This window comes from Terrabacter terrae, assembly GCF_039529575.1.
Classification (GTDB): domain Bacteria; phylum Actinomycetota; class Actinomycetes; order Actinomycetales; family Dermatophilaceae; genus Terrabacter; species Terrabacter terrae.
The window spans coordinates 228,462-285,728 of the sequence record NZ_BAAANB010000003.1 but is presented as its reverse complement, the minus strand read 5'-3'; the positions used below and the strand labels follow the sequence as shown (position 1 = coordinate 285,728).

At 71.2% G+C, this 57,267-nt stretch carries 52 protein-coding genes and 4 tRNA genes (2 of these 56 running past the window's edge); 35 read left to right on the top strand and 21 right to left on the bottom strand.

All coding sequences use genetic code 11. The annotated features are described in order from the left end of the window. Positions 1-29: the start of a nicotinate phosphoribosyltransferase gene (locus tag ABD194_RS06695; protein ID WP_425579961.1), read on the bottom strand. Its footprint begins 1,222 nt before the window's first position; 29 of the gene's 1,251 nt are visible here — the first part of the coding sequence; its start codon is at positions 27-29; the stop codon falls past the left edge of the window. Between the two features lie 156 nt (positions 30-185). Between ABD194_RS06695 and clpS the strand changes: the two genes are divergently transcribed. The 10 genes from clpS to ABD194_RS06645 all read left to right on the top strand — a co-directional run bounded on the left by clpS (position 186) and on the right by ABD194_RS06645 (position 7,251). Further along, positions 186-491 carry an ATP-dependent Clp protease adapter ClpS gene (clpS, locus tag ABD194_RS06690; RefSeq protein ID WP_343989288.1) on the top strand — a complete coding sequence of 102 codons (306 nt, stop codon included), beginning with the start codon at positions 186-188 and terminating at the stop codon, positions 489-491. Further along, positions 491-1,207: a DUF2017 domain-containing protein gene (locus ABD194_RS06685; protein WP_343989286.1), complete on the top strand. Its 717-nt coding sequence runs from the start codon at positions 491-493 to the stop codon at positions 1,205-1,207. Before clpS ends, ABD194_RS06685 begins: the two co-directional genes overlap by 1 nt. A 56-nt stretch (positions 1,208-1,263) precedes the next feature. Continuing rightward, the gene (locus ABD194_RS06680; protein ID WP_343989284.1) at positions 1,264-2,031 is read left to right on the top strand and encodes an MBL fold metallo-hydrolase; all 768 of its coding nucleotides are present in this window, start codon (positions 1,264-1,266) and stop codon (positions 2,029-2,031) included. A gap of 160 nt (positions 2,032-2,191) precedes the next feature. Continuing rightward, on the top strand, positions 2,192-3,061 hold the full coding sequence (locus ABD194_RS06675) for an aldo/keto reductase (protein ID WP_343989282.1): 870 nt from the start codon (positions 2,192-2,194) through the stop codon (positions 3,059-3,061). Between the two features lie 112 nt (positions 3,062-3,173). Further along, entirely contained in the window at positions 3,174-3,968 is a 795-nt protein-coding gene (rph, locus tag ABD194_RS06670; RefSeq protein WP_343989280.1) for a ribonuclease PH, read from the top strand. Beyond that, positions 3,965-4,585, top strand: coding sequence for an RdgB/HAM1 family non-canonical purine NTP pyrophosphatase (rdgB, locus tag ABD194_RS06665; RefSeq protein ID WP_343989278.1), 621 nt, complete (start codon positions 3,965-3,967; stop codon positions 4,583-4,585). The genes rph and rdgB overlap by 4 nt, the downstream gene beginning before the upstream one ends. Beyond that, positions 4,582-6,144, top strand: coding sequence for a molybdopterin-dependent oxidoreductase (locus ABD194_RS06660; RefSeq protein WP_343989276.1), 1,563 nt, complete (start codon positions 4,582-4,584; stop codon positions 6,142-6,144). Before rdgB ends, ABD194_RS06660 begins: the two co-directional genes overlap by 4 nt. Before the next feature lie 78 nt (positions 6,145-6,222). Then, positions 6,223-6,303, top strand: a tRNA-Leu gene (locus ABD194_RS06655). Between the two features lie 191 nt (positions 6,304-6,494). Further along, the gene (bcp, locus tag ABD194_RS06650) at positions 6,495-6,968 is read left to right on the top strand and encodes a thioredoxin-dependent thiol peroxidase (protein ID WP_343989274.1); all 474 of its coding nucleotides are present in this window, start codon (positions 6,495-6,497) and stop codon (positions 6,966-6,968) included. Positions 6,969-6,996: 28 nt separating this feature from the next. Further along, positions 6,997-7,251 (top strand): DUF3618 domain-containing protein, encoded by a 255-nt coding sequence (locus tag ABD194_RS06645; RefSeq protein ID WP_343989272.1) that lies wholly within the window; start codon positions 6,997-6,999, stop codon positions 7,249-7,251. 169 nt (positions 7,252-7,420) lie between these two features. Here the strand turns inward: ABD194_RS06645 and ABD194_RS06640 are convergent. Then, positions 7,421-7,493: transfer RNA gene (locus ABD194_RS06640), tRNA-Lys, on the bottom strand. Positions 7,494-8,074: 581 nt separating this feature from the next. Here ABD194_RS06640 and ABD194_RS06635 point away from each other — a divergent pair. After that, on the top strand, positions 8,075-8,677 hold the full coding sequence (locus ABD194_RS06635) for a DUF1269 domain-containing protein (protein ID WP_343989270.1): 603 nt from the start codon (positions 8,075-8,077) through the stop codon (positions 8,675-8,677). Between the two features lie 33 nt (positions 8,678-8,710). Then, positions 8,711-9,772 carry a YihY/virulence factor BrkB family protein gene (locus tag ABD194_RS06630; protein WP_343989268.1) on the top strand — a complete coding sequence of 354 codons (1,062 nt, stop codon included), beginning with the start codon at positions 8,711-8,713 and terminating at the stop codon, positions 9,770-9,772. Between the two features lie 340 nt (positions 9,773-10,112). Here ABD194_RS06630 and ABD194_RS06625 read toward each other — a convergent pair whose 3' ends face one another. Further along, positions 10,113-10,574, bottom strand: coding sequence for a hypothetical protein (locus tag ABD194_RS06625; protein WP_343989266.1), 462 nt, complete (start codon positions 10,572-10,574; stop codon positions 10,113-10,115). On the opposite strand from ABD194_RS06625, the gene ABD194_RS06620 reads away from it, so the two are divergent. The 8 genes from ABD194_RS06620 to ABD194_RS06585 all read left to right on the top strand — a co-directional run bounded on the left by ABD194_RS06620 (position 10,561) and on the right by ABD194_RS06585 (position 20,789). Beyond that, the gene (locus ABD194_RS06620; RefSeq protein ID WP_343989264.1) at positions 10,561-11,109 is read left to right on the top strand and encodes a hypothetical protein; all 549 of its coding nucleotides are present in this window, start codon (positions 10,561-10,563) and stop codon (positions 11,107-11,109) included. The genes ABD194_RS06625 and ABD194_RS06620 overlap by 14 nt on opposite strands. Before the next feature lie 348 nt (positions 11,110-11,457). Further along, positions 11,458-12,870 carry an alpha-amylase family protein gene (locus tag ABD194_RS06615; protein WP_343989262.1) on the top strand — a complete coding sequence of 471 codons (1,413 nt, stop codon included), beginning with the start codon at positions 11,458-11,460 and terminating at the stop codon, positions 12,868-12,870. After that, positions 12,867-15,542 carry an MGH1-like glycoside hydrolase domain-containing protein gene (locus ABD194_RS06610; protein WP_343989260.1) on the top strand — a complete coding sequence of 892 codons (2,676 nt, stop codon included), beginning with the start codon at positions 12,867-12,869 and terminating at the stop codon, positions 15,540-15,542. Before ABD194_RS06615 ends, ABD194_RS06610 begins: the two co-directional genes overlap by 4 nt. 160 nt (positions 15,543-15,702) lie before the next feature. Beyond that, positions 15,703-16,257: a hypothetical protein gene (locus ABD194_RS06605; protein WP_343989258.1), complete on the top strand. Its 555-nt coding sequence runs from the start codon at positions 15,703-15,705 to the stop codon at positions 16,255-16,257. Between the two features lie 28 nt (positions 16,258-16,285). Next, positions 16,286-17,404: a DUF4331 family protein gene (locus ABD194_RS06600; protein WP_343989257.1), complete on the top strand. Its 1,119-nt coding sequence runs from the start codon at positions 16,286-16,288 to the stop codon at positions 17,402-17,404. 34 nt (positions 17,405-17,438) lie between these two features. Beyond that, on the top strand, positions 17,439-18,782 hold the full coding sequence (locus ABD194_RS06595) for a Dyp-type peroxidase (RefSeq protein ID WP_343989256.1): 1,344 nt from the start codon (positions 17,439-17,441) through the stop codon (positions 18,780-18,782). A 9-nt stretch (positions 18,783-18,791) separates the two neighbouring features. Continuing rightward, a complete protein-coding gene (locus tag ABD194_RS06590; RefSeq protein ID WP_343989254.1) occupies positions 18,792-19,670 on the top strand; it encodes an enoyl-CoA hydratase/isomerase family protein in 879 nt (292 codons plus the stop codon). Between the two features lie 45 nt (positions 19,671-19,715). Beyond that, a complete protein-coding gene (locus tag ABD194_RS06585) occupies positions 19,716-20,789 on the top strand; it encodes a sulfite oxidase (protein ID WP_343989252.1) in 1,074 nt (357 codons plus the stop codon). Positions 20,790-20,905: 116 nt separating this feature from the next. On the opposite strand, the gene ABD194_RS06580 is transcribed toward ABD194_RS06585, so the two are convergent. From ABD194_RS06580 to orn, 3 genes are all read right to left on the bottom strand, one after another. Then, positions 20,906-21,037, bottom strand: coding sequence for a hypothetical protein (locus ABD194_RS06580; RefSeq protein WP_343989250.1), 132 nt, complete (start codon positions 21,035-21,037; stop codon positions 20,906-20,908). Between the two features lie 249 nt (positions 21,038-21,286). Next, a tRNA-His gene (locus tag ABD194_RS06575) sits at positions 21,287-21,362 on the bottom strand. 157 nt (positions 21,363-21,519) lie between these two features. Then, entirely contained in the window at positions 21,520-22,143 is a 624-nt protein-coding gene (gene orn / locus ABD194_RS06570) for an oligoribonuclease (RefSeq protein ID WP_343989248.1), read from the bottom strand. 125 nt (positions 22,144-22,268) lie between these two features. On the opposite strand from orn, the gene ABD194_RS06565 reads away from it, so the two are divergent. From ABD194_RS06565 to ettA, 6 genes are all read left to right on the top strand, one after another. Next, positions 22,269-23,471: a PrsW family intramembrane metalloprotease gene (locus tag ABD194_RS06565; RefSeq protein WP_343989246.1), complete on the top strand. Its 1,203-nt coding sequence runs from the start codon at positions 22,269-22,271 to the stop codon at positions 23,469-23,471. A gap of 56 nt (positions 23,472-23,527) precedes the next feature. Next, positions 23,528-23,600, top strand: a tRNA-Arg gene (locus ABD194_RS06560). Between the two features lie 217 nt (positions 23,601-23,817). Next, positions 23,818-25,527 carry a GTPase family protein gene (locus ABD194_RS06555; protein ID WP_343989244.1) on the top strand — a complete coding sequence of 570 codons (1,710 nt, stop codon included), beginning with the start codon at positions 23,818-23,820 and terminating at the stop codon, positions 25,525-25,527. After that, positions 25,524-27,245 (top strand): GTPase, encoded by a 1,722-nt coding sequence (locus tag ABD194_RS06550; RefSeq protein WP_343989242.1) that lies wholly within the window; start codon positions 25,524-25,526, stop codon positions 27,243-27,245. The genes ABD194_RS06555 and ABD194_RS06550 overlap by 4 nt, the downstream gene beginning before the upstream one ends. Positions 27,246-27,469: 224 nt before the next feature. After that, positions 27,470-28,072, top strand: coding sequence for a single-stranded DNA-binding protein (locus ABD194_RS06545; RefSeq protein WP_343989240.1), 603 nt, complete (start codon positions 27,470-27,472; stop codon positions 28,070-28,072). 79 nt (positions 28,073-28,151) lie between these two features. After that, on the top strand, positions 28,152-29,834 hold the full coding sequence (gene ettA, locus ABD194_RS06540; protein WP_343989238.1) for an energy-dependent translational throttle protein EttA: 1,683 nt from the start codon (positions 28,152-28,154) through the stop codon (positions 29,832-29,834). 68 nt (positions 29,835-29,902) lie between these two features. Here the strand turns inward: ettA and ABD194_RS06535 are convergent, their stop codons facing one another. Continuing rightward, a complete protein-coding gene (locus tag ABD194_RS06535; protein ID WP_343989236.1) occupies positions 29,903-30,922 on the bottom strand; it encodes a magnesium transporter CorA family protein in 1,020 nt (339 codons plus the stop codon). Positions 30,923-30,952: 30 nt separating this feature from the next. Continuing rightward, the gene (gene yczR, locus ABD194_RS06530; RefSeq protein WP_343989234.1) at positions 30,953-32,398 is read right to left on the bottom strand and encodes a MocR-like transcription factor YczR; all 1,446 of its coding nucleotides are present in this window, start codon (positions 32,396-32,398) and stop codon (positions 30,953-30,955) included. Positions 32,399-32,459: 61 nt separating this feature from the next. Here yczR and yczE point away from each other — a divergent pair, with 61 nt between their 5' ends. After that, positions 32,460-33,176, top strand: coding sequence for a membrane protein YczE (yczE, locus tag ABD194_RS06525; RefSeq protein WP_343989232.1), 717 nt, complete (start codon positions 32,460-32,462; stop codon positions 33,174-33,176). A gap of 4 nt (positions 33,177-33,180) precedes the next feature. On the opposite strand, the gene ABD194_RS06520 is transcribed toward yczE, so the two are convergent. After that, a complete protein-coding gene (locus ABD194_RS06520; protein WP_343989230.1) occupies positions 33,181-33,678 on the bottom strand; it encodes a 2'-5' RNA ligase family protein in 498 nt (165 codons plus the stop codon). A 45-nt stretch (positions 33,679-33,723) separates the two neighbouring features. Further along, positions 33,724-34,365 (bottom strand): TetR/AcrR family transcriptional regulator, encoded by a 642-nt coding sequence (locus ABD194_RS06515; protein WP_343989228.1) that lies wholly within the window; start codon positions 34,363-34,365, stop codon positions 33,724-33,726. Between the two features lie 99 nt (positions 34,366-34,464). Here ABD194_RS06515 and ABD194_RS06510 point away from each other — a divergent pair, with 99 nt between their 5' ends. The 5 genes from ABD194_RS06510 (at position 34,465) to treZ (ending at position 43,072) form a co-directional block, all read left to right on the top strand. Next, complete coding sequence (locus tag ABD194_RS06510; protein WP_343989226.1) at positions 34,465-35,610, top strand: acyl-CoA dehydrogenase family protein; 1,146 nt, start codon at positions 34,465-34,467, stop codon at positions 35,608-35,610. Next, positions 35,610-36,386 carry an SDR family oxidoreductase gene (locus ABD194_RS06505; protein ID WP_343989223.1) on the top strand — a complete coding sequence of 259 codons (777 nt, stop codon included), beginning with the start codon at positions 35,610-35,612 and terminating at the stop codon, positions 36,384-36,386. Before ABD194_RS06510 ends, ABD194_RS06505 begins: the two co-directional genes overlap by 1 nt. A gap of 275 nt (positions 36,387-36,661) precedes the next feature. Beyond that, positions 36,662-38,833 carry a glycogen debranching protein GlgX gene (gene glgX / locus ABD194_RS06500; RefSeq protein WP_343989221.1) on the top strand — a complete coding sequence of 724 codons (2,172 nt, stop codon included), beginning with the start codon at positions 36,662-36,664 and terminating at the stop codon, positions 38,831-38,833. Beyond that, the gene (gene treY / locus ABD194_RS06495) at positions 38,830-41,262 is read left to right on the top strand and encodes a malto-oligosyltrehalose synthase (protein WP_343989219.1); all 2,433 of its coding nucleotides are present in this window, start codon (positions 38,830-38,832) and stop codon (positions 41,260-41,262) included. Before glgX ends, treY begins: the two co-directional genes overlap by 4 nt. After that, complete coding sequence (gene treZ / locus ABD194_RS06490) at positions 41,252-43,072, top strand: malto-oligosyltrehalose trehalohydrolase (RefSeq protein ID WP_343989217.1); 1,821 nt, start codon at positions 41,252-41,254, stop codon at positions 43,070-43,072. Before treY ends, treZ begins: the two co-directional genes overlap by 11 nt. A gap of 54 nt (positions 43,073-43,126) precedes the next feature. Here the strand turns inward: treZ and ABD194_RS06485 are convergent, their stop codons facing one another. Then, positions 43,127-44,095 (bottom strand): acyl-CoA thioesterase, encoded by a 969-nt coding sequence (locus ABD194_RS06485; protein ID WP_343989215.1) that lies wholly within the window; start codon positions 44,093-44,095, stop codon positions 43,127-43,129. Between the two features lie 188 nt (positions 44,096-44,283). Then, a complete protein-coding gene (locus ABD194_RS06480) occupies positions 44,284-46,425 on the bottom strand; it encodes a RecQ family ATP-dependent DNA helicase (protein ID WP_343989213.1) in 2,142 nt (713 codons plus the stop codon). Between the two features lie 218 nt (positions 46,426-46,643). Here ABD194_RS06480 and ABD194_RS06475 point away from each other — a divergent pair, with 218 nt between their 5' ends. Beyond that, positions 46,644-47,078: an acyl-CoA thioesterase gene (locus ABD194_RS06475; protein WP_343989651.1), complete on the top strand. Its 435-nt coding sequence runs from the start codon at positions 46,644-46,646 to the stop codon at positions 47,076-47,078. Positions 47,079-47,085: 7 nt separating this feature from the next. Beyond that, entirely contained in the window at positions 47,086-47,724 is a 639-nt protein-coding gene (locus tag ABD194_RS06470; RefSeq protein WP_343989211.1) for a DUF8185 domain-containing protein, read from the top strand. 17 nt (positions 47,725-47,741) lie between these two features. Here the strand turns inward: ABD194_RS06470 and ABD194_RS06465 are convergent, their stop codons facing one another. The 5 genes from ABD194_RS06465 to ABD194_RS06445 all read right to left on the bottom strand — a co-directional run bounded on the left by ABD194_RS06465 (position 47,742) and on the right by ABD194_RS06445 (position 53,978). Then, a complete protein-coding gene (locus ABD194_RS06465; protein ID WP_343989209.1) occupies positions 47,742-48,533 on the bottom strand; it encodes a glycerophosphodiester phosphodiesterase family protein in 792 nt (263 codons plus the stop codon). Positions 48,534-48,552: 19 nt separating this feature from the next. After that, entirely contained in the window at positions 48,553-48,942 is a 390-nt protein-coding gene (locus tag ABD194_RS06460) for a hypothetical protein (RefSeq protein ID WP_343989207.1), read from the bottom strand. After that, positions 48,923-51,694, bottom strand: a complete 2,772-nt coding sequence (locus ABD194_RS06455) for a hypothetical protein (RefSeq protein WP_343989205.1) — start codon at positions 51,692-51,694, stop codon at positions 48,923-48,925. The genes ABD194_RS06460 and ABD194_RS06455 overlap by 20 nt, the downstream gene beginning before the upstream one ends. After that, positions 51,691-52,044, bottom strand: coding sequence for a hypothetical protein (locus ABD194_RS06450; protein ID WP_343989203.1), 354 nt, complete (start codon positions 52,042-52,044; stop codon positions 51,691-51,693). The genes ABD194_RS06455 and ABD194_RS06450 overlap by 4 nt, the downstream gene beginning before the upstream one ends. 131 nt (positions 52,045-52,175) lie before the next feature. Then, on the bottom strand, positions 52,176-53,978 hold the full coding sequence (locus tag ABD194_RS06445; protein ID WP_425579956.1) for a glycoside hydrolase family 13 protein: 1,803 nt from the start codon (positions 53,976-53,978) through the stop codon (positions 52,176-52,178). 121 nt (positions 53,979-54,099) lie between these two features. On the opposite strand from ABD194_RS06445, the gene ABD194_RS06440 reads away from it, so the two are divergent. After that, entirely contained in the window at positions 54,100-54,507 is a 408-nt protein-coding gene (locus tag ABD194_RS06440) for an NUDIX hydrolase (RefSeq protein ID WP_343989201.1), read from the top strand. 80 nt (positions 54,508-54,587) lie between these two features. Here ABD194_RS06440 and ABD194_RS06435 read toward each other — a convergent pair whose 3' ends face one another. The 4 genes from ABD194_RS06435 to pepN form a co-directional block, all read right to left on the bottom strand. After that, entirely contained in the window at positions 54,588-55,166 is a 579-nt protein-coding gene (locus ABD194_RS06435; protein ID WP_343989199.1) for a hypothetical protein, read from the bottom strand. Between the two features lie 136 nt (positions 55,167-55,302). Continuing rightward, positions 55,303-55,689, bottom strand: a complete 387-nt coding sequence (locus tag ABD194_RS06430) for a globin (RefSeq protein WP_343989197.1) — start codon at positions 55,687-55,689, stop codon at positions 55,303-55,305. A 97-nt stretch (positions 55,690-55,786) separates the two neighbouring features. Then, the gene (locus ABD194_RS06425; protein WP_343989195.1) at positions 55,787-56,710 is read right to left on the bottom strand and encodes a mechanosensitive ion channel family protein; all 924 of its coding nucleotides are present in this window, start codon (positions 56,708-56,710) and stop codon (positions 55,787-55,789) included. Between the two features lie 197 nt (positions 56,711-56,907). Further along, positions 56,908-57,267: the 3' portion of an aminopeptidase N gene (pepN, locus tag ABD194_RS06420; RefSeq protein ID WP_343989193.1), read on the bottom strand. Its footprint extends 2,220 nt past the window's final position; only the last 360 of its 2,580 coding nucleotides appear in the window; its start codon lies beyond the right edge, outside the window; the stop codon is at positions 56,908-56,910.

Below are 57,267 nucleotides of genomic sequence, written 5' to 3'. Positions count from 1 at the left end.
TCGCCCGAGGCGAGGGCAGCCTGCAGCATCGTCAGCTCGTAGTGGTCGGTCAGCAGGGCCGTGCTCGCGGCATGAGGGCTCGTCGGGCTCACACGCCCCACCCTAGGCGGACCACGGGCACGTGGGGGGTGCAGCCGGAGCCGGGAGCGTCTCGCGGCTGCTGCGGGTGCGCCTAGGGTGGGCCTGTGACGACAGCCGCCCTCTCCCTCGCTCCGGTCGAGCAGGAGGAGACCTCCACCGACGAGCTCGTCGCGCCTGACGTGCCCTGGGTGACGATCGTCTGGAACGACCCCGTCAACCTCATGACGTACGTGACGTGGGTGTTCGAGACGTACTTCGGCTACCCGCGGTCCAGGGCCGAGAAGCTGATGATGGACGTGCACGTGAAGGGCCGGGCGGTCGTGTCCAACGGTCCCCGGGAGTCGATGGAGCGCGACGCCGAGGCGCTGCAGGGCTACGGCCTCTGGGCGACGTTCGAGAAGGACGAGTGATGGCCCGAGCCTTCCTGCGCGAGAAGGGCCGTTACGTCGGCCTCCTCGACCCGACGGAGCGGACCGTCCTGCACGGCCTGATGGAGCAGACCCGCGTCCTGCTCTCGCCCGAGGTGGAGTCCACCGGAGACACCTTCGACGACCTCGTGGCCTCGCTGGGGATCTCTCTCGGGGGCGCGGCCGAGGCCACGGACAAGCTTGGCGCACAACGCGGTTCGGCCGAGCGTGCAGACCGTGCCGATCGTGACCCCGCGCTGGACCGCCTGCTGCCGACCGCCCACCGTGGCGACGACGAGGTCGCCGCCGAGTTCCGACGGCTGACGGAGGAGGGGCTGCGCCAGCGCAAGAGCCGCAACCTCGACGTCGCGCTCGAGCGGCTGTCCGCGGCGACGGGCGACCGCGTGGAGCTCGACGAGGTGCAGGCCCCGGCCTTCCTGATGGCCCTGACCGACGTGCGGCTGCTCCTCGGGGAGCGGATGGGTCTGCGCACCGAGGAGGACGCGGACGCGCTGTATGCCGCCATGGAGGACCTCGAGGACGACAACCCCCTCGGCTACGCGGTCGCCTGGTACGACTTCCTCACCTGGCTGCAGGAGACGTTGACCCACGCGGTCATGGGCACCGACCTCGGTGATGCCGCTCTCGACGAGCCGGGAGCCGAGTACGACGACGACGAGGACGACGACGAGGGTCCCTCCCGGCCGGGCACACTGTGACGTAGCCGACGCGCCGGCGCACGGTCCGCGTCGGTGCCGGCACCTAGGCTCGTCCCGTGAACGTCACGATCGTCGGGTGCTCGGGGTCCTTCGCCGGGCCGCACTCACCCGCCTCGTGCTACCTCGTGCGCGCCGAGCACGAGGGACGCACCTGGAGCATCGTGCTCGACCTGGGCAGCGGCGCCCTGGGCGCCCTGCAGCGACACATCGAGCCGTATGCCGTCGACGCCGTCCTGCTCAGCCACCTGCACGTGGACCACTGCATCGACATGTGCGGCCTCTACGTCATGATGCGCTACGTCCCCGGGGGCCCCGGAAGGTCGGTCATGCCGGTGTGGGGACCGTCCGGTGCCGGCGTCCACCTCGCCCGCGCCTACGGCGGACGCGAGAGCGAGGACGTCCTCGGCGTCTTCGACTTCCACGACCTGCGCCACCTCGAGCCGGTGACGGTCGGGCCCTTCACGATCACGCCGATGCGAGTCAACCACCCCCTGGAGGCCTACGGGTTCCGCGTCGAGGCGGGCGGCCGCGTGCTCGCCTACACGGGTGACACCGACACGTGCGACCAGCTCACCGAGCTCATGGCGGACGCCGACCTCGTGCTGGCCGACTCGGCCTTCGTCGACGGGCGTGACACCGTCACCGGCATCCACCTCTCCGGCAGCCGCGCCGCCGAGGCAGCCGTTCAGGCCGGGGGAGTGCGGCGCCTCATGCTGACCCACATCCCGGCCTGGAACGACCCGGAGCTGTGCCGCAAGCAGGCGGCCACGGTGTGGCCGGGCGAGGTCGAGCTCGCCGAGCCGGGCGCGACCTACTGCCTCTGAGACGGGGTCGGCGGCTCTCCCTGTCACGTGGGAGTCCACGGTCGCGTCCCCGTGGCAGTCGCCTCCTGACGCGCGCCGGGTATGGGGCCTCTCGGTGCGGTCGGCGCCCGGCACCCGCCGGCACGTTCGCCGGCCACCGCAACCGATCCAAGGAGGCAGCGTGCAGCAGCGAACCATCGGCACGAGGAAGGTCGGCGCCATCGGCCTCGGGGGCATGCCCATGTCGATCGAGGGCCGTCCCGAGGAGGACCGCTCCGTCCGGACCATCCACGCCGCGCTCGACGCCGGCGTCACCCTCATCGACACGGCGGACGCCTACCACCGTGACGCCGGCGAGGTGGGCCACAACGAGAGCCTGATCGCCAAGGCGCTCTCGTCCTGGCGAGGCGACCGGTCGGAGGTGCTCGTCGCAACCAAGGGCGGACACCTGCGGCCCGGCGACGGGTCGTGGACCGTCAACGGCCGCCCGGACCACCTCAAGGAGGCGGCCAAGGCCTCGCTGAAGCGCCTGGGCGGCGACGCGATCGGCCTCTACCAGTTCCATCGCCCCGACCCCGATGTGCCCTACGCCGAGTCGGTCGGTGCGCTCGCCGACCTGCTCGACGAGGGCGTCATCGAGATGGCCGGGATCTCCAACGCGAACCCGGACCAGATCCGCGAGGCGCAGGAGACCCTCGGTGGCCGGCTCGTCTCGGTCCAGAACCAGTTCTCGCCGGCCTTCCGCAGCAGCCGCCCCGAGCTCGACCTGTGCGCCGAGCTCGGCATCGCGTTCCTGCCGTGGAGCCCGCTCGGCGGCATCAGCAGGGCCGGCGACCTCGGCAGCCGGCACGACGCGTTCGCGGAGGTCGCGAAGGCGCACGACGTGAGCCCCCAGCGCGTCGCCCTCGCCTGGGAGCTGGCGCTCGCGCCGGTCGTGGTGCCGATCCCCGGGGCGTCGCGCCCGGAGAGCATTCAGGACTCCGTCCAGGCGGAGGAGCTGGAGCTGGGTGCCGACGAGATCGAGCAGCTGTCCGCCGAGACGCTCCACTGAGGACCTCAGGGGGCAGGCCCGCGAGGCGCCCGCAACTCGACGGCGGTCGCCTCGCGGGCCCTCCCGGGCCCGCGGTTGGGGGAGACGGCGCAGTCATGGCTAGCCTCGAGCCATGACTGACCGACATGACGGCCGCGCCCCCGACCAGACGCGCGAGGTGCGGATCACGCGCAACTGGCTCGACCACGCCGAGGGGAGCGTGCTCGTGGAGTTCGGGCGCACCCGGGTGCTCTGCGCGGCGTCCTTCACCGAGGGCGTCCCGCGGTGGCTCAAGGGCAAGGGCACCGGCTGGGTGACCGCCGAGTACGCCATGCTGCCCCGCGCGACCAACACGCGCTCCGACCGGGAGAGCGTCAAGGGCCGCATCGGCGGACGCACCCACGAGATCAGCAGGCTCATCGGCCGCAGCCTGCGCGCCGTCATCGACACGAAGGCCCTCGGAGAGAACACCATCGTCCTCGACTGCGACGTGCTCCAGGCCGACGGCGGCACCCGCACCGCCGCCATCACCGGGGCCTACGTCGCTCTGGCCGACGCCATCGAGAACGCCCGCGGCAGGGGACTCGTCGCCAAGAAGGCGCAGCCGCTGACCGGCTCGGTGGCTGCCGTCTCGGTGGGCATCGTCGGGGGCCGTGCCGTGCTCGACCTCGACTACCCCGAGGACTCGACCGCCGAGACCGACATGAACGTCGTCATGACGGGCGACGGACGGTTCATCGAGGTCCAGGGCACCGCCGAGGGTGCGCCGTTCGACCGGGACCTGTTGGGGGAGCTGCTGGACCTCGCGACCCGGGGCTGCGCGGACCTGACGGAGCGCCAACGCGCTGCCCTCGCTGCCCCGCTGCCCCGAGCCGGCGGGTTCGCGGGCGATCCCGCCACCGCCACGGACGACGGGGTGGTCGCGTGACGAAGGTGGTCCTGGCCACCCGCAACGCGCACAAGGTCGAGGAGCTGCGCGACATCCTGGCCGACGTCAGTGCCGAGCTGGGCCTCGAGATCGTCGGGCTCGACGGCTTCCCCGACGCGCCCGAGGTCGTCGAGGACGGCGTGACGTTCGAGCAGAACGCCATCCTCAAGGCGGCCTCCGCGGCGCACGTCACGGGGCTGCCAGCCCTCGCCGACGACTCCGGACTCGCCGTCGACGTCCTCGGTGGGGCTCCCGGCATCTTCAGCGCGCGATGGTCCGGGGGCGGAGGCGACAGTGCCAACCTCGACCTGCTGCTCGCGCAGCTGGCCGAGGTGCGCGACGAGCACCGCGCCGCCGCGTTCGTCTGCGCAGCCGCACTCGTCCTGCCCGACGGGCGCTCTGCCGCCGAGCTCGGCCGGTTCCCCGGCACCATCGCCCGTCGGCCGCGGGGCGGCAACGGTTTCGGTTACGACCCGATCTTCGTCCCATCCGACCAGGCGGCCGGCGACGAACGCACACTGGCGGAGTACGAGGCGGACGAGAAGAACCAGGTGTCGCATCGAGCACTCGCCTTCCGTGCACTCGTGCCGCACCTGAAGGAGCACCTGAGGCCATGACCACGACCAGCCCGGCCACCCGTCCCGAGATCTTCCCCGAGCAGCCGGCGCGTCCGCTCTGGTGGGGAGCCCTCGACGGGGTGGTGGCCGGGCTGCTCACGGTCGGGCTGGCGACGCTCGCGGCGTCCGTGCTGACCGGCGTGGCGCCCTCCTCGGGCCAGCCGGCGCCCATCGCCGCGGTGGGTGGGGCGTTCATCGACCGGACGCCGCCGTGGCTCAAGGACGTCGCGATCGCGACGTTCGGCACCAACGACAAGCGGGCCCTCCTCGTCGGCACCGTCGTCGTCCTGACGCTCGCGTGCGCGGCCATCGGGATCCTCACCCTGCGCCACCTCGTCGCCGGGCTGGTGACCTTCGCCGTCATCGGTGCGGTCGGGGTCGCTGCGGTGCTGACCCGGCCCGGCGCCGGTCCGCTCGATGCGCTCCCGACCGTGCTGGGGACGGTCGCCGGCCTCTGGTTCCTCAACCGCTGCGCTCGACCCGTGGGCACGCCGGGCGCCGCGAACCCGGGTCGACGCTGGCTGCTCGGGGGCGCGGTGGGCGCCGCGGCGGCATACGCGGGAAGCCTGCTCGGCGGCGGCTCGACGGCGGCCGCGGTGTCGCGCGACACGCTGGCGCGCACGCCGCTGAAGGGGACGAAGCTGGCCATCCCCGCGGGCGCAGATCTCGGCGTCCCCGGCCTGACCCCCTACATCGTGCCGAACGAGGACTTCTACCGCATCGACACGGCCATCGTCGTCCCCCGCGTCGACGCGAACGACTGGAGGCTCAAGGTCACCGGCATGGTCGACCGAGAGGTCGAGATCGACTGGAAGAGCTTGCAGTCCAAGCAGATGCAGGAAGCCCTCGTCACGCTGACGTGCGTGTCCAACGAGGTCGGGGGAGACCTCGTCGGCAACGCCGTCTGGACCGGGTGGCCGGTGCGCGAGCTGCTCGCCATGGCCGGCCCGCAGGCCGGCGCCGACATGGTGCTCCAGACGAGCGTCGACGGCTTCACCGCCTCGACACCCCTGGCCGCCCTGACGGACGACCGCAACGCCCTGCTCGCCGTCCGGATGAACGGCGAGCCGCTGCCCTTCGAGCACGGCTTCCCCGTACGCGTCGTGGTGCCCGGGCTCTACGGCTACGTGTCGGCGACGAAGTGGGTGACCGAGCTCAAGGTGACGACGTATGCCGCCGACGTGGCCTACTGGACGCCGCGTGGCTGGTCGCCCACGGGCCCCATCAAGACGGCCTCGCGCATCGACGTGCCCAAGGCGGGTGCGGTGGTCCAGGCCGGCACCGTGGCCGTCGCCGGCGTCGCGTGGGACCAGCACACCGGCATCTCGAAGGTGGAGGTGCAGGTCGACCAGGAGCCCTGGGCGCCGGCCCGGCTGGCCGTCGACGCGAGCATCGACACCTGGCGCCAGTGGGTCTACGAGTGGGACGCGACGCCCGGCAGCCACGACATCCGCGTCCGTGCCTACGACGCGAAGGGCAAGGTGCAGTCACCGCTCGAGGCGCCCCCGGCGCCTGACGGAGCGACCGGTATCCACGTGGTCACCGCCCGGGTCCAGTGAGAGGGCCCGGGCTGGCGGCGTCCCCGTGCGCCCATGTGGGCGCGGCCGCCGTCTAGAGTGGGGCCGCGCACCTCGCGAGCGGACGTGGTGGAACTGGTAGACACGCAGGATTTAGGTTCCTGTGCCCTAGGTGTGCGGGTTCGAGTCCCGCCGTCCGCACCCAAACCGGGACCCCGGCCGGCGTCCGTCGACGTGTCCGACTCGCCGTGCTGCGTGCCGACGGCGCGCGCCGGATGGGTACGGGACGTGCACCGATACGATGCCCGAGAGGCACACGTCCAGCGCGGGATCCGGTCGAGCCGCACCGGCGTGACGGCCCACCGGAACGCGCCCACCCGAAGGAGCACACTGTGACGTCGAGACTCGAGCCCGGCGAGGAGGCCCCGGCGTTCAGCCTTCCCGACGACACCGGTCGGTCCGTCAGCCTCTCCGACTTCGCGGGCCGCCGCGTCATCGTCTACTTCTACCCGGCGGCGATGACGCCCGGCTGCACGAAGCAGGCCTGCGACTTCAGCGAGTCGCTCGAGTCGCTGAAGAGGGACGGCTACGACGTCGTCGGCATCTCCAAGGACAAGCCCGCGAAGCTCGCGAAGTTCCGGGAGCGCGACCAGCTCACCATCCCGCTGCTGAGCGACGAGGACCTCACGGTGCACACGGCATACGGCGCCTGGGGCGAGAAGAAGCTCTACGGCAAGACCGTCGAGGGCGTCATCCGGTCGACCTTCGTGGTGGACGAGGAGGGCAAGGTCGCCCACGCGTTCTACAACGTCAAGGCGACGGGCCACGTGGCCAAGCTCCGTCGCGACCTCGGCATCGCCGACTAGAGTCCCACCCTCCCCGAAAGGAAGCCACATGAGCGACACCGCACGCATCGAGCAGGACATCGAGGCCGCCCGCGCGCGGCTCGAGGGCACGGTCAACGAGCTCGCCTACCGGGCGCAGCCGCAGGTCATCGCGCAGCGGCAGATGCAGGGGCTCCGGCTGCGCCTCGACGCCGCGACGCACACGCCGGACGGCGAGCTGCGCATCGAGCGCATCGGGGCCGTCGTCGCTGCGGCGGTCGTGGTCGTCGTCGCCGTCGGGCTGCTGCGTCGCCGGCGGCGCTGACCGCCGCTCCAGGGCTACAGCGGTACGAACAGCAGGCAGGGACGCGGACGGCGTCCCTGCCTGCTGGCGCTCCCGGACTGGCGTTCCCGGACGGTGGCCGGGGATGCCCGTCAGCGGGGGAGATGCAGAAGGCCCCCGCCCGGATCTCTCCGGACGGGGGCCTCAGAAGTGCGCCGTCAGGGACTCGAACCCCGAACCCAGTGATTAAGAGTCACTTGCTCTGCCAATTGAGCTAACGGCGCAACGAGGAGAAACGTTATCAGCCGCCCTGCGCCGGAACAAAATCGGTGTGCCCCAACGCTTCGCGGCCTCTAGGCGCCCGCCATGGCCGTCGAGAGCAGCGTCAGGGCGAGGCCCAGGACGATGGCTCCGACGATGACTCCGACAGTGATCCGTTGCGCTCGCTTGCTTCCCATCAGCATGCAGCCATTGTGGCGGACGACGCGGTGCGGACCGGTCGGCGGTTGCCCGCCGGCCGGCCCGCACGTCGTCCGTTCGCCACGTCGACGACGCCGGAGTCGGCGTCACTCGCCGTCGGCGCTCGGGATGTGACCGACCGGCACCTGCGACGCGCGTAGATGCGTGCGTCGCCGCGGCAGATGTCGGGGATGACGTCGAACTGCGGGAAAGTCGTGCTCGGAGCAGGAGCGGAGCTCTCAAACCAAAGAGTCTCCCGACTCACCGGGGCGGTTCAAGCACCGTTTCATCTTCGGAGAGTGATCTGGCCCAGATCTGTCTTTCCTAGCCTGAAGGGGCGGTCGCGCTCAAGTGTCCTGACGGGCGGGGGCGCAGCCGCTGGACCTTTCCTGATGAGGAGACGCTCGTGTCAGAAGATGTAGACAGCTCCGCGGAGCCGCAGGTGACCGTCGTTGGTGCCGTGTCCGACGGCGCGTACACCCTGCTGATCGCGGACTTCGCGAACACGACGAGCGCGCAGGAGGCATACGGCGCTCTCAAAGAGGTCGAGGACGGCCGACATGTCGAGATCGAGGGCGTCATCGTGGTGAAACGGGAGGCTGACGGAAAGGTCGAGGTCCAGAGGGCGACCGACCACACGACCCGGCGCGGCCTCACGTGGGGAGTCGTTGGTGGCGCGGCTCTGGGGCTGATCTTCCCCCCGTCGATCCTCGGGAGCGCCGCGGTTCTAGGGGCTGCAGGGGCGGCGGCTGGCAAGGTGGGTCAGCTCCACCACCGGCATGAGTTGGCGGACGAGCTGGAGTCCGCGATCGAGCCGGGACATTCCGGCATCGTGGCCCTTGTCTCCGACCCCGCAGCTGTCGAGCTCCGGCGAGCCCTCGAGATGGCCAACACGATCGTCATGACTGCCATCGACGATGTCGTCGCCAAGGACGTCAAAGCTGCCGCCAAGGAAGCTGAAGAGGCCGAAGGTCAGGCCGCCCAACGCACGGACAACAACGGGCAGTAGGCAGCGAGCGACCCGCACGGCAGCAGTCTGTCGATGGGATCGGGGCCATGCCGCTGGCGGATGCCGAAGTCGCTCGTCGAAGTTCCTCCCCAGCTGACCCGGTCGGATCCGAGGCACGACGACGGGAGCTGGGACTCGGAGTCGCTCGGCGCCATCCCCGGGGAGACCCTCGACCCGCCGGCGCAGCAGCTGCCTCGGCGCATCCGCCGTCTCGAGTCCCGAGGGGATGGGCTGGGAAAGGGCCTGCGGCTGGTTCTACGCACGAGCCGTCGCTTCGTCGGGTCACGGGCCACCCTGTTGGCGGCAGGCACGACGTACTACCTCTTCCTCGCGCTCTTCTCGACGCTCACGCTGGGGTACGGCCTGAGCGCCGCGTTCGGTGCCGAGCGGCTGTCCGCGTACATCACCGAGGCGGTGTCAGCGGCCTTCCCGGGTTTGGTGGGCCAGTCGGGCCTGGACGCCAGCGCGCTGCGCGGCCTGGGGCAGGTCACCTCGTTGGTCAGCGCAGTCGGCCTGCTCTACGGGGCGACGGGGGCGGTGCTAGCCGCCAGTCGGTCGGTCCACGCCATCTACGGCGCCCCTGTCAACACTCGCGACCTGGTCCGCGTGCGGGTCTGGGCCTTCGGCTGGTTCCTCGTGCTGGCGCCTGTCGTGCTGCTGTCGTTCGTGAGTGCCACCATCACGACGGATCTCTCCCGCCGGCTCCTCGATGCCCTCGGCGTGGACTGGACCGGCCCGGAGCTTCTCCTCGGCGTCGCGGCGCTGGCTTTCGCGGTGCTGCTGAACTTCGTCTGGATCTACTGGGTGCTCGGGTGGCTCGGGGGTATCCGGCCACGCCGTTGGGCTCTCATCAGAGGAGCGGGGCTCGGCGCTCTGGTGATCGAGGTGCTCAAGCAGGCGATGGCGCTGCTGGTGGGGTTCGTCCTCCGCCGGCCGCAGTACGGCGCGCTCGCGGCCCCGATCGGGATCCTCTTCGTGCTGTACCTGCAGTCCGTTGCCCTCTACGCGGTGGCGTCGTTGACCGCGGCTCTGGCGCAGACGCGGGGGAGTGACCCACCCGGCAGAGCCCGTCCGGACGACCTGTCCCATGGGTGAACCGCTGGCGCATCGTCGGGCTCGGGTACCAGTGCGCGAACGTCTCGGCCGTCCAGTAGACGAGCATCGTTGCCACTACCGCCGCAGCCGCGTGTACCTGGTTCCGTGGTGGCCCCCGGCCGGCTCCTTCCTCGGTCGAGGGCCGTCAGCCGGTGGCCCAACACCACCGGGCCCCGGCGCCGTCCGTGTGTGGGGCGTCGTCTGTGCGTGGGCCTCGCTAGGGGGAACAGGCGCGCGGGAGCAGGGGAGTGACCCGCCGAGTAGGGGGTTGCCCACATGCCGCCTTCGGCTCATCGGCCGGCGCCGCACCGGTCCCCCTGGTCAGGGCAGTGAGGTCTACTCAGCTCCCGGCCTCGGCAGGCGTGCCGTCCATCGGACCGGCAGCCGGGTCCACCGGCCCCAGCGCCGCCCGCAACCGCTGGCGGGCGTAGTCGATGACGGCACGGCGGGCCCTGAACTGCTCTGGGGTGCCGGGTTCCGTTGTGATGTCCGAGCTCACTGCCCGCGCGAGCTCGAGCACGAGGGTCCGGAGACTCGTAGCCCGCGTAGCGCGCGCCTCGTCCGGCGCATCGCCGGTCAGCGCGTGCAGGTCCTCGTCGATCTGCAGCAGTCGCGGTTGCGCGGCCATCCAGATGGTCTGTGCCTCAGCGGTGCTCGTCCGTGCCAGCACCTGCGAAGTCAACGAGTCCTCGACCCACGACGCCTCGTCCTCGGACCCCCTGAGTCGCTCGTCCCATGCCTCCAACACGGCCTGGTCGCGGCGTCGGCGAAGCAGCCACCACCCGAGCATGCCGAGCACCACCAGTGCGAGGAAGACCCATGGCCACCACGTGGTCTCCGAGTCCGACGTGGCGGTCGCCGCTGCGGCCTCCGGAGGCGCGGCCGGAGCGGTCGCGGTAGGGCTCGGGGTCCCGGTCGCGGCGGCGCTGGAGCTCTTGGAGGGTGTCGGCGCGGGGACCCCGCCGGCGGGTGCGCTCTGGGTCACCGTCTCGGTCACGGTGCTCGTCAGCGTGCGTGTCTGCGTGTCGATGCGGGTCACTGTGGGCGTCCCTACCGGCGTTTCCGGGGGAGTGGACTCGCTCTGGCTCGTCGGCAACGTGAGCGTGGGCAGCCGCACACTGCTGGGCTTGGTGGTGGGCAGCGTTGCACCCGGCGGCGACGCCGCGGACGGTGCGGCACTCGTTGAGGCGGTCGCACTGGACCCTCGGCCGCTGGGCAGCGACGTGGGCAGCGAGATGGAACCGGTGCCTGAGCAACTCGTCAGGAGGCCCAGAACCGCGAGCAGGCTCAGCGTGAGGGAGATGCTGGTGCGGAGCCCGGGTGCGTGCCATGACTGATCGTTCACGTTCGCAACAGGTCAGGGCGTCACTCACCCGGGGTGATATGCCGTCATCTCCCCCTGAGCGGGTGACGTGACCAACCCCGTGCTGGGACATCCTGCGACTGGGACCCGGGAGCGTCCGCCACGAGGGCGACGACGTTGCGAGCGTGGTGGACGTGGCAGGTGGGCCCCTCGGCACCGGGTCCGGCCGCTCGTCGTGATCCGTCGTGTGCCCGGATCGAAGGGGGAAGCGATGGAGGACCACGACCGATCGCGTGAGGGGAGCGTGCCGCCGCACCCGCTCTTGCTCGAGATCGACACGTGGCCGTGGCTGAACGGCTTGGCCCGATCCGAGGGTCGTCCAGTGCTCCTGGGAAGTGTGCCGGCGGCCGTGTGGGACGCGGTCGCTGAAGGCGGATACGACGTGGTGTGGCTGATGGGCGTCTGGCAGCGGAGCCCGGTCGGGGTCGCCCTGGCCCTGGGCGACCTCGACCTGGTGAGGTCTTTCGAGGCCGCGCTGCCCGACTACACGGACGAGGATGTGGTCGGCTCGCCGTACTGCATCCGGGACTACGTCGTCGACGAGCGCCTGGGAGGACCTGCCGGCCTTGCCACGGCGCGAGCCGAGCTGCGGGCCCGGGGCCTGGGGCTGCTGCTGGACTTCGTGCCCAACCACGTGGCGCCGGACCACCCCTGGGTCTCCGGCCACCCTGACCGCTTCGTCCTCGGTGAGCCGGCGGACCTCGAGCAGGACCCCGCGACCTTCGTCGAGCTGGGCGGCCGCGTGTTCGCCCACGGCCGCGACCCCTACTTCCCGGCGTGGCCCGACGTCGTGCAGCTGAACGCCTTCTCGGCGGCGCTGCGCGTGGCCGCAGCGGAGACCCTGCTGGACATCGCCGGCCAGTGCGACGGGGTCCGGTGCGACATGGCGATGCTGATGATGGATGACGTGTTCGCCAGCACGTGGGGAGATCGTGTCGGACCTCCATCGACGACGCCGTACTGGCCTGAGGTCATCGGCGCCGTGCGCGGCAGCCATCCCGGCTTTCTGTTCGTCGCGGAGGCGTATTGGGATCGAGAGTTCGCGCTGCAGCGGCAGGGCTTCGACCACTGCTACGACAAGCGGCTCTACGACCGCCTCACCAGCAGCGACACATCGGGTGTCGAGGCTCACTTGTCTGCGGACCCGGACTACCAGGCGAGGTTGCTCCGGTTCATCGAGAACCATGACGAGCCGCGCGCGGCCTCCGTGCTCGGACCCGAGCAGCACCGGGCCGCCGCGATCGCCACCTTCACGCAGTGCGGTGCCCGGCTCGTGCACGACGGGCAGACGACCGGCCGGCGTACGCATCTGCCGGTCTTCCTGGGCCGGTTCCCCGAAGAACCGGACGACGAGGAGCTGAACGCCTTCTACCACCGCCTCCTCGACGCCCTCGCCGACCCGACCTTCCGCACCGGGGAGTGGCGGTGGTGCCGCACCCTGCCGTGGGCTGACGATCCAGGGACGTCGCCGATCCTGAGCTGGTGCTGGACGGGCGACACGCGTTGGCTGGTCGCCGTCAATGTCTCGGAGCGTCGCTGCAGCGCCCGCGTGGCTGGTCCTTGGCCCGACCTGAGGGGCGGGACCGTGCGCCTGCACGACCCGACACAGGACGTCACCTACCACCGCACTGGCAATGACCTGAACGACGGGATGTACGTCGAGCTGCCGCCCTGGGGCTGGCACCTGTTCCGCATCGACGACGGCTCCGCGGCATTTGAAGGAGAAGCCTCATGACCGGCGACGACACAGCTGAACACCGCCGCCTTGCCGAGACGACGGGTAGGGCTGACGACGACCTCTTCTCAGCGAACCCCTGGTACGAGTGGGGTCCCTACCTCTCGGAGCGCGCCTGGGGCACGGTGCGCGAGGACTACAGCGCGGACGGTGACGCGTGGTCGTCGTTCCCGCACGACCACGCCAGGTCGCGGGCCTACCGCTGGAACGAGGACGGGATGGCGGGGATCTCCGACATCCGCCACGAGCTGTGCCTCGGCCTGGCGTTGTGGAACGGCCGCGACCCGATCCTCAAGGAGCGCATGTTCGGCCTCACGGGGCCCCAGGGCAACCACGGGGAGGACGCCAAGGAGTACTGGTGGTACCTCGAGGGCCTGCCCAGCCACGCCCTGCTCCAGTGGCGCTACCACTACCCGCAGGCGGAGTTCCCGTACGAGCGTCTCGTCGAGGAGAACGCGCGCCGCGGCCTCACGGACTTCGAGTTCGAGCTCATGGACACCGGCGTCTTCGACGAGGGGCGCTACTGGTCCGTCGACGTGACCTACGCCAAGGCCTCGGCCACCGAGCTCTACATGTCCATCGAAGCCACGAACCACGGGCCCCTGGAGGCGACCCTGCACGTCCTGCCCACGCTCTGGTTCCGGAACACGTGGCGCTGGTCCCAGCGCACCGACCTGCCCAGCCTGTCGCTCGACGCGGACTCGATCGCGGTCGAGCACCCTCGGCTCGGCGGCTACCGGCTACAGGCCGCCCCAGGCGCAGACGGCTCCCAGCCGCGAGCCCTCTTCTGCGACAACGAGACCAACCTGGCGCGACTGTACGGCGCTTCCCGGATTACTGCGTTCCCGAAGGACGGGATCAACGACCACGTCGTCGGCGGTGCCGACACCGTGAACCCGGACCAGCGGGGCACCAAGGCCGCCTTCTGGTACCAGCTGACGGTTCCAGCCGGGGGGACCAGACAGGTCCGCCTGCGCCTCCACCGGCCGCAGGCCGCGTCGCCGTGGGACGAGCAGGCGTGCGACCGGGTGATCGCGGCCCGACGCAGGGACGCCGACGAGTTCTACACGGCACTCGGGCCCGACCTCGACGAGGAGCGGATGCGCGTGCTCCGGCAGGCCGCCGCAGGTCTGGTGTGGAGCAAGCAGATGTACCCCTACCGGGTGAGCCGATGGCTGGACGGCGACCCGGCCGGGCCGCCCCCACCGGAGTCCCACCGGCACATCCGCAACGCCGGCTGGCGCCACCTCGACGCCTTCGACGTGCTGGCGATGCCGGACCCGTGGGAGTACCCGTGGTTCGCCGCGTGGGACCTCGCCTTCCACGCGATCGCCTGGGCCCATCTCGACCCGGCGTTCGCCAAGTACCAGCTCACGGTGCTCTTGCGCGAGTGGTTCCAGCACCCGAACGGCGCCCTCCCGGCATACGAGTGGAACTTCGACGACGTCAACCCTCCCGTCCACGCGCTCGCGGCGCTGCGCGTGTTCGTCCTCGACGGGTCCACCGACACGGCATTCCTGGAGCGGGTCTTCCAGAAGCTCCTGCTGAACTTCACGTGGTGGCTGAACCGCCAGGACGCGGACGGCAACAACCTCTTCGGCGGCGGCTTCCTGGGCTTGGACAACATCAGCCCGGTGGACCGGTCCCACCTGCCCGACGGGGTCCGGATCGAGCAGGCGGACGGCACCGCCTGGATGGCGGCCTACTCCCTGGCCATGTCGATCCTGGCGCTGCTGCTCGCGAACGAGAACCCCGTCTACGACGACATGGTCGTGAAGTTCCTCGAGCAGTTCGTCATGATCTCCGAGGCGCTCGAGGCCTCTGGTCTCTACGACGCGGACGACGGGTTCTTCTACGACCGGCTCATCGACGCCGCCGGCAACCGCACGCCGGTCAAGGTCCAGACCCTGGTCGGTGTCATCCCCATCCTGGCCACCGTCGGCGTGCCCCTCGAGCAGGTGCAGCGGCTCGCCAGCCTTCGCAAGGCCGCGGCTCGCCGCCTCGATGACTCCGAAAGCGACGAGGGCCAGGTCTTCCCGATCCGGGAGTCCGGTGGCGTGCCCCGTGCCGTCGTCTCGCTGGTGACCCCGGAGCAGGCTCGCCGCACGCTGACCCACCTCCTCGACGAGGGCGCCTTCCTGTCGCCGCACGGGCTGCGTTCCCTGTCCCGCAGGCACGCCGAGCCGTATGCCGTCCCGGGGCTGCCCGGCGCCACCATCGACTACGAGCCGGCCGAGTCCACCACCTCCATGTACGGCGGGAACTCGAACTGGCGGGGCCCGGTCTGGATGCCGACGAACTACCTCGTGGTGCGATCGCTGTTGCTCTACGACGAGCTGCTCGGCCCGGACTTCACCGTCGAGCACCCCACCGGCTCAGGTCGGCAGCACACGCTCCGCGAGGTGGCCACCGACCTCGCCGACCGCCTCATCGGCATCTGGCTGCCCGACGGGTCCGGCCGGCGTCCCGTCTCCGGCGGGCAGCGACTCCTGGCCGAGGACCCGGCATGGAAGGACAACCTGCTGTTCTACGAGTACTTCCACGGCGACAACGGCGCGGGACTCGGGGCCAGCCACCAGACCGGATGGACGGCGCTCGTGGTCGACCTGCTCCTCGACCCGCCCAGCCGAGCCCGGAAGGTGTTCGGCCGCCGGTTCCCTCCCGCCGGGTGAACCAGACAGTCTGAGCACGCGACATCAGCGGCATGTGCGGTACATGCCGTACGCGGATCTTCCTATCACTCCTACGGAGTGATGCCGTTCGGTGAACGCTCGGCGGAGATTGGGGGTTGTCGGCGTCTCAGGTGCGCCACCGAGACCAGGAGGCACCGAGATGACCGCGACAGGCGGGGTAGACACTGGCCGCCGCCCTGGCGTCCGGGTTGGGTCGACCAGCGAGTTCAGCCTGTTCTTCCGCGTCACGCCAGGTCACGCCGAGGAGCTGCGCAAGGCATTGACCGCGCTGATGGACTCCCCGGGCTATCGGCCGGGTGATTACGAGATGGCGGTCGCCAACATCCACGAGGCCAGATTCGTGATGTTCGACGATGACACGCGGCTGCTGTTCGCCACGAGCTTCGACGGCTCATGGGACGCCTACATGGAGGACTTCGCGTCCGCTGGGCCGCTGAAGCTGTTCGACGCGATCTTCCGTCACACCGAGGCCTATGACGGGCTGCCGGACGTGGCGGCGGTCAAGTCCTTCATCCTCGGCGCCCAAGTGAGCGCCGGGGCTTACGCCCGCAACTACCCGGGCACCGTCAAGGAACTTCGGAGGGCGCTCCGCCTCGAGGCCGCGTTCGACGAGGTCCTGGACGACCCCGAGGCCGAGACCGCGCTGAGCCACCCCGCGCTGAAGCCGTTGCTCGACGAGGCAGCGGACGCGTGACCCGCCAGAAAGTCGAATAGGGAACACGGTGTCAGATCACATCTCGGGGCCACGCGCGCTCGCGGACCCCATCGCAGACATCACCGATGTCTACGCGTTTCCGAGTCCGGAGCGACCGGGCCGGCTCGTGCTGGCCATGAACACGCTGCCGTTCGCCCCCGTGGACGGGCGTTTCTCCGACGGGCTGATCTACCGCTTCCGGCTCCGCCCGGTCGACGTCAACCCCGACGAGCGCCGCGTCGGGACGGCGGTCTCGCCGGAGTGGGTCCTGGACTGCGTGTTCGACGACGGCGCAGCGGCCGGCACTCAGACGGGTCGCCTCACCCTGCCCGATGGTGAGGTGACCTCCTTCGAGACGCTCGGACACTGCGTGGACGACGGGTCCGCGGTGCGGGTCTTCGCCGGGCCTCGCTGGGACCCCTTCATCATGGATGCGCCAGCCGGCCTGCGAACGATCGCCGAGCAGCGGCTCTCGTTCACCGACCCTGGGTCGATCTTCCTCGACGGGAAGAACATCCTGGCCATTGTCGTGGAGCTGGACTGCGAGAGAGTGCTGGGACACGTGGGCCCCGTCGCAGTGGTCGCGGAGACGCGAACCCGCGGCACGCTTTCGGTGCGGATCGAACGCGTCGGGCGCCCGGAGGTCAAGAACCTGCTCCTGGGGCCGAAGCAGTTCGACCAGGTCAACCGTGACCTGGAGATCCGGGACCTCTACAACATGGAGGACGCGTTCCACCTCGGCAGCTCGTACACCGGTGCCTACCGGGCAAGGCTGCATGCGAACCTCGCTTTCTGGGACGGGCTGGACGGTGTGGTCCAGTGGCCGCTGGACGCGTCCGGCGTGCACCCGCTGACCGAGCTCGTCCTGGCCGACTACCTCGTGGTCGACCCGTCGCGTCCGTACGCGGAGCAGGGTTCCTTCCTTGAGATCGAGCGTGCTGTGTTGGCGGGCCAAGCGCCGCGCACCTGCGGCGGTCGGGCGCTCAACGACGACGTCATCGACATCCTCTACACCTTCTGGATCAACGGTGGCAGCGGCCCCGTGATCACTGACGGCGTGGACGCTGCGAGCCGTCCGGCGTCGACTGCCTTCCCCTACCTGTCGCCACCCAACCCAGAGCCACCGACACCACCCGAGCATTTTTGAGCATCCGGAACGACCGAGCAGTGGAGGAGACGACATGAGTGTCGGGCCGAAGACCGTCCTCGAGCTCGACGACATCCAAGCCGGAGCGCTCCACGAGCGCCCATCGCCGTACGTGGGCCGTTACCTCCTGCTCCAGCTCCACGATGCGGGAGAGGGGCGCGAGCTCGTTCGGCGCCTTCACACCCTGCTCGCCGCCCAGAATGACGGGCCGGAAGCCGAGACGCCGGCCTGGATGACAGTCGCCTTCACGTGTGCCGGACTGGCCGCGCTCGGCGTGCCGCAGTCGATCCTGGACACCTTCCCGGACCAGTTCCGTGAGGGAATGGCGCGGCGTGCACAGGACCTGGGTGATGTGGGGCCGAGCGGACCGGAACACTGGGAGTGGCCCCTCGGGACGGATGCTGTGCACGTGGCGGTCTCGGTGCTTGCCCCGGACGAGAGGCACCTGGAGCTCGTGGCGGAGCGTGCGCGTCAACGCCACGCAGATCTCTCCTCGGTCGAGGTGGTCTGGCGGCAGGACTGCTACCAGCTGCCCTCGGGCCGCACGTCGTTCGGGTTCAAGGACGGCATAGGCAACCCCGATGTGGAAGGAAGCGGACTGCCCGTGCGCAACCGGCGGGAGCGGCCGATCAAGGCCGGCGAGTTCATCCTCGGCTACCCCGACGAGACCGGGTCGCTTGCGCCCATGCCGGCCCCTGAAGTCCTCGGCCGCAACGGTACGTTCCTGGTGTTCAGGAAGCTGAGGACCGATGTGGCGGCCTACCGCCGCTACCTGAAGGAGGTCGCCCGAAGCCGCGAGGAAGAGCGCCTCCTCGCCGCGAAGATGGTCGGTCGTTGGCCGAGCGGTGCACCGCTGACGCTGGCACCCGACTCGGACGACCCGGATCTCGGTGCGGACCCGGCACGCAACAACTCGTTCGGCTACCGCGAGGACCTGCGCGGCTTCAAATGCCCCGCGGGAGCTCACGCTCGCCGCGCGAACCCCCGCGACGCCCTCGAGGACGAGAACAGCGTCGACGTGCGGCTGCATCGGCTGATCCGTCGAGGGACGAGCTACGGCCCGATGCTCGCGGAGGGAGTCCTCGAGGACGACGGCGTCGACCGCGGGATCATCTTCGTCTTCGCGGGTGCCCACCTGAAGAGACAGTTCGAGTTCGTCAAGACCCAGTGGATCAACGACGGTGTGTTCATCGGCGCCTCCGACGAGAGCGACCCTCTGCTCGGCGGCACGCACACACCGACCGACTTCACCATCCCGCACGTGCCGGTCCGGCGACGGCTGCGCCACCTACCGTCGTTCGTCACGACCCGCGGCGGTGAGTACTGCTTCGCGCCGGGACTGCGGGCCCTGAAGTGGCTGGGCGAGCTGGACACCTGAGGAGGAGCCATGACCGACCAGAAGACCTCGGAGCCGGGAAGGGCCACGAACCGATGGGCTGCCCTCGACTTCGCACCACCGTCCGCTGTGGAGGACCCAGAGCCCGCCGTCCTGGTCAGCCACGTCGACGACGGTCGCGTCGCGGTGGTCACCCTCAACCGACCACATGCCGACAACGCCATCTCCACGGAGATGGGAGTGCTGCTCACCGATGCGCTCGAGACGATCGCGGTGACGAGCGCTGTCCGCGTCGTCGTCGTCACCGGTGCCGGCGACCGCGCCTTCTCGGTCGGCAGTGACCTGCGCCAGCGCAAGACCATGACCAAGGAGCAGTGGCTGCGGCAGCGCCAAGACTTCGACCGCACGCTGTACACGCTGCGCCAGCTACGCAAGCCGGTCTTTGCCGCCGTCAACGGGATCGCCTTCGGCGGCGGCTGCGAGATCGCGCAGAGCACCGACTTCATCATCGCCAGCACGAACGCCGTGTTCGGACAGCCAGAGGCGATGCTCGGGCTCGCCGCCGGTGGCGGCTCGCCGGTCTTCCTGCCGCGCGCGCTTCCGCCCGGGAAGGCACTGCAGATGCTCATGACCGGCGAACCCATCGGCGCCGCCGAGGCCCACCGTCTCGGCATGGTCAACGAGCTGCACGAACCAATCGGCCTCATGGACGCCGCGCTCCGCGTCGCTGTGAAGATCGCAAGCAACTCGCCCACAGCGGTACAGGCCGTCAAGCACGCCGTCCGAGCAGGACAGGGGGAGCCGATCGAGCAGGCGATCGGGATCATGATGGAGGCCCACTGGCGCTCCGCGGTCCACCCCGACCGCGTCGAGGGAATCGGGGCCTTCAACGACAACCGTGACCCGGTATTCCGCGACGCGGACTACTGACCTCTCGCCTCACACCGAGCACGTCGACGACCCGCAGGAGGACCCGTGACCACCAACATCGACATCCAGCAGGCCCGTGAACAGCTCGTCATGATCAACCCTCAGCCCTACAACGCCGAGGCCCCGCCCCACGCGCTGGACTCCGAGATCACTCCAACGCGGCAACACTACGTGCGCAGCAACTTCTCGCTGCCCTCACACGACGGCACACTCAGCGTCGGCGGGGCCGTCGAGAACCCGTTCTCACTGACCTTGGCAGAGCTTCGTGCGCTGCCCGCCCTCGAGCGCGCCGTCACCCTCGAGTGCGCCGGTAACGGCCGCCTCGACACCCGGCCGCTGCCCACCGGTGAGCCATGGGGCGGCTACGCCGTCTCCACGGCGGTCTGGCGGGGGGCCCGACTCAGCGACGTGCTGGCCCGGGCCTGTCCTCGAGCCGAGGGGGTCGAGGTCCGCTTCACCGGCGCCGACAGCGGCACCTATCACCTCACCCCGGTGCTGCCGGAGACAGGAGACCACCTCGCCTTCGTCCGATCGCTCACCCTGTCTCATGCGGCCGACCCCGCCAACGAGATCCTCATCGCCTACGACATGAACGGCGAGCCGCTCGCGCCGGACCACGGCAGACCGTTCCGACTCGTCGTGCCGCACTGGTTCGCGGTGGCCTCGGTCAAGTGGCTGCAGAGCATCGACGTCCTCACCGAGCCCTTCAACGGTGAGTTCCAGACAGGTCACTACATCTACCAGTGGCCAGACCGGGCACCCGAGCCGGTCAGCCACATGCGCGTCCGGGCCCGCATCACCGACCCCCCGCCCGCAGCCGCCATCCGCGCCGGCACCTACACCATCCGCGGCCGGGCCTGGTCCGGAACCGGCTCCATCACCGCCGTCGAGGTCAGCCTGACCGGCGCCGGCGAGTGGCAGCCCGCCCGCCTGGACCAGCCGACCGGGCCCTACCAGTGGCAGAGCTGGAGCTTCACCTGGCAGGCCACCCCTGGGCGGCACTCACTGCGCGCGCGAGCCACCGACGCGGCCGACAACGTCCAGCCCGACGTCCCTCCGTGGAACCGCCTCGGCTACGGCAACAATGCCGTCGAGGTTCATTACGTCGACGTCGTGTAGCCCGTCACAGTCCGGCAAGGCGAACGACTGGGTGACAGACGTGCCCTGTGCGCGCTGCCGCCACGTTCTGCACTCTGGCGGAGTAGGTCACTCTCATCCCCGATGAGGCGCAACGCTCAGCGGCTACTTGCCAGGCCCGGTCGCCCGAACGGGTTGCGGTCGAGCAGCGGCCGCGGGTCGTAGCCGAGCGCGACGTTGAAGACCTGCGACAGGAGCGACTCTGTGTTCCGGCGGGTCTTGTCGGACAAGGCCGTTCCCGGTCGGGGTTGCCGGCGCGGTCGTGCAGCGGTTGCTGCTGCAGCCACGTCTTCCACCCCCTCATGGTCGGGACCGGCCACGGCGTGCCGTCGAGCGTCGGAAGGGGGGCGGGTCTGGATGAGCGCGATGTCGACGTCGCCGTCCTCGTGCTGGCGGGGCGGCTCCGGAAAGCACTGTGGCCCGTGCCCCCTCCGGAGGGGGCACGGGCCACAGGTCCGCCCCGCGCGTGCGGGGAACCATGGGGTGAGTGACGGGACTTGAACCCGCGGCCACCTGGACCACAACCAGGTGCTCTACCAGCTGAGCTACACCCACCATGCACAACACGAGCCGGGCCCGAAGGCTCGGCGCCGCGTCACGGCGTCGACAATGCTACAGGCTCCGGTGAGGTGCTCGTGACCACCCCGGCCGGACGGCATACGTCCTCTTTTCCGTATGCCGTCCCCACGTCCTTCACGGGTCAGTGCTCGGGTCAGTGCTCGATGACGTGGGGCGTCGCGAGAGCCTTGGCGGTCGCACTGTCGGGGCCGGGCTGGGGCACGAAGACCGCCTGGCGGTAGTACCGCAGCTCGGCGATCGACTCGCGGATGTCGGCGAGGGCACGGTGGCCGCCGGACTTCTTGGGGGCGTTGAAGTAGACGCGGGGGTACCAGCGGCGGGAGAGCTCCTTGATCGAGCTGACGTCGATGATCCGATAGTGCATGTAGGACTCGAGCACCGGCATGTCGCGCGCGAGGAAGCCGCGGTCGGTGGCGACCGTGTTGCCACCGAGGGGCGCCTTGCGCGGCTCCGGCACGAAGGTGCGGACGTAGTCGAGGACGATGTGCTCTGCCTCCTGCAACGTCACGCCCGAGGCCAGCTCGTCGATGAGCCCGGAGGTGGTGTGCATGTCACGGACGAAGTCGTCCATCTGCTCGAGCGCCTCGTCCGGCGGCTTGACGACGACGTCCATGCCGTCGCCGAGCTGGTTGAGCTCGAAGTCGGTCACGAGCGCGGCGACCTCGACCAGCGCGTCGGACTTCAGGGACAGGCCGGTCATCTCGCAGTCGATCCAGATGATGCGGTCGGCGATGGCGCGGTGGTTGGTGTCGCTCACCGGTCCACCATAGAGGCTGGGGAAGCCCCGGCCCCTCGACCGCATACCCTCGTGATCCTCTTGTGCAGGACGTGCAGGACGTGCGGGACCGGGGACTCGGACGCTCCCTGCACTAGCCTGCCTGCATGACCTCAGGGGACCTGACGACGCAGGGTCCGGGTGGCGCCTCAGGCGGCGGCCCGGGCGGCCAGCTGCAGCAGTGGAGCACACTGCCCAACCCCACGCGCAGGCCGATGCTGCGCCGGGCCCTGACCATCGGCGTCGCCGCCTCGGTGTTCCTGATGTGCCTGCTCGTGCTGCTCGGCATCCTCGGTGAGCGGCTCACGACGCAGACGCTGGTCACTGCTGCGCTCACCGCGGTCATCCCGCTCCTCGTCATCGTCCCGACCTTCCTCTGGCTCGACCGCTACGAGGCGGAGCCGGCCCGCTACATCGTCTTCGCCGTGCTGTGGGGCGCGCTCGTGGCCGTCGTCGGCGCCTTCTTCCTCAACACCTACGGGCTCAAGCTGCTGGTGGAGGCCCGCTGGACGGACCCGCTGGAGACCGGGGCGGTCTACCTCGCGCCGGTCACCGAGGAGACGCTCAAGGGCCTGGGCATCCTGCTCATCTACCTGCTGCGCCGCCGAGAGTTCGACGGCATCATCGACGGCATCGTCTATGCCGGCCTCATCGGCGCCGGGTTCGCGTTCAGCGAGAACATCCTCTACCTCGGGCAGGCGCTCAACGAGTACGGCAGCGAGGGCCTCACCTCCACGTTCCTGGTGCGCGGGCTGATGGGCCCGTTCGCGCACCCGCTGTTCACGTCGATGACCGGCATCGGTATCGGCATCGCCGCGAGCGCGCGCCGGCCCGCCACCCGTGTCGTGGCGATCGCGGTCGGCTGGGGCTGCGCCATGCTCCTGCACCACCTGTGGAACCTCTCGGCCATCGCCGGTCTCGAGGGCTTCTTCCAGGCGTACGTGACCTACCAGGTCCCGATCTTCCTGGTCTTCATCGGCTTCCTGCTCTGGCTGCGTCGCCGGGAGGGCCGCCTCATCGGGCAGTACCTCTCGCCGTATGCCGACGCCGGATGGCTGACGCACGCGGAGGTCGTGATGCTCTCGCACCTGCGGATGCGTCGTGCGGCGCGGGAGTGGGCCCGCCAGAACGGTGGTCGCCCCGCGAAGCACTCCATGCACGCCTTCCAGGACAGCGCGAGCGACCTTGCGCTGCTGCGCTCGCGGCTCGTGCGCGGGACCGCGGAGGAGGGCGCGACGCAGCGCGAGATGGTGCTGCTGCAGGCCATCACGGCCCACCGGCGCGGCTTCATCGGCTCGCCCGTCACCTGAGCGGCCGGCAACTCGCCGGGTGCCTATCATTGGCACGGTGCCCGAGCGGGCGCCCGGCCCCTGTAGCTCAGCGGATAGAGCAAGAGCCTTCTAATCTCTTGGTCGCAGGTTCGAGTCCTGCCGGGGGCGCCTGCCGACCACGACCGAGCGCGTGCAGCTCTGCAGCGGCGTGCTGGAATGCCCCGAGCAGCAAGGACACCCACCGCTGTCGTATGCGTTCCCGGCCCTCCCGCAGTACCGCCCGCTCCCGCCGGGGCGTGCTCTACGGCCGACTCGGGGTAGGTGCGAGGTGCGGCACGCGGCCTTTCGGTTTGGTTGTGCCACTTCGACACGAAAGGATACGGGTGTGGCAGGTGATGAAGGGGCGGGCACTGCCCGGCTCCTCGAGAGCGTCAAGGCACTTCGCTCTGCCGTCTCCGACACCACCCTGCCGCTCGATCTCCCCGGCGCACCGGAGGCCAGGTCGGCTCGCACCCGCCTGCTCGACCAGCTCGACGACTACGTCATCCCGCGGCTGACGGCCCTCGACGCGCCGCTGCTCGCCGTGGTGGGCGGTTCGACGGGAGCGGGCAAGTCGACTCTGGTCAACTCCGTCGTCGGTCGTGAGGTCTCGCTGCCGGGGGTGCTGCGCCCGACGACCCGGTCCCCGGTCCTCATCCACCACCCGTCCGACGCGGCGTGGTTCTCCGGCCCGCGCGTGCTCCCGGGCCTCGCGCGCATCACCGGCCGCCACTCGGCCTCCGACGGCCCCGGCGCCGTCCGGCTCGTGTCCACCGACGAGGTCGCGGCCGGACTCGCCCTGCTCGACGCCCCCGACATCGACAGCGTCGTCGAGGCCAACCGCGATCTCGCCAACCAGCTGCTCGCGGCCGCCGACCTCTGGATCTTCGTCACCACGGCCGCGCGCTACGCGGACGCAGTGCCGTGGGAGCTGCTGCACGACGCGTCCGAGCGCGGGACCGCCGTCGCGGTGGTCCTCGACCGGGTGCCTGCCGCGGCGGTCGACGAGATCCGCACCCACCTCGCGTCGATGCTGCGCGAGCAGGGACTCGACCAGGCACCCATCTTCACGGTGGTCGAGTCCGAACTCGTCGACGGCCTGCTGCCCCGGGGCCAGACCGAGCGCCTGACGGCCTGGCTCGCCGCCCTGGCCGGCGACGCCGCCGCGCGCGCCGACGTCGTGCGGCAGACGCTCGAGGGCGCGCTCACCTCGCTCGAGAGCCGGACCCAGGCACTCGTCACGGCCGCCGAGGAGCAGACGGCGGCGGGCCGGGCGCTCGTCCACGTCGCCAGCGCCGCCTACGAGGAGGCCGCGGCCGAGGTCCAGGAGGGGATGGTCGACGGGACCCTGCTGCGCGGCGAGGTGCTCGCCCGCTGGCAGGAGTTCGTCGGCACGGGTGAGTTCTTCCGCCAGGTCGAGTCCACCGTCTCGCGGATGCGCGACCGCTTCACCTCCTTCCTGCGGGGCGACCCGGCTCGGGCCGACGACCTGGGTGAGGCACTTCAGTCGGGCGTCGAGTCGCTCATCGCCAACCGTGCCGAGCTCGCGGCCGGTTCGGTGAGCCGCGCCTGGCGGACGCTGCCCGGCGGTGACCAGCTGCTCCACTCGCACCCGGGCCTCGCCGGCTCGGGCAAGGACGTCGACCGGCGCATCCAGCGCCTCGTGCGCGACTGGCAGGGCGACATCCTGCAGATGGTCCGTGACGAGGGCCGCGACCGTCGCACGACGGCGCGGATCATGGCCTACGGCGTCAACGGCCTGGGAGTCGTCCTGATGCTCGTCACCTTCGCCAGCACGGCGGGCATCACCGGTGCCGAGATCGGCATCGCCGGCGGCACCGCGCTCGTGGGCCAGAAGCTCCTCGAGGCCGTCTTCGGCGACCAGGCCGTGCGCGAGCTCGCCCGCCAGGCCCGCGAGCACCTGACCACCCGCGTCGACGAGCTGTATGCCGCCGAGCGGGATCGCTACGAAGGAGCTGTCACGACGTTGCACGTCGACACCCAGCAGACCGAGCAGCTGACCGCCGCCGTCCGTGAGCTGGAGGGCGCCCGGTGAGCCCGATCAGGATGGGCAGCGCCACCGTGAAGGCCGTCTCCGCCGCAGAGCTGGGCGCCCGCACCACGGAGCTGTCGCTCGCGCTGGTCTCGGGGGCCACCGAGCTCGAGCCGGCCGGTGTCGCGATCGCCCGCAGGGTCATCGACAAGGCCGTGGAGCGCTCGGGCATCAGCGGCGACCACACGGTCGTCGCCCTCGCCGGAGCCACTGGCAGCGGCAAGTCCTCCCTCTTCAACGCCCTGGTCGGCGCCGACGTCGCCACGATCGGCGCACGGCGTCCCACGACGTCCCGTCCGACCGCTGCCGTGTGGGGCGACGACGACGCCTCCGAGCTGCTCGACTGGCTGGGGGTGCAGGCTCGCCACGTGGTCGAGACCCCGGGCGGGCAGCCGGCCGCCGGTGGGGGAGCCCGGCCCGGCGGGGGCCGGCGGCAGGACGCGGTGGTCGGCTCGCTCGACGGGTTGGTCCTGCTCGACCTGCCCGACTTCGACTCCCGCGTGCTGGAGCACCGCCGCGAGGCCGAGCGGGTGCTCGAGCTCGTGGACGTCTTCGTCTGGGTGACCGACCCCCAGAAGTACGCCGATGCCCGCCTGCACGACGAGTTCGTCAGCCTCCTGTCCCAGCACGACGCCGTCACGCTGGCAGTCCTCAACCAGGCCGACCGCCTGTCCGCCGACGGCATCGAGACGATCACCGGGGACCTCACGAAGCTGCTGGTGAACGACGGGGTGGCCGCCGCGCAGGTGTTCGCGACCTCTGCATCGACCGGTGACGGCATACTCGAGCTTCGTCAGCGGATCACGAATGCAGTTGCAGGACATGCTGCCTCGCGCCAGCGGCTGCGCGCCGACGTCGTCGGCGCCGCCACGAAGCTCAGGCCCGGGGTCGCAGACTCCGAGCCGGACCTCGGACAAGTCCCGCGTGCCGAGCTCGACAGCTCCCTCGGCCGGGCGGCTGGGGTGCCCATCGTGCTCGACGCGGTCGCCCGCGACTACCGCCGCGAGGCGTTCGCCCACACCGGCTGGCTCTTCGCGCGCTGGACCAAGGGCTTCGCCGCCGACCCGCTGCGCCGGCTGCGCCTCGACCGGACGGGCGGGCGTCCGCCGATCCACGTCGACATCGACGGCGCCGACGTCCGGGCCGTCCTGGGCCGCTCGTCGATCCCCGCACCGAGCGCCTCGACGGTCTCCGCGGTCGAGCTTGCCACCCGCAGCTTCGTCCGGGACGCGTCGCAGGGGCTGCCGGTGCGCTGGGCGCACGCTCTCGAGGACGCCGTCGACCGTGGGGATGGAGCCCTCGGCGACTCCCTCGACCGGGCCGTCATCGGCACCTCGCTGCGCGGCCGTCGGCCTGCGTGGTGGTTCGTCGTCAACGTCCTCCAGTGGGTGCTCGGGCTCGTGGCCGTGGCCGGCCTCGTCTGGTACGCCGTGCTCTGGGCCTTCGCGCTGCTGCAGCTGCCCAGGCCTGGGACCCCCGCGCTCGGCATCCTCCCCCTGCCGCTCGTCATGGTGGTCGTGGGTGTGCTCCTCGGCATCGGCCTGGGGGTGCTGTCCCGCTGGTGGGCGCGGGTCGGGGCGCGGCACCGCAGGAGCGTCATCGGCGAACGCCTGGCCGAGTCGGTCGCGGCCGTGGCAGACGAGCACGTCCTCGCCCCCGTGGACGAGGTGCTGGCCCGGCACCGCGAGACCCGCGGCCACCTGGAGGCCGCAGCCCGCTGACGGGCGCGGCTCGGCGACCGCGTCGAGGCCGGGATGCCCTACCGCAAGGCGTACGCCGGACAGGAGACGCCCCGCGCGACGCCTGGGAGCTGCTCGTCCACACCCGCCTGCGACGGAGGCCGCCTTTCCACAGGCCGCGCCGAGGCCCTTCCGCGAGAGTCCGTGCCGGTCGAGGGTGGGTCACGGCGGCGCAGGGCCGCCGTGGACCTCTCCAAGGAGCACCCATGAACGAGACCCGCATCACCGTGCACGGCAACGTCGTCTCCGAGCCCGTCGAGCGCCGGGCCCGCAACGGCAGTCCCTATACGACCTTCCGCATCGCGACCACGCCCTACCGGCGCACCGCCGACGGCCGCTTCGTCGACGGCGAGACGAGCTTCTACAACGTCATCGCCTTCAACGCGCTGGCCGCCAACGCCGGCACGGCGCTGCGCAAGGGCCACCCCGTGATCGTCGAGGGCAAGCTCTCGATCAAGCAGTACGTCAGCAACGAGGGCCAGCCGCGCACCTCGCCCGAGATCGACGCCGACCACATCGGCCACGACCTCTCGTGGGGGCGGGCCAGCTTCGAGCGCGTGAGCCGGGCCGCGGCCCTCGGCCACGACCGCACGGCCGACCCCGACGTGCAGGCCGCGGTGCGGGCACTCGCTGAGGGCGGCTCCCTCGAGCAGCGCCCGGCCCACGTCGACGCCGACGGTGTCGTCGACGACGACTACGACCTCCCGGACGACCTGTCCGACGGGGCCTCGGGTGAGGGCGCGCAGATCCTCGCGACCGGCGACCCCGAGACCGACGACTACGAGGTCGTCGACCGGCTCAGCGCCTGACCACCTGCCCCGCCCGCGAGCGCCGGCACCGATGGACACGGATTCGGTGCCGCGCTCGCCGACAGATAGCCTTCTGCGCATGGCCGAGTACATCTACACCATGACCCGTGCGCGCAAGGCACACAACGAGAAGGTCATCCTCGACGACGTCTCGATGTCCTTCTACCCGGGCGCGAAGATCGGCATGGTCGGCCCCAACGGCGCCGGCAAGTCGACGATCCTCAAGATCATGGCGGGACTCGACCAGCCGAGCAACGGCGAGGCGCGTCTCGCTCCCGGCGCGAGTGTCGGCATCCTGCTGCAGGAGCCGCCGCTCAACGAGGAGAAGACGGTTCTCGGCAACGTGGAGGAGGGCGCCGGCGAGATCAAGGCGAAGCTCGACCGCTACAACGAGATCTCCGCCGAGATGGCCGACCCCGACGCCGACTACGACGCGCTGCTCACCGAGATGGGCAAGCTGCAGGAGGACATCGACCACGCCGACGCGTGGGACCTCGACAGCCAGCTCGAGCAGGCCATGGACGCCCTTCGCTGCCCGCCGCCGGACTCGCCGGTCACCACGCTCTCGGGAGGCGAGCGCCGTCGCGTGGCCCTGTGCAAGCTGCTCCTGCAGAAGCCCGACCTGTTGCTGCTCGACGAGCCCACGAACCACCTCGACGCAGAGTCCGTCCAGTGGCTGGAGCAGCACCTCGAGTCCTACCCGGGCGCCGTCATCGCCGTGACGCACGACCGCTACTTCCTCGACAACGTCGCCCAGTGGATCGCCGAGGTCGACCGCGGCCGCCTCTACCCCTACGAGGGCAACTACTCGACCTACCTCGAGAAGAAGTCCGAGCGCCTCCAGGTCCAGGGCAAGAAGGACCAGAAGCTGCAGAAGCGCCTCAAGCAGGAGCTCGAGTGGGTCCGCAGCAACGCCAAGGGACGCCAGGCCAAGAGCAAGGCGCGTCTGGCGCGCTACGAGGAGATGGCGGCCGAGGCCGAGCGCACCCGCAAGCTCGACTTCGAGGAGATCCAGATCCCGCCGGGCCCGCGTCTGGGCTCGACCGTCATCGAGGTCAAGAACCTCCGCAAGGGCTTCGGCGACCGCGTCCTCATCGACAACCTGTCGTTCTCGCTGCCGCGCAACGGCATCGTCGGCGTCATCGGGCCCAACGGTGTCGGCAAGTCGACGCTGTTCAAGACCATCGTCGGCTTCGAGCAGCCCGACGGCGGCGAGGTGAAGATCGGCGACACCGTCAAGATCTCCTACGTCGACCAGGGCCGCGAGGGCCTCGACCCCACGAAGAACCTCTGGGAGATCGTCTCCGACGGGCTCGACTACATCAAGGTGGGACAGGTCGAGATCCCGTCCCGCGCCTACGTGTCGCAGTTCGGCTTCAAGGGTCCCGACCAGCAGAAGCTCTCGGGAGTGCTGTCGGGTGGTGAGCGCAACCGCCTCAACCTCGCCTTGACCCTCAAGCAGGGCGGCAACCTGCTGCTCCTCGACGAGCCGACCAACGACCTCGACGTGGAGACCCTCGGTTCGCTCGAGAACGCCCTGCTCGACTTCCCGGGCTGCGCCGTCGTCATCTCGCACGACCGGTGGTTCCTCGACCGGGTGGCGACGCACATCCTCGCCTACGAGGGCACCGAGGAGAACCCGTCCAGCTGGTACTGGTTCGAGGGCAACTACGAGTCCTACGAGGCCAACAAGGTCGAGCGGCTCGGCCCCGAGGCCGCCCGCCCGCACCGCGTCACCTACCGCAAGCTGACACGCGACTGACCAGGCGCGCCTCACGCACGGCCAACCACCCGGCCGCCGCACCAGCTCGCTGGCGCGGCGGCCGAGCGCTAGATCCAGCCCTTGCGCCGGAAGACGCCGTAGAGCAGGGTCGCCGTCACCACGATGACGCCCAGGCTGAAGAGCACGCCGCCGTGCGACCCGAAGCCGGGGTAGGGCACGTTCTGGCCGAACCAGCCCGTCACGGCCGTCGGCACGGCGATGATGGCCGCCCATCCCGTCAGCTTCTTCATGACGGTGTTGAGCCGGGCGTCCTGCAGCGAGAGGTTCGTCTCGAACACCGTCGACACCATGTCTCGCAGTGACTCGGTCCACTCGGCAGCCCGCAGGACGTGGTCGTAGAGGTCGTCGTAGAAGCCGTCCAGCTCCGGCACCCGGTTCTCGAGGTCCCTGCGGTGTCGGAGCACGGCGTTGACGACGTCGCGCATGGGCAGGACGACGCGGCGCAGCTGGACGAGCTCCTTGCGCAGCCGGTAGGTCCGTATCTGCACGACCCGGCTCTGACCTCGGTCGTCGAAGAGCGTGTCCTCGAGGTCCTCGATGGCGTCGTCGAGCTGCTGGATCGTCTCGAAGTGCCCGTCGACGACCGCGTCGAGCAGCCCGTGCACGAGGACGCCGACACCGTGTCCCAGCAGGTCGGGGTCCTCGTTCCACCGCTCTAGCACCGGCGCCATGTCGAAGCCGGCGCTGCCGCGCACGGTGATCACGCCGCGGGGCAGGACGAAGGCGGAGATGCGGGTCAGGTGCAGCCGGGAGTCCGGCGCCGCGGGGTCGCTGCCGGGGGCCTCCAGCCGGGTGGCGTAGACGGTGAGGAAGGTGTGCCCGGGGTGCCGGGTCGCCTTGGGCCGTTCGCCCGTGGACACGGCGTCCTCGACGGCGTGCCGGTCCAGCCCCAGCTCCGCGGCGAGGGAGTTGAGGCCCGCACCGTCGGGTTCGCAAAGGTCGACCCAGACCAGCGACCCCTCCCGAGCCAGGTGCTCGGAGAGGTCCTCGAGCGGGAAGCCCTGCTGCACGAGCCGGCCCCGTTCCCACCGGCACGAGGTGATGCGCCCGCTTGCGTCGTTGCTCACCGGCCCAGTGTCGCAGCCGGATCCGGGCCGTCAGGCGATGAGGGGAGTGACCTCGCGCGCCGTCGGTCGTTCGCGCAGCGCGAGCTGCCAGGCCTGTGCAAGGCGGCGCCCCACCTCGTCCGCCTGGTCGGGTGCCGCGCAGAACGGCACCCGCAACCACCGGTCGAGGCCGCCCGCCACGCCGAACTGTCCTCCACGGGCCAGGCGCACCCCGGCGGTCTCAGCCACGCGGGCGAGCTGGTCGCCGCGGGCCTCGGGGAGCTCGCACCACAGGTTCAACCCTCCGGTGGGCACGGAGAAGCGCCAGTCGGGCAGGTGCCGCTGCAGGGTTGCGGCGAGCGCGTCACGCCGGGCCCGGGCCTCGCGGCGCCGCTCGACGAGCAGGGCCTCTCCCTGCTCGATGAGATCGGCGACGACGAGCTGTTCCAGGATCGCCGTCCCGAGGTCCAGGCTGTGGCGGGCCTCGATGACGGACTCGGCGCCACCCACCGGGGCGCGCACCCAGCCGACCCGCAGGCCGCCCCACCACGTCTTGCCCGCGCTGCCCAGGGTGTGGGTCTCGCGGGCCGAGAGGGCGAAGGGCTCCGGCCGTCGGTTCCGCGCCTCCTCGTCGAGGTCCAGCTCGACGAACGTCTCGTCGACGACCGGCACGGCGCCCACGCGACCGAGCGCCGCGCCGAGGGCCGCTCTCGTCGCGTCGTCCATGACGAGTCCGGTCGGGTTCTGGTGGTCGGGGATGAGGTATGCCGCGCGGGCGCCGCTCTGGCGCACCGCCAACTCGATCCCTTCAACGTCCCAGCCCGTCGGCGTCAGCTGTGCGGCGACGGCGCGGTACGCCGAGCGTCGCACTCCCACAATGGCATTCGGGTAGGTCGGGCTCTCGACGACGACTCGGTCGCCGACCTCCAGGTGAGCCCTGAGGACGGCGGACAGCCCACCATGGGCCCCGGACGTGACGACGACCTGGTCCGGCGAGGTCGGCAGCCCCCGGCCCTCGAACCACCCGGCGACGGCCCGCCGGGTCTCGGGCAGCCCGCGCGGGTCGTAGCCGGCCGTGGCGAGGAAACGCGGCAGTTCCGCGAGGGCGCGCTCGTAGGCCGCGGTGACGCCGGCTGCCGCCGGGAGGGCGGCATGCGTCAGGTCGATGACATCGGGCGGCACGTCGGTGGGGATGAGGCCGGCCTGCGAGAGCGCGAGCCCGGAGGGCCCCGCAGGCAGGCAGACGACGCTGCCGGAGCCGCGACGGGTCGAGACGAAGCCCTCGTCGCGCAGCGCGTCGAGGGCGGCACCGACGGTGGTGCGGCTCAGGCCCAGCTCGGTCGTCAGCGTGCGCTCGCTCGGGAGGCGGGTGCCGACGAGGAGCCTGCCGTCGCACACGAGCCGGCGGACGGCGTCGGCGAGCGACCGGTAGGCGGGGCGGGGCAGGGGACCTGACCCCAGGAGCAGGGCCAGTGACCGGGCCGAGATCGTGCGCATACGGTCCACCGTCGCACAACTGGCCCTCAAAACAAGGTCCACTCCGCTGCACACTGGTCCCATGAGACGTCACGTCCCCCTGGCCAACCTCACCCCCCGTCAGCAGCTGCGCGCCGGCCGGCTGCCCCGGCGGGTGGTGCAGCTGCTCGTCGGCCTGGTCCTCTACGGGGTCTCGATGTCGATGATGATCCGGTCGACGCTGGGCCTCGACCCGTGGGACGTGTTCCACGCCGGGATCGCCACGCACGTGCCGCTCAGCTTCGGCCAGGTGACGATCATCGTGGGGGCGCTGGTGCTGCTCCTGTGGGTGCCGCTGCGGCAGTGGCCCGGCCTCGGCACCGTGGCCAACGTCGTCGTGATCGGCCTCGCGGCGGACGCCGGGCTCTCCCTCATCGACCCGCCCCGGGCGGTGTGGGCGCGGGCGCTCCTGCTGGTCTCCGGGATCGTCCTCAACGGCGTGGCCGGCGGTCTCTACATCGGCAGCCAGCTCGGACCCGGACCGCGCGACGGGCTGATGACCGGCCTCGCCCGCCGCTCCGGCCTCTCGATCCGACTCGTCCGCACCAGCATCGAGGTCGCCGTGCTGGCCGTGGGCTGGCTGCTCGGCGGTCCCGTCGGCCTGGGCACCGTCGCGTATGCCGTGTCGATCGGGCCGCTCGTCCAGTTCTTCCTGCCGCGGCTGACCGTCGACCTCGACGCGTCGAGCGTGGGGACTCCTGAGGGCCGGGATGCGCTGCCGGCGACCCCGCCGTGCACGCTCGGGTCCGCGACGAGCTGAGCGCTCAGGAGCCGAGGCGCCAGGAGTGCAGCACCCGGCACCTGCCCGGCTCGTACCAGGCGAGGTCCAGGCGTTCGGCCCGGCAGCGCGCCGGGACGAAGGAGTCCACCAGCGTCCGCGTCGACTCCTCGGTCACCTCGTCGGAGAGCGCGTCGAGCGTCAGGTGCGGGACCACGTCGGCGAAGGCGCCGGCATAGGGCGGACACTGCGGGAAGGCGTGCCACAGCCTTTCGGTGAGGGCCGCGAAGGGGGCCGGGGACTCGGGGAGCAGGTGGACGATGCCGTTGGGGAAGGTGTCGACGGTTGCCAGCGTGAAGTCGAACGGCTCGGTCGTGGCAGCGATGGCGCCCACCTCGGAGAGGGCCGCGTGCGTGAGCGCGTCGAGGTCGAGGAAGGGGCCGAGTGCCGTGACGTGCGCGTGCGTGAAGCATGGGTCGGCAGAGGCGTAGTCCGCGTCGTAGTGCCGCGTGCGGGCGAGCACGAAGGGTTCGAGCTGCGGCACGGGGACCTGGAGCACCGAGTGCCCGGCGACGCCTGGCGACACCGGTCAGTGACCGGCGCCCACGAGCCGGAGCGCCAGCATGGCGTTCGTGGCGCCGATCTCGGCTGGGCTGCGACGGATGGTGGGGGAGTACCACCGCGCCACGTCCACGACGATCGAGAGCAGGGCCAGGGCGGTGGCGGCGCTGCCCGCGCTCTCGGCCATGGAGAAGGTGCCGTCGGCCACGCCCCGCTCGAGGATCGTCTGCACGAGCCCGTCCATCTCCTTGCGCAGTGCCAGGACGTCGGCGTGGTGCTCAGGTGTCAGGTGGTGGTGCTCGTACTGGACGACGCGGGCGACCTGGTACTGCTCGACGTGCCACTCGGAGAAGCGCGCCATGACGTTGGAGAGCTGCTCGGCGGGTGTGTCCCCGTCGGCGATGGCAGAGCGCAGCAGGCGCAGGGCCGACTCGTGGCCGCTGCGGCTCAGGGCGAAGAGCAGCTCTTCCTTGGACCCGAAATGGACGTAGACGCCGGCCGGGGAGAGGCCGGCGCCGGACGCGATGTCGCGGGTCGTCGTGGCATGGAACCCCTTGTCGGCGAACGCCTGCGCCGCGGCCTGCAGGAGCCGCTCGACCGTCGACGCGTCGGGGTCCGAGGTGCGGCCGGCAGGCGGGGTCGTGCGCGGGGTCGAGGTGGGCTGTCGCACGTTGACAGCATGCCGCAGGGGAGGGACACTAAGCAAGCGCTTAGTTACCGGCGGGTACCCAGCGCGCCGCACCCGTCAGCACGCCCGATGGAGGACCCGATGCCCCGCAACATCTACGACGAGGACCACGAGGCGATGCGCGCGTCGGCGCGCGAGTTCGTCGCCCGCACGCTCGCACCGCGCGCCGAGGAGATGATCTCGGGCAAGTCCATCCCGCGCGACATCTGGCTCGAGGCCGGCAAGCAGGGCTTCTTCGGCCTCGACATCCCCGAGGAGTACGGCGGCGCCGGCGTCGACGACTACCGCTTCAACGCGGTCGTCGCGGAGGAGATGTCGCGCTTCAACGCGGCCACCAGCTCGTGCTTCGGCATCCACTCCGACGTCTGCCCGCCGTACATCGTCGACCTCGGCACCGAGGAGCAGAAGCAGCGCTGGCTGCCCGGCATGGCCAGCGGCGAGCTGATCTGCGCCATCGCCATGACCGAGCCGTCCGGTGGCTCCGACCTCGCGGCCCTGAAGACCACCGCGGTCCGCGACGGCGACAGCTGGATCCTCAACGGCTCCAAGACCTTCATCACCAACGGCTACCAGGCCGACCTCGTCATCGTCGCCGCCCGCACCGACCCGTCCAAGGGCGCCAAGGGCATCACCCTGCTCATGATCGAGCGCGGCATGGAGGGCTTCGTCAACGGCCGCAAGCTCGACAAGGTCGGCATGGACGAGTCCGACACCGCCGAGCTGTTCTTCGAGAACGTCCGCGTGCCCGACGAGAACCGCCTCGGCCCGGAGGGCATGGGCTTCATCTCGATGATGCAGCGCCTGCCGCAGGAGCGCGTCGGTGCTGCCGTGTCCAACGTGGCGCACGCCAAGGCGATCCTCGAGGAGACCATCCAGTACGCCAAGGACCGCAAGGCATTCGGCCAGCCGATCGGCGCCTTCCAGCACAACAAGTTCCTGATGGCCGAGCTCGTCACCAAGATCGAGGTCGCCGAGGCCTACGTCGACGACTGCGTCGCCGCGCACGCGGAGGGCAAGCTCTCCGCCGTCGACGCGGCCAAGGCGAAGTGGTGGAGCTCGCAGGTGCAGAACGACGTGCTGGACCACTGCGTCCAGCTGCACGGCGGCTACGGCTTCATGAACGAGTACCGCGTGGCCCGCGCCTGGCGTGACGCCCGCGTCACGAAGATCTGGGCCGGCTCCAACGAGATCATGAAGGAGCTCATCGGCCGGGACCTCGGCTTCTGATGGGGGCTCAGGGCAGCGGCGGACGCCACGAGGGTGCCGTCGCCATCATCACGGGCGCCAGCCGCGGCATCGGGCTCGGGATCGCCCAGCGCCTCGTCGACGAGGGGGCGCGGGTCGTCATCACGGCCCGCAAGTCCGAGGCGCTCGCCGAGGCCGTCGACCAGCTCGGCGGCCCCGAGCACGCGATGGGCATCGCCGGCAACGCGGCCGACGAGGCGCACCAGGACGAGGTGATCGCGGCAGCGCGTGAGGCGTTCGGTGGCCTGCACCTGCTCGTCAACAACACCGGCATCAACCCGGTCTACGGCCCGATGCTCGACTCCGGTCTCGACATCGCGCGCAAGGTGCTCGACGTCAACGTCGTGGCCGCCTTCTCGTGGATCAAGAAGGCGGTCGGGGCGGGCCTCGGGGACGCAGACCACCCGGGCGCCGTCGTCAACCTCGCCTCGGTCGCGGGCCAGGGCGCGAGTGGTGTCATCGGCTGGTACGGCGTGTCCAAGGCCGCCCTCATCCACCTGACGACCGAGCTCGGCTACGAGCTGGGCCCCGACGTGCGCGTCAACGCCGTCGCGCCTGCGGTCGTCAAGACGAAGTTCGCCGAGGCGCTCTACGAGGGGCGCGAGGAGAAGGTCGTCCGCGCGTACCCGATGAAGCGACTCGGGCTCCCGGAGGACGTGGCGGGCGCGGTCAGCTTCCTCCTGAGCGACGACGCGTCCTGGGTCACCGGGCAGACGCTGACGATCGACGGCGGCGTGACGTTGGGCGGCGCGCTCTAGCCGGGCGCGGCGCGGCGGCAGACATGGCTGCGTCCGTGTCTCCCGCCCGCCGCCATCGGGTACTGGGGACACGGACGCTCGAATCGAGCAGCGTCTTCCCGGCCGGGTGCGGTCGGCGCCTCGCCTCGGCGGCGCGCCGGCCGGCATGCGGCACGTCTTGCACCCCACCGGTCACGACAGGGAAGAATGCGCTGTGCGGCCAGGGTCGTCCGCCTGTCGCCACGCGCCGTGGCGCCGCGGCCCCGCGCCGCGACCGAACGACGAAAAGAAGGTCCATGGAGATCTGGCCCGGCAACCCCTACCCCCTCGGAGCGACGTACGACGGCTTCGGCGTCAACTTCGCCCTCTTCTCGGAGGTCGCCGAGCGCGTCCAGCTGTGCCTGCTCGACGACAACCTCCAGGAGACCTGCCTGGACCTGCCGGAGGTGGACGGTTTCGTCTGGCACGGCTACGTGCCCTACATCCAGCCCGGTCAGCGCTACGGCTTCCGGGTGCACGGGCCCTACGACCCCGAGAACGGCCATCGGTGCAACCCGAGCAAGCTGCTGCTCGACCCCTATGCCAAGGCCATCGAGGGCCAGGCCGAGAACGACCAGTCGCTCTACTCGTACACCTTCGGTGACGAGGACGCCGCGACGACGACCGAGATCAACACCGACGACAGCGTGCGGCACACGATGCACTCCGTCGTCACCAACCCGTTCTTCGACTGGGGCGACGACCGCCCGCCGCGGCACCAGTACCACGAGAGCGTCATCTACGAGGCCCACGTCAAGGGCCTGACGATGCTCCACCCCGAGGTTCCGGAGGAGATCCGGGGGACCTACGCCGGCATCGCGCACCCCGCGATGATCAGCCACCTGCGCGACCTCGGCATCACGGCCATCGAGCTCATGCCGGTGCACCAGTTCGTGCAGGACGCGCCCCTCGTCGACCGGGGGCTGTCGAACTACTGGGGCTACAACACGATCGGCTTCCTCGCTCCGCACAACGCGTATGCCGCCAACGGCCAGCGCGGGCAGCAGGTCCTCGAGTTCAAGGCCATGGTCAAGGCCCTGCACGAGGCCGACATCGAGGTCATCCTCGACGTCGTCTACAACCACACGGCCGAGGGCAACCACATGGGCCCGACGCTGTCGTTCCGCGGCATCGACAACGCCAACTACTACCGGCTCGTCGACGGGGACTTGGCGCACTACTACGACACCACCGGCACCGGCAACAGCCTGCTGATGCGCAGCCCCCACGTGCTGCAGCTCATCATGGACTCGTTGCGCTACTGGGTCACCGACATGCACGTCGACGGCTTCCGCTTCGACCTCGCGGCGACGCTGGCCCGCCAGTTCCACGAGGTCGACAAGCTGTCGGCCTTCTTCGACCTGGTGCAGCAGGACCCCGTGGTGAGCCAGGTGAAGCTCATCGCCGAGCCGTGGGACGTCGGTGAGGGCGGCTACCAGGTGGGCGGCTTCCCGCCCCTGTGGACCGAGTGGAACGGCAAGTACCGCGACACCGTGCGCGACTTCTGGCGCGGCGAGGGAGGGGCCCTGGCGGAGTTCGCCTCACGGTTCACCGGCTCCAGCGACCTCTACGAACACTCCGGACGCAAGCCGATCGCCTCGATCAACTTCGTGACGGCCCACGACGGCTTCACGCTGCGCGACCTCGTCTCCTACAACGACAAGCACAACGAGGCGAACGGCGAGGGCAACAACGACGGCGAGAGCCACAACCGCTCGTGGAACTGCGGCGTCGAGGGGCCGAGCGACGACCCCGCGATCCGCGACCTGCGGCTGCGCCAGCAGCGCAACTTCCTGACCACGCTGCTCTTCTCCCAGGGGGTGCCGATGCTGCTGCACGGCGACGAGCTGGGGCGCACGCAGGGCGGCAACAACAACGGCTACTGCCAGGACAACGACATCTCGTGGATCCAGTGGATGCTCGACGAGGACGACCAGAGGCTGCTGGCCTTCACGCAGTCGCTGGTCCGGCTGCGTCGTGAGCACCCGGTGTTCCGCCGCCGTCGCTTCTTCGCGGGCAGCGCCGACCACGGCGGGGAGAGCCCGCTCGGCGACATCGCCTGGCTGACGCCCGAGGCCCAGCACATGGACGACGAGGCGTGGAGCGACGGCATGGCCAAGTCGCTCATGGTCTTCCTCAACGGCTCCGCGATCCCCGAGCCGGACCCCCGTGGGCAGCAGATCCTCGACGACTCGTTCCTCGTGATGTTCAACGCCCACCACGAGCCGCTGACCTTCACCCTCCCCGACGAGGAGTACGGCGCTGCGTGGGTGCCGGTCATCGACACCGCGCTGCACGAGGTGGAGGACACCAAGCTCGAGCCGACGTGGCAGATCCAGGTCCAGCCGCGCAGCATCGTCGTGCTGAGGTGTCCGCGCGAGACCGGCTCCCCGATCGTGCCCGGCCTCAGTGAGGAGCTCACCGCGTGAGGTATGCCAGCGCCCCCGTCTCGACGCACCGGCTCCAGCTCGAGCCCGACTTCACCCTGGAGGACGCACTCGCGCAGGTGGACCACCTGGCGAACCTGGGGGTGACGCACCTCTACCTCTCGCCGGTGCTGCAGGCCGCGTCGGGCTCCAAGCACGGCTACGACGTCGTCGACCACTCCCGGGTGGCGCAGGGCCTCGGCGGCGACGCCGCCTTCGCCCGCCTCGTGGAGGCCGCGCACGCGGCCGGGCTCGGCCTCGTCGTCGACGTCGTGCCCAACCACATGACCACGCCGACGCCGCTCTCGCTCAACCGGCCGCTGTGGTCGGTGCTGCGCGAGGGCCGGCAGTCGGCATACGCCTCGTGGTTCGACGTCGACTGGGACGCCCAGGACGGGCGCATCCTCATGCCCGTGCTCGGATCCTCGCTGGAGGAGGTCCTCGCCGCCGGCGAGCTCTGCATCGGCGAGCACGAGGGGGAGCCGGTCGTGCAGTACTACGACCACGTCTTCCCGCTCGCGCCCGGGACCGACCCGGGTATGCCGCTCGGCGAGCTCCTGGAGGCCCAGCACTACCGGCTGGCCTCGTGGACCGTCGGCGACTCCGAGCTGAACTACCGCCGCTTCTTCGACGTCACCTCCCTCATCGCGGTGCGCGTGGAGGACCCCGACGTGTTCGACGCGACGCACCAGGTGCTCGTCGACGGCATCCGGTCGGGTGCCATCGACGGCCTGCGGATCGACCACCCCGACGGTCTCGCGGACCCCGAGGGCTACCTCGGCCGGCTCGCGAGCGCCACCGACGAGAGCTGGGTCGTCGTCGAGAAGATCCTCGAGGGCGAGGAGCAGCTGCCGCAGACGTGGCGCACGGCCGGCACCACCGGCTACGACGCGCTCCTGCGGGTCGGCGGTCTCTTCCTCGACCCGTCGGGGGCCCAGCCGCTGGAGCAGCTGTCCGCCGAGGTGCTCGGCGAGGCCCAGGACCTTGAAGCGATCGTCACCGAGTCCAAGCGCTGGGTCGTGCAGGTCATGCTCGCGACCGAGGTGAGCCGCCTGCTGCGCCTGGTGTCCCGCGCCCGCCCAGAGCTCGACCCGGACGCGGTCCGGCCCGTGCTCGAGGCGATGCTCGTCGGGATGGACCGCTACCGCGTCTACCTGCGCCCGGGCACGCCGGCCGGCGTGCAGGACGCCGAGGAGCTTCGGGCGGCCGCGCAGCGCGGCGAGCGCAGCGCGTCCGGTCCCCTCGACGCGGCTGTCGCGGAGGCGGTCCTGGACCTGGCGCTCGGACAGGCCGAGCCCGTCGACCAGGCGGCCGCCGACGAGTTCCTCGTGCGGTTCCAGCAGACGTGCGGTCCTGCCATGGCCAAGGCCATCGAGGACACCGCCTACTACCGCTACGTGCGGCTCGTCGCGCTCAACGAGGTCGGCGGCGACCCGACTCTGGTGGGCCTGTCGACGGAGGACTTCCACCAGTTCGCGTCGCGGCTGCACGAGACGTGGCCGCAGGCCATGACGACCCTGTCGACGCACGACACGAAGCGGGCCGAGGACGTCCGCGCCCGGCTCTTCGTCCTCGCCGAGCGACCGGAGGCGTGGGCCGAGTGGGTCCGGCGGGCTCGAGAGCTGTCGCACGGCTTCCGCGCCGACGAGCTCGACGGGCTCACCGAGTACTTCCTGTGGCAGACCGTCGTCGGCGCGTGGCCGATCGACGAGGAGCGGCTGCAGGCCTACGCCCTCAAGGCGATCCGCGAGTCCAAGCTCCACACGCGGTGGACCGAGCCGAACGAGGCCTACGAGGCGGCCGTGGAGCGGTTCGTCACCGGCGTCGTGACCGCGCCTCAGGTGGTGCGCCACGTCGAGGCCTGGCTCGAGCGCACCGCCGTGGAGGCCCGGGCCAACGTGCTGGGCCAGAAGCTCGTGCAGCTGACGATGCCCGGGATCCCCGACGTCTACCAGGGCACCGACCTGGTCGACCTGTCCCTCGTCGACCCGGACAACCGACGGCTCGTCGACTACGGCGAGCGGCGCGACCGGCTGGCGCGGCTCGACGGCGGGGCTGCCCCGTCCGACCTGCACGACGAGAAGCTGCTGCTCACGGCGGCGGCCCTGCGCACCCGTCGGGACCGTCCCGAGGCCTTCACCGGCGCCCAGGCGACCTACGTCCCGCTCGGGTCGACGTCTCCGCATGCAGTCGCCTTCGGCCGGGGCACGACCGACGGCGTCGACGTCGTCACGGTGGTGACCCGCCTCGCCGGCAGGCTGCAGGACGCCGGCGGCTTCGGCGACGCGACCGTGGACCTGCCAGAGGGCCCGTGGACCGACGCGCTCACGGGTGCATCCGTGGACGGGGGCTCCCAGAAGCTGGCAGGCCTCGTCGGCGAGGGGCTGCCCGTGGCCCTGCTCGTCCGGGTACGGGCCCGGCATGACTCCTGACACGCTGAGCGTCTGGGCCCCGAACGCCTCTCACGTCGACGTCCTCGTCACCCCCGTCGAGGGGCATGGCGCGGAGCCCACGACGGCCCCGGAGCGCCACGCCATGACTGCCGGGGACGGCGGGTGGTGGACGTGGCGGCGTCCCGACGACACCACGCTGGACTACTCGTTCAGCGTCGACGGCGGTGACCCGCGACCGGATCCCCGGGCCGCGTGGCTGCCGCACGGCGTCCACGGCGCCGCCCGCACCTTCGACGCCACGGCCCACTCGTGGAGCGACGAGGACTGGCGCGGCACCCGTGAGGGCCGCGGGGTGCCCGGCGGTGTCGTCTACGAGCTGCACATCGGCACCTTCACCGCCGAGGGCACCTTCGACGCGGCCATCGCGCACCTCAAGCACCTCGTGGACCTCGGGGTCGACGTCGTCGAGGTCATGCCGGTCGCTGCTTTCGGGGGCACTCACGGCTGGGGCTACGACGGGGTGGCGCCGTATGCCGTGCAGCACGCCTACGGGGGCCCGGCGGCGTTCCAGCGTTTCGTCGAGGCCTGCCACCACCAGGGTCTCGGTGTCTGCCTCGACGTCGTCTACAACCACCTCGGGCCCACGGGCAACTACCTCGCCGAGTTCGGCCCCTACTTCACGGACACCCACACCACGCCCTGGGGCCCCGCGGTCAACCTCGACGCCGAGGGCAGCCACGAGGTGCGGCGCTGGGTGCTCGACAACGCCCTTCGCTGGTTCCGCGACTTCCACGTCGACGCCCTGCGTCTCGACGCCGTCCACGAGCTGCGCGACGAGTCGCAGCCGCATATCCTGGCGCAGCTGTCCGACGAGACGGCTTCTCTGGCAGAGCAGCTCGGTCGGCCACTCGACCTCATCGCCGAGAGCGACCTCAACGACGCGGTGATGGTCACCCCGACGAGCGAGGGCGGCCGAGGCATGACGGCCCAGTGGGATGACGACATCCACCATGCCCTGCACGTGGCCCTCACCGGTGAGACGCAGGGCTACTACGCCGACTTCGCCGGGGGCACCGAGGCGTGGCCCGAGGGTGGCCCGCTGTCGGTGCTGGCCAAGACCTTGAGTGACGCCTTCCTGCACGACGGGCGGGTGTCGACCTTCCGCGGTCAGGTGTGGGGCGCGCCCGTCGACCAGGCGGCCCGCTCGGGCCACCAGTTCCTCGCCTACCTGCAGACGCACGACCAGGTGGGCAACCGCGCCACGGGCGACCGCATCAGCGACCAGATCTCGCCGGGGCAGCAGGCCGTCGGCGCGGCGCTCTACCTGCTGTCACCGTTCACGGCCATGGTGTTCATGGGCGAGGAGTGGCGGGCCAGCACCCCTTTCGCGTTCTTCACCTCCTTCGAGGAGGAGTGGCTGGCCGAGGCGGTGCGCTCCGGCCGGCGCGCCGAGTTCGCGGCCCACGGCTGGAACGAGGCCGACGTGCCCGACCCGCAGGACCCTGCGACGCGGGCGCACAGCGTGCTCGACTGGCGCGAGCCCTACGCGCCGGGCCACAACGAGATGCTGCACTTCTACCGGCAGCTGATCCGCGTGCGCCGCACGCAGCCGGATGTCGCGTCCGGTGACCTGCAGGCCACCTCCGTCACGTTCGACGAGGACGCCCGCTGGATCATCCTGTCCCGCGGCGCCGTCCACGTGGTGGCCAACCTCGCCGGACGCTCCCAGGTCGTGCCGTTCGCCGGCGAGGTCGAGCACGTGCTGGCGTCCTGGGGCCGCGCGCCGATCGTCGACGCCGAGGGAGTGCGCCTCGACGGGCACGACGTCGCGGTGCTTCGCACGAGCTGATCGTCGGTGGTCGGCAGTCGCGGACTCCCGACCGAGACGGCGGCAGCGCGCCGGTCAGGACTCCTTGACGCGGACCATGCCCTCCTGCGCCGTCGTGGCGACGAGGGTGCCGTCCTGCGCGTAGATCTCGCCGACCGACAGCCCGCGGCCGCTCTCGGCGGAGGGTGACTGCTGCGCGTAGAGCATCCAATCGTCGGCGCGTGCGTCGCGGTGGAACCACATCGAGTGGTCGAGGCTCGCCACGCGCAGCCGCGGGTCGGTCCACACCAGGCCGTGGCGGCGCAGCACCGGCTCGAGCAGGGAGTAGTCGCTGGAGTAGGCGAGCACGGCGGCGTGGAGCAGCGGGTCGTCGGGCAGCCGGTCGACGGCGCGCATCCACACGTGGTTCGTGGCGACCTTCTCGGGACCAGCGTCGAGGAACATGTTGCTCTCGACGGGTCGCAGCTCGATGGGGCGCGACTCAGCGATGTGCCGCGCGCCGGGGTGGTCGACGCCGCGGAACGCGTCGGCGAGGGAGGCCAGCCCCTCGGGACCGGGCACCTGCGGCATGGTGCCCTGGTGGTCGAGGCCCCCGGCCCGCGCCTGGAAGGAGCAGGTCATCGACATGATGGGTGCGCCCTTCTGGACGGCGTGGACGCGGCGGGTGGAGAAGGAGTTGCCGTCGCGCATCTCCTCGACGGCGAAGCGGATGGGCAGCGTGTCGTCGCCGGGACGCATGAAGTAGCCGTGGAGGGAGTGGATCGGACGGACGGCCCCGGACTCGCTGACGTCGCGCACAGTGATGCCGGCGGCCATGACGCACTGGGCGAGGACCTGGCCACCGAAGACGCGCCCGTGTGGCATCTTCTGGCTGCGGCCCTCGAAGACCCGCGCCGAGGAGGCTCCGATCGACTCGGCGGCGTCCTTGCCCTGGACGTCGGTGACGGCGATGTGGGCCGTGCCGACGTCGCGGAGGGTCAGGACCTCGATGAGGTCCTCGAGCGGAGGAAGCGGGCTGGACTCGGCAAGGGCGTCAGCAGTCACGGGTCGACCCTAGTGGCCCGGTCGACGTGCGGCTGCCGCTGCTCGGTCGGCTCGGTCGGCTCGGCGGGCTCGGTCGGCTCGGTCGGCTCGGTCGGCTCGGTCGGCTCGGCGGGCTCGGCGGGCTCGGCGGGCTCGGCCGGCTCCGTGCGCTCCCCGAGGGCTGCACCGCGGCGCGTCGCGCCGTGGCGTCACCCCTCCATGGCCAGAACCATCGGCAGGACTGCACGAGCGCCTGCCTCCCGCAGCAGGCCCGCGCACACCGTCAGGGTCCACCGGGAGTCACTGACGTCGTCGACGAGAAGCACCGGTCCCGGTGTTTCCTGGAGCGAGGCTGCGAGCTCGGGGCCCACCGCCAGCCGTCCCCACACGTTGGCGAGCCGGAAGGCGCTGTTGCCGCCGGAGTCGCCGACCGGCCCACCTTCGACGAGGTCGAGTGAACCGAGGTAGGGCAGCCGGCCCAGCTGCCCGATACCTGCGGCGAGCGATCCGACGAGCAGCGGCCGCCGGCGTGAGGGCACTGAGACGATGGCAGCGGGACGCTCCTGCCAGCCCCAGCCGGCGAGGACCTGCACGCCGGCCTGCAGGGCCTCGGCCGGCAGCTCACGGTCAGGACCGCGCAGCAGCTCACGCAACCGCTGCCCCCAGCCGAGGTCGCTGAGGCGGGCGACGGCGCGCCCCTCCTCCATCGACACGGACGGGGCGATGCGACCCTTGAGCGGGACACCCAGCCGCTCCATGCCGGAGGGCCACTGGGCTCGGGACTCGAGCACCACGCCCGGGCGCTCCAGGCGGGAGCGGGCGGTGTTGACGGCAGCCTCCGGGATCGTCGCGTCGAACCACGGGCCGGCGCAGCGGTCACAGCGACCACAGGCCTCCGCGGAGTCGTCGTCGAGCGTCTCCTGCAGGAAGGCCATCCGGCAGCGGTCGGTGCGTTCGTAGTCGACCATGAGCTGCTGCTCGCGCTCCCGGGCCTCAGTCACGCGGCCGTAGCGCTCGGCGTCGTAGGTCCACGGGGCACCGGTGGCCGTCCAGCCGCCCGGGACGCGGCGGACGGCGCCGTCGACGTCGAGCACCTTCAGGAGCAGCTCGAGCCGGGTGCGCCGCACGTCGACGATGGTCTCGAGGGCGACGGTCGAAAGCGCCTTGGGTGACTCGCCCAGGGCCCGCACGACGGCATCGGCCTGGTCCTGTCGTGGCATCGACGCGGACGCGAAGTAGCGCCAGATGTCCTTGTCCTCGGGACCGGGCATGAGCAGCACGTCGGCGCGCTCCGTGGCTCGGCCGGCACGGCCCACCTGCTGGTAGTAGGCGACTGGGGAGGAGGGCGCACCCAGGTGCAGCACGAACCCGAGGTCGGGCTTGTCGAAGCCCATCCCCAGAGCCGAGGTCGCCACGAGCGCCTTGACCTCGTTGTCCCGCAGGGCCTCCTCGAGGCGGATCCGCTCGCTCGGCTCGGTGCGGCCGGTGTAGGCGGCGACCGGGTGACCGGCCTCGCGCAGCGCCACGGCGACGTCCTCGGCGGCGGCGACGGTGAGGGCGTAGACGATTCCCGAGCCGGGCACCTCGTCGAGGTGGGCGATCAGCCAGGCCAGCCGCTGCTCGGGTGCGGCGAGCGGCAGGACACCAAGCCGGAGGGAGGCCCGGGCCAGGGGACCCCGCAGCGTCAGCACGTCTCGGCCGCCGGCGCCGAGCTGCTCCACGACGTCGGTGACGACGCGGGCGTTGGCGGTGGCCGTGGTGGCGAGGACCGGGGTGCGCTCGGGCACCGTGGTCAGCAGGTCCCGGATGCGGCGGTAGTCGGGGCGGAAGTCGTGACCCCAGTCGCTGATGCAGTGGGCCTCGTCGACCACCAGCAGGCCGCACGTCTGGGCGAGGGCGGGCAGCTGCTCGTCGCGGAAGCGCGGGTTGTTGAGCCGCTCGGGGCTCACGAGCAGCACGTCCACCTCGCCGCGGGCCAGGGCGCCCGAGACGGCACCCCACTCGTCGGCGTTGGTGGAGTTGAGGGTCACCGCCTTGATGCCCGCACGCTCGGCGGCCGCGATCTGGTCACGCATGAGGGCGAGCAGGGGGCTGACGATGACGGTGGGGCCGGCGCCCTCGGCGCGGCGCAGCGCCGTCGCGACGAAGTAGACGGCCGACTTGCCCCACCCGGTGCGCTGGACGACGAGCACGCGGCGACGCCCGGCCACGAGCTCGTTGATCGCCTCCAGCTGACCGTCACGGAAGTCGACGTCGTCGCGCCCCACGAGACGACGGAGCGCGGTCGTAGCGCGCTCACGCAGCCCGGGGTCGACGTCGACAGCGGAAGCAGCGGTGGGGGTGGAGGGCATGACACCCAACGTACGCGGCTCCACCGACCGCGCCGACCGGCATACCTCCTCTGTGGACGGTGCGGCAGCGCGGGGAGGGGGTGTGGACGAGCGCGGGCGCCTGCGGCTGGGAGGATGGCGACATGAGCGAGACGACGGACGCCATCGGAACCCCGCAGGAGGTCGGCGACGCGAAGTCGGGGCGCTATGCCGCCCACGTGTCGTTGCGCTGGTCCGACATGGACGCGTACGCCCACATCAACAACGTGCAGTTCCTCCGGCTCCTCGAGGACGCCCGAGTGATCGCCTTCCGCGACTGGTTCGACGGCGGGGGAGCCGGCGACAAGTCGCTGCTCGACGAGGGCGTCCTCGTGTCGAGGCACGAGATCGAGTACCGGCGCCCGCTCGGCTTCCGGCACGCGCCGGTGGAAATCCAGATGTGGGTGTCCAGGGTCGGCGGAGCCGGCTTCGATGTCGCCTACATCGTCACCGATCCGGACGGAGTGGGCGACGATCTGGCTGGTGCCGACCGGCCGGTCTACGCCGTGGCCGAGACCGAGCTCGCGCTCTACGACTTCGCGAGCGCGTCTCCGCGCCGGATGCGGCCCGAGGAACGGGCGTCGCTGCGAGCGCACGTCGGCGAGCCGGCACCCTTCCGCCGGCGCCGACGGTGACGTGCCGATGACCGGGACCGAACGCGTCGACTTCGGGGATCCGCGGGGACTGGATGACCTCGGCACCTTCCTGGCCCGTGCCGGTCGTGCGAACCCCGGCGGTGCACTCCGCCTGCAGGTGCTCGGCGGCCTGCTCGTCACCACGGTGGCCGTCATCGAGGGGAGCGGTCTCCTGGGGGAGGGCACGGTGCTCGGCATGCGAGTGGTCAGGGTCAAGGACGCCGACCCTGTGGACACGACCGTCTCGATCGCCGCCGTCAACGACCGCCTGGCCCGGCAGGGCGTCGGCGCCGTCCTGGAGGTCCCGCCCACCGCGGTGCGTGCGCCCTGGAGCGGGCTCACCGCCCCCCGTGACGGCTGGGAGCCGGTCGGCCGCCTGGACGGCGAGGTCGTGGACTCCATCGCGCGGCAGGGGATCTCGCAGGTAGCTGAGGGGACGCCCGAGGGGGCCGGTGGTCACGCGGTCGAGGCGTTGCGGCGACGGACCTGGGCGGCGATGAGCGACACGGTGCCACCCATCCCGGCGGGTCTCGCTTTCGGCGCCCACGTGCTGGGCTTCCCGGTGGCCGGGGAGCCTGCGTCCATCGCCGCCCACGGCCGCTGGACGCGCCTCAGCACGTCGCGGGGGCACGTGCTCGTCCGCTGACCGGATGGCGTATGCCGTCAGCTGCGGCCGGTCCAGCACCCACGTTCGAGGAGCACGTCCTTCAGCACGTCGATGCGGTCACTGACGAGGCCGTCGACGCCCACGTCGAGCAGCCGGTGCATCTCGTCCGCGTCGTCGATGGTCCAGACGTGCACCTGCTTGCCCTGACGGTGTGCCGCCGCCACCAGCCGTGGCGTGACCACCTGGACGACCCGCCCGCGGACGGACACGGTCGGCGGCACCTGGAAGACGTCGGCGGGAGTGCGCACCATGGCCGTGAGCAGGCGTGGGCCGAAGCGGGCCAGCGCGGTGCCGGCCTGCGCGGCCGCCGTGGCGACGCTGCCACGCGAGAGGCGCCGGAACTGGGAGATGCTGCGTTGGGAGAAGGATCCCACGCAGACCTGGCCGTGCAGCGCTCGTTCCTGGATGAGGCGCCAGAGGGGCTCGGCCGTTCCCGGCGCCTTGAGGTCGATGTTGAGCCTGAGGTCGGGCCAGGTGTCGAGCACCTCGGTGAGCAGGGGGACGCGCTCGCCGGCGCCGATGCGCGCCTGCGACACCGCGGACCACGGCAGGTCGCGGATACGTCCGTGCGCGTCGGTGACCCGGTCCAGGACGGTGTCGTGGAAAGCGACGAGCCGACCGTCGCGAGTCACGTGGACGTCCGTCTCGACATGCGTGTAGCCCATGGCCACCGCGTTGCCGAAGGCTGTCATGGTGTTCTCGAGGCCGACGTTGGGCAGGTACGTCGACCCACCCCGATGAGCCAGCGCCACAGGGGTTCGGTCGAGGTAGGGCCGCGTCGTCGCCACGTCCGAGAGGCTATCTGCCTCAGCCGTCGAGGTCTGGAAGCCGGGCGAGCGCCTCTTCCGCGGCCTCTCGGCCTGCCGCCGTGAGGTCGAACCAGACGAACGCGAAGCGCGGGTCGACGTCGGGGTCAGACCACAGGGCGGCCACACGGCTGAGCTGCTCGTCCGCAGATCCTGACCATGGGTAGTGCTCGCTGTCGCCTGTGTCGCCGGCCAGCGCGTGTCCCTCGAAGACCAACCGCCGTGCCATGGAGATGGCCTCGGACCGGTACTGGTCCTCGGACTGCGGGCCCGTGTAGCGCACGAGGTCGAAGAAGTCGGCCGGCTGGAGCCAGTCCTCGAGGCCCCGGCAAAGCAGCACACCGTAGACGGTGTCCCGATCCAGCCGCAGCTCAGGATTTTGCCACTGCATCGATGTGCACCTTCTTGTATTCGCCGTTGGGAAACCATATGTCGATGGAGGGGCCGAACCTGGTCGATGTCCGCTCCCCGATGCGCAGTCCGTCGTCACGCTGCCACGTCCGACCGTGGTAGTTGCCTGGTGGTGTCTCGGGCCGCGCTGACTCAGTGACGTGAGCCAGGAGGACTCGAAGCTCCTTCTCTGACCTGACGACGCGGACGTGCCTCTGCTGTCCCCTCGACAGTCCCGCCAGTGCCGTGTTCACATCGGCGTGTGGGCCCCCGACCGCTGGCAGTCGATCCGGCGCTTGACTGCGGTTCTGCAGCGCGCCAGTCAGGGACTCGGTGAACGTTTGGACCTTCTCGTTGCGCAGCGCTGCCCAGGCCGCGTCCACCTCGGCGCGGCGAGCCTTCGCCAGGTCATCGGCGGACGGCAGTGCTGGACCGCGCCCCGCGCCGGCCAGGAGTGGTGACCGCATCTCGGTGCCGCCGCCGGTGATCGTCGTCAGGCTGGCGAGCAGGCCCGCACGGCGGAGGTCGTTGCGCTCGGTCTGGGCAAGCTCGACGTTCGAGCGAACGAGCGCGATGGCGAGGTCGTCGGCGGCACCACGCGCCGTGCCGCCGTGCGCATAGGCCTGGACCATCGACCACAGCTCGTCCTTGTCGCCGCTGCGGATCGCCAGGACCACGTGGGTCGCCTCGGCAACGCCCTCGAGGGCCGACCGGTTGAGCTCGTCCTGCCGCCTCGCCACGGCGACCAGCGCGGACGAGGCCGACTGGTCGAGGAAGCCGAGGCGAGCTACGTCGGAGCGCACGTCCCCGCCAGAGCGTGCGCTCGCCTTCGCGGCAGCCAGCTCGTTGTCGACGAGCCGCACGAAGGCGGCGCCCGGGTCCTTGGCGCGCCGTCCCATGCCGGTGTCGACGGCAAGTGCGCCGACGACCCCTGTCAGCTCTGCGCCGTCGAGCCAGGGCTGCATCCCACAGGACGCCCGGGCGGCATACGGGCGCGGTGCACCAGGGTCCGCCACAGGGGCGGCTACCGCCCGGTCGACGTTCTCGCGCATCGCTGAGAGCCAGTCGGCGACGTCCGCCTCGATGGGGGCCGTGGCCCTCGTGTAGATGCGCGTGGTGGAGGCGTCGAGCATGGCGTGGGCGCTCGTGCGCGACAGCTCGAGCATCAGCCGGGTGCGTGTCTCCGCAGCGCCGGCAGTCGTCTGGCTCGAGATGCTCGGCAGGAAGCGCACGAGGTCGGCATCGGTCGCGAGGCGCAGGTCAGGGTGGCTGGCGATACTGCCCGCTTCCACCGTGACCCATCGACGGACGAGGTGCTCGCCGAAGGTCAGGGGGTCGCCCCTCGAGTTGGCGAGCGCCCCTCCGGCGACGACCGAGTCGGGCAGCGGCTCCGCCAGGAGTGCCGCGTGCTCGCTCGGGTCCTCACCCACCTGCTCGAGCAGGATGTGCAGCGCGTCCCCGCTGCGCGACGCGTCGTCGAACCACGACGCGAAGGTGGCGTCCCCACCGGCATCCAACGTCGTACCGCCCCGGAGCCGCACGTCTGCGTCGCGGGTCTCCGCGACCTCGGCCGTCGCCGCCGCGGCGGCTGCCCGTCGCGCCAGTGCGGGCGGCAGCCGCCGGTCGTCTCCAGCGGCTCGAGCGCCGGACAGCAGCTGCCCGAGCAGCCACGCGCCGGTGGCTCGTCCGTCGCCAGGACCGTCGTGGACCGTGCCGATCGCGTCCACCAGGTCGTCCGCCAGGAAAGCGGCTGCCGACGCGAGCTGGCGGCGTGTGCGCGGGTCCGTGCCGGTGGGCGCGGAGTGGCTGGTCGCGGTGAGGACCAAGGAGCCCATCCCGGCCAGGAGCCCGCGCACCGTGTCGACGTGCGCCCCCGACCGGCTCTGCGCCACACCGGCTGCCATCAGCAGCCGCGCGAGCCCGTCGGCGCCGAGCTCGGAGAGCAGGGCCTGCGCGTAGACGGCGTCGTCGGCGCGTTCCTGCAGCCGGGCGGCCAGCAATGCGACAGCGGCGTCAGGCACGGACGCGTGCGACGTGGCGCTGGCAGCGACGGCGCGGCGCACCAGGACGGAGTCGGACAGCGCCGCGTCGCGGGACTCCCTTGCGGACACGACACCGTCGGCGAACCAGAGGCCCCCGGTCACGGCGCGCCGCACCTGCGCCGGGGTGCAGGAGGCCGACCCGGGAACCGTCTCCTCGGTCACGCCCGCGATGACGTGCGCGCAGCGTCGCGCCGAGGCCCTCAGCTCGTCGAGCACGCGCTCGTGGGCGCGGCTGAGGCGTGCACGTCCGAGCGCCTGCTCGACGCGGGCATGCTCCACCGCGAGCGCGCAGACGGTCCCGGTGGGATCCGGCAGGGCGGCGGCGCGCAGGGAGGCGAGCGCACGTTCGGCGTCCAGCGCGTCCCACTGCCGCTGCAGCGAGCGGACACGGGCGATGGCGGACTCCAGCGCGGCGGCATACGTCCGGAGCGAGCGGGCGGTCGGGGAGAGGGCGCCGACCACCCGCCGCGACCGCCGCCCCAGCTCGTCCGCCTCGGCGCGCGCAGCGGCCGCTGCCTCACCGGCCCACACTGCATCGAGGCGCCCGCTCAGCGTTCCTCGAACGGTGGTGGTCGAGGTTGCTCGGGCGAAAGCGCGCTCGAGCGTGGTCGCGCTCAGGTGCAGGGAGTGAGGGTCTCCCGTGGGGAGGGGGAGGGCGAGCTCGGCCGGCATCGTGACGGCCGGGTGTGCGGCCTCGTCGAGCCGGCTCATCGCACATCCGGTGCGGGAACGGCCCCGTGGCCGCCGAGCCCGCTGACCGCGACCTGCGCGAAACCCGCAGACACGAACAGCTCGGCCGACCGCGCCTCGAGCGTCGAGCGGTCGAGACGATCGCCGAGCGCGCCGGCCGCGTCGGCGACGGCGTCGAGCGCATGGGTGTGCACGACGCGAAAGCGCTCGAGCGCGCTACGGACCCCGTCGCCCTCACCGCCGACCACCGCCATGGCGGCAGCCGTCGCCGCCGCCACCTGCGACGCGGACTCCCGCAGCTCGCGGGGGTCTCCAGACAGCGCAAGGCGCTCGCGGGACACCCCCGCGGTGTCGATGGAGAAGCGGGTCATGTCCCGACCGTAGGAGAGCGTCGAGCACGGCCTCGTCCGTCATCCACAGGCCCCGGGTATGCCGTGAGGCCCCCGTCCCGAGGGACAGGGGCCTCACGTCGGGGACGGTCGACGGACCGTCCGCACGCTGATCAGGACCAGCGAGCCCACACGGTGGTGTCGGTCGGCACCAGGCCTTCCTCGAGGGGCTCGGACGACACGATGACCTCGGCACCCTCGGGCAGGGCGACGGGCTCCGCGCCGAGGTTCGCGAGCACGAGAACCCGGTCACGCGACGGGGCGCCGTTGGTCAGCGCGACGACGTCGGCGGCATACCCCTCGACCCACGTGAGCGAGCCGGTCCCGAGGGACAGCTCACGACGCGCGGCGAGCAGCGAGCGGTAGAGCTCGAGGGTCGAGCCGGCGACGCCCTCCTGGCGGTCGACGGCGTACTCGGCGTAGACGCTCGGCTGCGGGAGCCAGGTGCTCGCGCTCGGCCCGAAGCCGAGCGAGGGGCCCTCGGACGACCACGGGATCGGCACACGGCAGCCGTCGCGGCCCGTCTCCTCGCCGTTGGTCCGCGCGAAGGTCGGGTCCTGGCGGTACTCCGCGGGCATGTCGGTCGAGTCGGGAAGCCCCAGCTCCTCGCCCTGGTAGATGTAGGCGCCGCCGGGCAGCGCGAGCATCAGGGCGGTGGCGGCGCGGGCTCGACGCAGCCCGAGGGCGCGGTCGGGCTGCGGGTCGGTGGCCGAGATGCCGTTCATGCGCGGCGTGCCGGGAGGGAAACCGAGCCTGGAGGCGTGGCGCACGACGTCGTGGTTGGACAGCACCCACGTCGAGGGAGCGCCGACCGAGTCGGCGGCGCGCAGCGACGACGTGATGACGGCACGCAGGTCCTCTGCGACCCACGACGCCGTGAGGAAGTCGAAGTTGAACGCCTGGTGCATCTCGTCGGAGCGGACGTACTTCACGGCCCGCTCCTGGGGCTCGACCCACGCCTCGGCGCACAGGATGCGGTCGGGGGTGCCGTAGGACTCGAGGATCTTGCGCCAGGCGCGGTAGATCTCGTGGACGCCGTCCTGGTCCCACATCGGGCTGCGCTTGGTGTGGTCGATCCGCGGGGCATCCTGCGCCTGGGCGAGCGCGGGTCCGGCGTCGTCGTCGTGCTCGGCGTGGCCGAGCATGACGGTGCGCTCCTCCTCGGTGTCGGGCAGACCCTGCTCCTTGATCAGGCCGTGCGCGACGTCGACGCGGAAGCCGTCGACGCCACGGTCGAGCCAGAAGCGCAGGATCGACTCGAACTCGGCGCGCACCTCGAAGTGCTCCCAGTTGAAGTCGGGCTGCTTGGGGTCGAAGAGGTGCAGGTACCACTGGCCCGGCTTGCCGTCGGCCTCGGTCACGCGCGTCCAGGCTGCGCCGCCGAAGACGGACTGCCAGTTGTTCGGCGGCAGCTCACCGTGCTCGCCGCGGCCCTCACGGAACATGTAGCGCTCGCGCTCGGCACTGCCGGGACCGGCGGCGAGGGCGGCCTTGAACCAGGCGTGCTCGTCGGAGGAGTGGTTGGGCACCATGTCGACGATCACCTTGAGGCCGAGCTCGTGGGCCCGGGAGATCATCGCGTCGGCGTCGGTGAGTGAGCCGAAGATCGGGTCGATGTCGCGGTAGTCGGCGACGTCGTAGCCGGCGTCGGCCTGGGGGGAGGTGTAGAAGGGCGAGAGCCAGATGGCGTCGACGCCCAGGGCCCGCAGGTGCGGCAGGCGCGAGGTGATGCCGGCGAGGTCGCCGATGCCGTCGCCGTCCCCGTCTGCCCACGAGCGCGGGTAGATCTGGTAGATCACGGCCTGGCGCCACCAGGCGGCGTCGGGGCTGTCGGCGGCGTGCACGGCAGTCGCTTCCTCGCGGATCTGCGTGTCCTGTGCGGGGTGGTTCAGAGTCTGGGTTGCTGATGGCGTCACGAGCCACCATCGTTCCTCATCCCCGCGAAAACTCAAAGCAAGTTCTGCAACTTCTTGCAGTCGTTGCACGACTGCAATGCACCGGTCTGGGCGCCCCGCGACCCGGCACTACGGTCAGGGGGTGACCACCTTCGTGACCGCCGCCTACTGCCTCCTGCGCGATGGTCGGCTGCTGACCGTCCGCAAGACCGGCTCCCGCCGCTTCATGCTGCCCGGCGGCAAGATCGACCCTGGGGAGACCGCGCAGGACGCGGCGGTGCGCGAGGTCATGGAGGAGGTCGGCGTCGACGTGTCCGGAGTCGGCGAACCGCTCGGCCGCTTCCTGGACGTGGCCGCCAACGAGGCCGACGCCTGGGTGGACGCGACGGTCTACGTGGCCCACCTGAGCGACGAGGACGCGCCGGAGCCGCTGGCCGAGATCGCCGAACAGCGGTGGCTCGCGCTCGAGGACGAGATGCCGGACGACCTGGCACCACTGCTGCGCAACCACGTGGTCCCGCGCCTGCGCGAGCACCTCGCCCTCCGCTGACCCGGGAGGCCGCAGGACAGCCGGCCAAGTCGTGCGCGAGGCCCTCGGCCCTCGGCAGGGGCCCGGCTCTCGGCACCGACTCAGCGGTGGTCACCCCCCATGCCGATGACCCCTGCCTGCGCGGCCTTCTTCACCGCATCGGCCTCTGCCTGGGTCAGTTTGCCGTCCTTGACCGCCTGCGCGAGTCGGTCGTCGAACGACTTCTGCCGCTCGGCCCGGTGGGCGGCCCGCACGTCGGCGATGGCGGCCTTCACCTTGGCCATGTCCACACCGAGCTTGGCCGCGAGCTTGGTCGCCACCTCGTCCTGCAGCGAGGCGCGGTCGGGCCTGGTGCCGGCGGCGCGTCCGGCCCTCAGCTCTGCGCGTACGGCCCTGAGCGCGTCCGCCAGCTTGGCCTGGTCGACACCGAGCTTCGTGGCGAGGGCGGACAGGTCCGCCCGCATGCCCATCATCCGGCCCGGGCCACCGTGGCGTGCTCCGGGTCCCCAACCGTGCCCTTGACCGGCCGCCGGAGTGCCCGGGGTCGTCGTCGCGGTGGGGGACGGGGTCGGGGCGGCGGCGTCGTCCGCGCGCGCGACCTGTGACACGCCGAGCCCGATGACTGCCGCTGCCGCGCCGGCAGCAGCCACGCCGGCCATCTTCCTGTTCACCGAGAGCATGCCGGTCCTCCGTCTCCACCGTCGGGGCGCGAGTGAGCAGCCCCGCCTGACGGACCCACACAACACCATGGCCCCCGTCCACAGGCCGTGAAGCACCTGTGACTTGCTGTGAGATCCCGGGACGGTGGGTTGCCGCTCAGAACGTGCCGTCGGGTCCCGGGGCGTTGACGAGGGAGTATGCCGCTCGCGTGAGGTAGTCGCGCAGCCGGTCGTCGTTCTCGGGGGAGAGGCCGAGGGTGTCGACGGCGTTCATCATGTGCAGGATCCAGCGGTCGCGCATGTCGGGCGTGACCTGGAAGGGCACGTGGCGCATCCGCAGCCGGGGGTGTCCACGCTGCTCCGAGTAGGTCGTGGGGCCGCCCCAGTACTGCTCGAGGAACATGCGCAGGCGCTCCTGCGCCGGGCCGAGGTCCTGCTCGGGGTAGAGCGCCCGCAGCGGCTCGTCCTCGGCGACACCGCGGTAGAACTCCGCCACGAGCTTCGTGAAGGTCTCGTGGCCGCCGAAGTCGTCGTAGTACGTCACCCGGCCAAGTCTCCCAGAGCCGCGAGTCCGGACAGCGCCGGGACCAGGGCAGACGGGGGCAGGAGGGGCGAGTCTCGCCGTGACCGGGCCGGGAGGGTCACCGCGGCGCAGCGCCGCCGTAGGGCGGCATGACGGGCAGCGGGCTACGCACGCCGGCGCGGTCGAGGCCCACCTTGATGCGCTCGCGCATGTCGCGCTGGACGCCGAACTGCTCGTTGGCGACCGTCTTGGCGGTGATCCGGATCGTGATGGCCCCGTTGGCGATCGACTCGACGCCGGCGACCGTCGGCTCCTCGAGCAGGATGTCCTTGAACGCCTCGTCGTCGTCCATGACGCTGACGACGTCGCGAATGACCGAGATCGCCTTCTCCACGTCCTGGTCGTAGGCGATGGGGATGTCGACGAGCGCCGTGGACCAGCCCTGGGTCTTGTTGCCGATGCGGACGATCTCGCCGTTGCGGACGTACCACGTCATGCCGGTGCCGTCGCGCAGCTGGGTGACGCGCAGCGAGACGTTCTCGACCGTGCCGACCACCTCGCCCGTGTCGATGACGTCGCCCACGCCGTACTGGTCCTCGACGATCATGAAGACGCCCGAGAGGAAGTCCTTAACGAGGCTCTGGGCCCCGAAGGCGAGCGCCACGCCGCCGACGCCCGCGGACGTGAGGACCGGGGTCAGTGGGATGCCGACGAGCGACATCACCGTCAGCGCGGTGACACCGAAGATGACGAACGTCGTGATGCTCTTGAGCAGCGCGCCCATCGTCCTCGTGCGCTGGACGTGGCGGGCGTTCGCTGCGCCGAGCGAGCTCGACGCGCGCCGGCCGTTGAGGATGCCCGCCAGGCGTTCGGCCCGCTTGGAGGCTGCCGTCGCGACGACGCGGTTGATGAGCCGTCGCATCGCCCAGAGGGCGAGGAAGCCGATGACGATCGTCACGAGGACGAGCAGCGGCGTGCCGACGAGCCAGTCGGCGACGCCGCTCCAGCTCAGCTGGCGCAGGTCGGACATCGAGAGGTTCACGGGCAGCTCCGGGGAGGGAGACGGGCTCGGGGGTGGCGTCGGTGGCGGCGTCGGAGCGGCTGAGGCTGGCAAGGCGAGGGCGGTCAGGGTCGTGAAGGCGTCGAACACAGAGTCTCTGTCGGGAACGGGGGCGGAACAGGTGCTGGGAGTGGCTGGCGGGTGCGGGACCGGCGTGGTGCGCCGGTCCCGCACCGGGGTCAGCTGCGGCGGTCGCGCTCCTGCGCGAGCAGCGCGCGCCCGATGGTGTCACGGTTCTCGGCGACGGTGCGAACGAGGCCGGGGGCCGCGTCGGCGTGGGCGGCGAGCCAGGCGTCCGAGGCGTCCTTGAGCTCCTGGCTCGCGAGCGCGAACGGGTAGAACCCGCCGACGACGCGTTCGCCGATGGCCACGCTGCGCTCGGCCCAGGCGTCGACGAGCATCGCGTGGTACTTCTCCACGTAGGGCTCGAGCAGCGAGAGGTCGGTGCTGCGACGGAACCCCGCGCTGACCGCCTCGACCATCTGGTTGGGCAGGTCGTTGCGGTCGACGGCCTTGGCCCACGCGTCGGCCTTCGCCTC

What these genes read in the sequence shown, in the direction of transcription:
- ABD194_RS06685 (WP_343989286.1), top strand. Translation starts at nt 491, where the DNA reads ATGGCCCGAGCCTTCCTGCGCGAGAAGGGCCGTTACGTCGGCCTCCTC.
- rph (WP_343989280.1), top strand. Translation starts at nt 3,174, where the DNA reads ATGACTGACCGACATGACGGCCGCGCCCCCGACCAGACGCGCGAGGTG.
- ABD194_RS06660 (WP_343989276.1), top strand. Translation starts at nt 4,582, where the DNA reads ATGACCACGACCAGCCCGGCCACCCGTCCCGAGATCTTCCCCGAGCAG.
- ABD194_RS06645 (WP_343989272.1), top strand. Translation starts at nt 6,997, where the DNA reads ATGAGCGACACCGCACGCATCGAGCAGGACATCGAGGCCGCCCGCGCG.
- ABD194_RS06630 (WP_343989268.1), top strand. Translation starts at nt 8,711, where the DNA reads ATGGGATCGGGGCCATGCCGCTGGCGGATGCCGAAGTCGCTCGTCGAA.
- ABD194_RS06620 (WP_343989264.1), top strand. Translation starts at nt 10,561, where the DNA reads ATGCCGAGCACCACCAGTGCGAGGAAGACCCATGGCCACCACGTGGTC.
- ABD194_RS06610 (WP_343989260.1), top strand. Translation starts at nt 12,867, where the DNA reads ATGACCGGCGACGACACAGCTGAACACCGCCGCCTTGCCGAGACGACG.
- ABD194_RS06605 (WP_343989258.1), top strand. Translation starts at nt 15,703, where the DNA reads ATGACCGCGACAGGCGGGGTAGACACTGGCCGCCGCCCTGGCGTCCGG.
- ABD194_RS06595 (WP_343989256.1), top strand. Translation starts at nt 17,439, where the DNA reads ATGAGTGTCGGGCCGAAGACCGTCCTCGAGCTCGACGACATCCAAGCC.
- ABD194_RS06590 (WP_343989254.1), top strand. Translation starts at nt 18,792, where the DNA reads ATGACCGACCAGAAGACCTCGGAGCCGGGAAGGGCCACGAACCGATGG.
- ABD194_RS06565 (WP_343989246.1), top strand. Translation starts at nt 22,269, where the DNA reads ATGACCTCAGGGGACCTGACGACGCAGGGTCCGGGTGGCGCCTCAGGC.
- ABD194_RS06545 (WP_343989240.1), top strand. Translation starts at nt 27,470, where the DNA reads ATGAACGAGACCCGCATCACCGTGCACGGCAACGTCGTCTCCGAGCCC.
- ettA (WP_343989238.1), top strand. Translation starts at nt 28,152, where the DNA reads ATGGCCGAGTACATCTACACCATGACCCGTGCGCGCAAGGCACACAAC.
- yczR (WP_343989234.1), bottom strand. Translation starts at nt 32,398, where the DNA reads ATGCGCACGATCTCGGCCCGGTCACTGGCCCTGCTCCTGGGGTCAGGT.
- yczE (WP_343989232.1), top strand. Translation starts at nt 32,460, where the DNA reads ATGAGACGTCACGTCCCCCTGGCCAACCTCACCCCCCGTCAGCAGCTG.
- ABD194_RS06510 (WP_343989226.1), top strand. Translation starts at nt 34,465, where the DNA reads ATGCCCCGCAACATCTACGACGAGGACCACGAGGCGATGCGCGCGTCG.
- ABD194_RS06505 (WP_343989223.1), top strand. Translation starts at nt 35,610, where the DNA reads ATGGGGGCTCAGGGCAGCGGCGGACGCCACGAGGGTGCCGTCGCCATC.
- glgX (WP_343989221.1), top strand. Translation starts at nt 36,662, where the DNA reads ATGGAGATCTGGCCCGGCAACCCCTACCCCCTCGGAGCGACGTACGAC.
- treZ (WP_343989217.1), top strand. Translation starts at nt 41,252, where the DNA reads ATGACTCCTGACACGCTGAGCGTCTGGGCCCCGAACGCCTCTCACGTC.
- ABD194_RS06480 (WP_343989213.1), bottom strand. Translation starts at nt 46,425, where the DNA reads ATGCCCTCCACCCCCACCGCTGCTTCCGCTGTCGACGTCGACCCCGGG.
- ABD194_RS06475 (WP_343989651.1), top strand. Translation starts at nt 46,644, where the DNA reads ATGGACGCGTACGCCCACATCAACAACGTGCAGTTCCTCCGGCTCCTC.
- ABD194_RS06470 (WP_343989211.1), top strand. Translation starts at nt 47,086, where the DNA reads ATGACCGGGACCGAACGCGTCGACTTCGGGGATCCGCGGGGACTGGAT.
- ABD194_RS06460 (WP_343989207.1), bottom strand. Translation starts at nt 48,942, where the DNA reads ATGCAGTGGCAAAATCCTGAGCTGCGGCTGGATCGGGACACCGTCTAC.
- ABD194_RS06455 (WP_343989205.1), bottom strand. Translation starts at nt 51,694, where the DNA reads ATGAGCCGGCTCGACGAGGCCGCACACCCGGCCGTCACGATGCCGGCC.
- ABD194_RS06450 (WP_343989203.1), bottom strand. Translation starts at nt 52,044, where the DNA reads ATGACCCGCTTCTCCATCGACACCGCGGGGGTGTCCCGCGAGCGCCTT.
- ABD194_RS06435 (WP_343989199.1), bottom strand. Translation starts at nt 55,166, where the DNA reads ATGCTCTCGGTGAACAGGAAGATGGCCGGCGTGGCTGCTGCCGGCGCG.